This window comes from Stenotrophomonas sp. YJH_SMC_122 (assembly GCF_059369535.1).
In genome coordinates, this window is the sequence record NZ_JCAFST010000019.1 from 1 (window position 1) to 55,632 (window position 55,632).

Genomic DNA, 55,632 nt, shown 5'->3' on the forward strand with positions numbered 1-55,632 from the left:
ATCGTCGAGATCCAGGCTTACACGGCGGCCCACGCCGGCTCTCGACACCTACGCTGCCAGATTCCGATCAGATAAGGCTTGGCAGCCGCATCCATGCGGCTGACACCCCGCACTCCGACACCGCCCCGCCTCTGACAGATTTCCGCGATCGGGTAGATCCCGCCGTGCGTGGATAGATCTCCATCGGAATCGAAAATTTCGATATCGGAACGATTTGAGCCGAGCATGGCTCGGCCCTACAGAAAGCAATGCCCGACAGATCGCGGAAATCTGTCGAAGGCGGGGTGGGTCCGGTGGCGGGAGTGTCCGCGGCATGGATGCCGCGGCCAAGCCCCCAGGGACGGGTTTACGGGGTCTCCCGCAACCGGACCCACCCCGCCTACCCACGGATAGCCAGCTTTTGCCGTTGCTTCGGCTGTTGCTGGTGCTGTTGCTCCAGCTCGTAGCGGGTGCAGGGCGCAGCCCTGCCGAAAATCCCACCCTCAGCCGTCGCCCTGGATGCCGCCGGGTGCCTGTGCCGGATCGCGCCAGCGGCGCACCGTGCGCTGGAAGAACAGGTTGTTCGGCAGCTGCAGCACCGTGCCCTCGTGGCCGTCGCCGGTTTCCTGCAGCGTGGTGTAGATCAGGTTCACGTCGATCACCCGCCCCTTCAGGCCCGGCTTCTCGCCGTTCTCCAGCACTTCGATGTAGTCATGCAGGCGGAACGGGCGAGTGGTGAAGATCAGCAGCGTGCAGAAGATGTTGGAGAGCACGCTCCAGGCCGCGAAGAAGGCCACTGCGCCCACGGCCGCGAAGCCGGTGAACGCGGTCCACAGCACTGAAGGCTTCGCGCCGAGCAGGCTGAGGATATACAGCAGGGCGCTGAAATAGACCACGAAACTGGTGATCCGGCGCGCGCCCATCACCATTTCAGGTGGCAGCGTGTAGTGCTCGGCAAAGCGCCGGATCAGGCGACGGGCGAGTACCCGCAGCAGCCAGGCGACCAGCAGCACCAGCACGACCTGCAGGGCCACGCCCGCGTAGTTCAGCCATGGGTGGCTCCAGGCCGGCAGGTGATCCTTCAGCGACAACATCATGGGGGCGAAAACAGGTGGCGGGAACGGCCTCGATGTTACCCGGCGCGTGCCGGGGTTTCGACCATCGGTGACCACGCCAGGCAGACCAGCTCCTGTCGATGCTGCTGCAGGCAGGCGCGGCCGTTGTCGGGGCACAACCGCAAGGACAGGCCCGATGCCTGCAGCACGACGCAGGCGACGATTACCAGCAGGGCGGCGCAGGATGGGCTGGACATGGCGGAACTCCCTGGAGGTGTTTTCTCGAATGACCTTCCATGGATGCAGCCATCGTCGAAAAGGTTGCATGGCCTTGATCGGCGATCGGCTCTAAACCTTTTTCCGGGTCGCCGCATCCAAGCGATATGCTCGACACCACCATGCCAGCGCCGCCTGCCGCCCACGCCCCTGTCGACGAACCCGCCCTGGTGCGGGCGGCCGCCGCCGGTGACACGGCGGCCTACGAACTGCTGTACCGGCGCCATGCGCCGCGCGTGTTCGCCGTACTGTGGCGCCTGTGCGGGGGCCAGCAGGCGCGTGCCGAGGATGCCCTGCAGGAAGCCTTCCTGCAGGCATGGAAGGCGCTGCCGGGGTTCCGGTTCGAAAGCAGCCTGTCGACCTGGTTGCATCGGTTGGGCGTCAACGCCGCACTGATGGAACTGCGCGGGCGCGCCGCCGGGCAGGACCACGACAGTCTGGAGGAGGTCGACGGCGGCCTGCAGGAGCTGGCGGTGCACGACCGTTGTGCCGGTACCGAGCGCGATCTGGAGCGCGCACTCGCGACGCTGCCTCCGAGGGCGCGTGCGGTACTGGTACTGCACGACATCGAAGGCTGGAAACACCAGGAAATCGCCGAGCAGCTGCAGATGGCCGTCGGCAGTTCAAAGGCACAGCTGCATCGTGCGCGCGGCCTGCTGCGCGCACGGCTGGGAGACATGACATGAGTACACACGAACACGATTCCGACCACGATCTGCTGGCCCGGCTGCGCGCGCTGCCGAACGAGCGCGATGTACCCGCCGATGGCTGGGCACGCCTGTCCGCCCGGTTGCCACCGCGTGGACCGCGGGAAGCGCCCGCGCCAACGGACAACGTGGTGGCGCTGCCAGCGCGTTCGCGTCGGCGCGGGTGGTTGCCGGTGGGTGCGGCGTTGGCGGCCGGCCTGGCGCTGTACGCGGTGGCGCCATGGCGCCACGTGCAGCCGGATGCGCCGGTGCCGTCCACCCTGCAGTTGCAGGCTGCGGCGATGACCGAGCAGTACCGGCAGGCGGTGGCCTCGCTACCCGCAGGCCGGGCACCGGAATGGCAGCCGGCATTGCACGAACTCGATGAAAGCGCGGCACAGATCCAGGCCGCGCTGGCGCAGGATCCACGTGCGCCTCACCTGCTTGGCCAGCTCAAGCGCACCTATGCGCTGCGGCTGGAACTGACCCGGCAGGCGGCCTATGCCGCCGAGTCCGGCCTGACGACCTGAGGAGACCCCCCATGACACGAACCCTGATGACCTGCTGCGCCGCGCTGTTGCTGCTGCCCGCAGTGGCCCTGGCTGACACCCGGATCGACGAACGCCACAACCTGGCCGCCGGCGGCCGCATCGAACTGAGCAACGTGGCCGGCAAGGTGACCGTGCGTGGCTGGGACCGCAACGACGTGCAGCTCACCGGTACGCTCAGTGATGGCCTGCAGCTGCGCCAGGAAAAGAGTGCCAACCGCGTCCGCTGGGAGATCGAGTATCCGCGACGAAGCAACAACGGCGGCGCAACGCTGGTGCTGAACGTGCCGCGCTCGGTGGAACTGCTGCTGAGCACGGTCAGTGCCAGCCAGGACATCAGTGGCATCGACGTGCGCCGCCTGCAGGCCGACACCGTCAGCGGCAGCCTCAGCGCCTCCGGTCGCAGCGGTGACAGCAGGCTCAATACGGTCAGTGGCAGCGTCAGCGCACGCCTGCAGACGCCGAAGCTGGATGTGAACACCGTCAGTGGCCGCATCGAGGCCGGCGGCGGCGTGTCCGGTGATATCGGTGCGCAGACGGTGTCCGGACGGGTCGAGGTCGACGCCGGGCGCGTGCAGCGACTGGCGGTGGAAACCGTATCGGGCAGCATTGACCTGTCGGCGGCCGGGCTGGCCCCGGGTGGCCGTATCAATGTCGAATCGGTGAGTGCGTCGGTCAATCTGCGCCTGCCGCGCGCCGTCTCCGCGCAGCTGTCGGTGAACAGCTTCAGCGGGTCGATCAACAGCGATGCTGGCCAGGTGGAGCGGCCGCGCTACGGCCCCGGCAGCCATCTTGATACGCGGCTGGGCAGCGGCGACGGTGATATCCGCATCCAGTCGCATTCGGGCAGTGTTCGGGTAAGCCTGGATCGCTGAGCGCGATCCGGCAGGCCGCGGCGGCAGCGCCGCCGCGGTCGGTACTGGGTCAGCTGGCCTTCTTCAGCGCCCAGGTGGTGCCGAGGACTTCGATCTTGCCACCGGCCTTGCGGAACGCTGCCAGGTCCGAAGCGATCGAATCGCTGCTGACCACGGTGCTGGCGGCCGCGCCCTTGCGTTCGCTGCGGATGCTGTTGCTGGCCTTCGCGGGGGTCTTTGCCTTGCGGGGCATGGTTGCTCCTGTCAGGTGGAAGGGGAGGAAAGCGCCCAGGCATCGGCCTGGCGCAGGTAGTCCTGCCGCTCACGGCGGCAGTCACTGCCGCCCATCGAGAACTGGCGGCAGATCGCCGGACGCTGCGAATAGATCGTGCAGCGCAGGTGATAGGGATCGATCGCCGCACACCAGCCTTCCTCGTTGCGCGCCATCACGGCACGGCCGTGGGTGTCGCGTGACAGGAACTGGCCGGGCACGTGGTCGCCAGGCTGCAGCAACACGGGCAACCGGCAACAGACCGCGTCACAACGGCGGCAGTCGATGGGTGCAGGTGCTGCGTCAGGTTGTAAGGCCACAGGGGCCTGGCGGGTGCCCAAAGCGGGTCTCGATGGCGGCTCCGGTGGTACGCGGACCATGAACGAGCCAGGAAGGCATGGCCGCTAGGCCCGCAGGGCGGGCCAGGCTGCACCGTGGACACACACCGGCGTGGCCGGTGGAAGGTGCAGCAGGGTTCTAGCCGACCAAGAGTAACTTGGATCGCGTAACGTTTTGTTAATCCTGGCTGGCTGCCGCCAGCGCAAGGCCCTGGACCACGCCCAGCGAGGGCTCGCCGTGGACCATGCGGGCGCCCGGGAAGGCCTCCGCAACGGCCTGGCGCAGATACCCGGCGCGGGACATGCCGCCGGTCAGGAACACCGCGTCCGGGTCGCCGCCGATGTCGCTGCGGACCTGGGCCAGCAGTTCCCGGATCTGCTCCAGATAACCATGGGCGGCGGCGGCCAGGCCGTCGGCGCTGCTGTCGGCATGCAGGTCGCGGGCGATGTAGTCCAGCGTGCTGCGATGTTCGCTGGCGGCGCTGAGGGCGATCTTGGCGCGCTCGACGTCGCGGTACAGGCGGGCGGTGTTGCCGGTGTCCTGCAGGGCCTGCAGGCGCGCGCCCCACGGATTGTCGACATGGTCATACTTGTGCTGGCGGAAGTCGCGCTGGCGGGTCATGTCCTGCACGGTGGCCGCTTCCACGTAGTGGTGGGCGGGCACGCGGGTGATGCCGCGGCCGAACAGCGGCATGTAGCTGGACAGGCTCAGCGCCAGGTCGATGTCGGTACCGCCGCGGGCGATACCCCAGGCGCGGTGGATGCGCGGGGCGTCGTCGCCGCCGACTTCGGCATGGGCGATGTCGGTGGTGCCGCCGCCGATATCGACGATCACCGCCTGGTGCCGTTCGCGGCTTTCCGCGTGATAGTGCATGGCCGCCGCGGCTGGTTCCTCGAGGAAATCGATCTGGTCGAAACCGGCCTGGCTGGCGGCTTCGCGCAGGATGTCCAGCGCCTGGTCATTGCCGGCCGCACCGATCGAGCTGCGGAACTGCACCGGACGCCCGAGCAGGGCCGCTCGCAGCGGCTGGCCGAGCTGGGCGCTGGCGGTCAGGCGGATGTGTTCGAGGATGTGCGCGGCGATGCCGGTGATGGTCTGCTTGGCGCGTGGGTGCAGGTTGTAGCCGAGCATCGATTTCGGGCTCTGCACCAGGTTGCCTTCGTGTTCCTCGAAATAGGCTTCCAGCGCTTCGTCACCGTAGACCGCATTCTGCAGCAGGTCGCTGGCACTGCGTTCCTTGCCGGCACGGGCTTCCATCCATTCCCTGCGCAGCGCGCGCAGGGCTTCGCGGCGCAGCGCCTGCGGCGTGCGTTCCTGGCCGGCGGCGCGGGCCGCACGCGCAGCGCTGTCGATCATCTGCTGCAGCTGGTGCTCCTGGCCGTCATCGAGCTGGAAGTCATCCGGGTCGGGCACCACGCCGGGGAAGTACACGCTGGTGCGGAACTGCTCGGCGTCGCCGAAGCGGATCGGCAGCAGTTTCCCTTCATGCACGATGGCGGCGGCGGAGTTGCTGGTACCGAAGTCGATGCCGAGGCGCATGGGGAGTTCCGGGGGCGATCAGGGGCCGCGCACTCTGCTGCAGTTCGCCGCCGACTGCAAGGTCCCGCGGTTTCCTGTTCCAGGCCGGGTCAAGGAGGTCGCAGCGTACTGCCCGGAAAAGGCCGGGGAGCCGGGCGGTTACAATGGCGGCTGTTGATTCACTTTGAGGTACTTGCTGATGTCTTCTGCCCCCGCCTGCCCGCAGTGCACCCTGGAAAACACCTATGCCGATGGCGCGCTGTGGATCTGCGCCGACTGCGGCTTCGAATGGACCGCCGAGGAAAGTGCCGGTTCGACCCTGGTCGTGCGTGACAGCAACGGCAATACCCTGCAGGCCGGTGACACCGTCACCGTGATCAAGGACCTGAAGGTGAAGGGCTCCTCGATCCCGCTCAAGCAGGGCACCGTGATCCGCAACATCCGCCTGGTCGAGGACGATGCCGAGCACATCGAAGGCAATTCGGACAAGATCAAGGGTCTGGTCCTGAAGACCTGCTTCCTCAAGAAGGCCTGACCGGCCTTCAGCGCCTGGCCTGCTGCCGTGCGCGCCAGCGGGCCAGGCTGTCCAGCTTGGCCTGGTAGCGCGCCTGCTGCGGCGCCCCGCCCAGTTCCTGTGCACGCAGCAGCTCACGATCGGCGCGCCTGAGCTGGCCGGCCAGGAAATAGGCCCGCGCCAGCCCGAAGTGGAACTGGTGCGCGGTGTCGTACAGGCGCACGGCCTGCCGGTAATAGCGGATCGCCTGCTGCAGTTGCCCGGCGCGTTCGGCCTCGGCACCGAGCATGTACTGCGCGAACGGGTCTTCGCGCTGCACCGATTGCAACCGCTGCTCCAGCGCCCGGGCCTGCGCAATCATGCCGAGCTTGCGGTAGAGGGCGCTGGCGTTGGTCAGTGCAGCATCCTGGCGGCCGTCCAGTCGCAACGCCGTTTCCAGTGCCCGTCGCGCGGCGGCGGTGTCGCCCGTGCGGTTTTCCAGCACACCCAGGTTGTTCCAGGTGGCAGCGAAGCTGCCGTCCTGCGCCAGCGCGGTATCGAAGAAGGTACGTGCGCCCGCCAGGTCGCCGCTGGCCATGCGTTCGGCACCGCGATTGTTGTAGAAGTGCGCCAACGCCCGCGCCTGGCTGATCGGCAGCGGCCCGCGGCGGTCGTACAGCACATTGCGATCCAGATCGACGGTGGCGAAGCGGCCGGCGAAGCCGACCCCGGCATTGACGTGGCCTACGCTGTAGACCAGGCCCTGGGCCTGGTCCTGGTACCACGACACCACCTGGCCGACCTCCTGCACGCGCGCCTGGATGCCGGCTTCGCGTGCCAGCGCGACGAACATCAGGGTAAAGGCCAGGCAGTTGGCGCGTCGCTGCTGCCAGATCTCGCTGACGGTGAGGGTCGCGTCGGCGTCGTACTGCAGGTCCATGCCATGGCGGTCGAAGATCATCTCCACCAGCGCCTGCAGGCGCTGCTCGCGCGAATAGCTGCGACGGGTCACCTGGGTGTGCAGCATATCGAGCATGGCCGGTGGAATCGCGAACACCTGCTGCGGCGTCGGAATCGTCGGCGCGGCGGTGCTGGCAGTGAGCGCAGGGGCTTCGTTCGCGTCAGGGTTGAGTGCGATCGCGGAGGGTGCCGCCAATGCGGCCAGCGCGAGCAGAACGGATCGGGCGGCAGGACGGTACATGACGGCTCCCGGCAGCGGCGGGCGCTCCCGCCTGAGGCGAGTGTAGACCTGTGCGCGCACACCTGCAGTGACCGCTGGTCGGTCCGCGCGTTCATCCACAGCCGGTGTGGACCAGCGCTCGACAAAGCTGTGGACAACCGCGTTGGGACCCCGTGCGAAGGGCGTTGTGAGGGTGTGGTGAAAAAATAGCCAGCTTGCCCGCCACCGGCGCAAGCGGGATGATCCGGTCATGGACTTCTCCCCGCTGACGCTCGCTCCGGCGCAGTGGCAGGCGCTGCAGGACAGCTATGCGACGCCACCACGTGCCTACCATCACTTCGGCCACGTGCGTGCGGTGCTGCAGCACTGCCAGGAGGTTGCCGACGGTCCAGGCTGGCAGCAGCCGGCCGAGGTCTACCTGGCCGCGCTCTACCACGATGCGATCTATGTGGCGGGGCGAAAGGACAACGAGGCGCGTTCGGCGCAGCTGGCCCTGCAAGCGATCGCACAGGCGCCGGAACTTGCCACGGTCGACGCGGCCCGGGTCGAGCAGCTGATCCTGCTGACTGCCCGCCATGGCGAGCTCGGCCCGGATGATGTCGATGCCGAGGCCGCGTTGTTCCTGGACTGCGACATGGCGATCCTGGCCGCGCCGGAACCGGTGTTCAGCGCCTATGATCGCGGCGTGGCCGAAGAGTACAAGGGCGTGGTGCCAGGCTTCCTGTATCGCGCCGGCCGCCGCCGTTTCCTGCAGGGCCTGCTGCGTGCACCGCGCATCTTCCTCAGCGCGTTCTTCCACCAGCGTCTCGACGCGGCCGCCCGCGACAACCTGCGCCGGCAGCTGGGCCGCTGAACCAGCCCGGTACACTGGGGCCTGTTTCCACCGATTGCCGCGTCCAACCGTGTCCGTCCCTGATCCCGATCCCCGCCCGTTGCCGCCGGAAGAGCCCGGTCCGAACGAATGCTGCGGCAGCGGTTGCCCGCTGTGTGTGCTGGACCTGTATGCCGACGAGCTGCAGCGCTATCGCAAGGCGTTGGCAGAATGGCTGGCGCGGCACCCGGAGGCGTCCACATGAGGCGCGCGCGCCCAGCGGCACTGCTGGCGCTGGCGGCGCTGCTGCTGTTCTTGGCCACCGCGCTGTGGACCCAGTTCGCACGCACCGATCTGGACTGGGTGCGGGCCACGCTCAGCCTCTACCTGCACGGGCCGTGGGGGCTGGCTTTGCGCGCGGCTTACTGCCTGCTGGCATTGGCGATCGCCCTGCTCGGCATCAGCCTCTACCGGAGCAGCATCGGCCCGCGGCGCAGCGCGGCGGCGCCGCTGCTGTTCACGGCCTCGGCACTGGGCCTGGCCACGGTCGCCATCGGTGACAGCTGGCTGCCGGAAGCGACGCCGCTGCTGGCACCGTTCATCCATGGGCTGGCAGCCAACACCGCGTTCCTGTGCGCCAGCGTCGGCATGCTGCTGCAGGCCTGGTACCTGCGCCGTGAACCGGGCTGGCAGTCCGCCGCGGGCCTGCTCTGGGGCTGGGCCTGGCTGGCGTTCGTACTGTTGTGGCTGCATGTGCTGTGGCGTGGCGGGCCGCCGCGCGGGTTGGGGCAGAAGGTCGTGATCGTGGTGATCGTAGGCTGGCTGCTGTACCTGGCGCTGGCACTGTACCGGCGCAGTCGGCGTACCACGGCCGACTGAATCGCCAACGGCCTGCACCGGTACGTGCCGTGCACGCGGTGGCGGCGTATCGTGTGCGCATTCCATCGGGGATGCGATATGAAGCGTGCAGGGCTGGGCAGGGCAATGGGTGTGGTTCTGGCGCTGGCGGCGCTGCCGGCAATGGCGGCGGCCAACGTGCAGCAGTTCAGCCACGGGCGGTTCGAGCAGATTCCGGTGCACATGCCGGCCGGCACGCCGCAGCGGGTGGTGATCTGGTTCCACGAACCCACCCCGGGTGGTGACACCAGCCGCCTGCCGATCGAAGCCCTGCGTGCCGACGGCGCCATGGTTGCCGCTGTGGACATCGCGCACCTGCGCGGGGTGCTCAAGCGCGAGGGTAATCCGACCTGCTCGTTCGGCTCCGGTGACGTCGAGAACTTCTCGCGCTGGCTGCAGGCGTCCCTGCATCTGCCCGGTTACCACCTGCCGCTGGTCGGCGGTGACGGCGAGGGTGCCGAGATGGCCTATTCGCTCGCGGCGCAGGCCGACACCCAGGTGTTTGCCGGCCTGCTGACCACCGGCTTCTGCCCGGATCACAACCATGAGCGCATGGTCTGCGGCGATGGTGTGAAGCACGACAAACTGCAGCCCGCCGAACTGAATTTCCCGTGGTTGAGTGCTGCTGGCGATCACGGCTGCAAGGTGGGCGAGGCCAGCCGGTTCGTCCAGCAGGTCGCCTTGGCACGCGAATTCAAGCGAACCGCGCGCGGTGATGCCTCACCCGGTCTGGTGGCCGCAGCGCGGTTGATCGGCGCGCAGGCCGGGGTCAGTCTGGCACCGCCGCCGGCCGCGCTGAAGGGCCTGCCGGTGGTGGAAGTACCGGCGACCGGCAGCGGCGATACGCTGGCGGTATTCGTTTCCGGCGATGGTGGCTGGGCCGGCCTGGACAAGGACGTGGCGTCGTCGCTCAACGAGCACGGCGTGGCCGTGGTCGGCATCGACTCGTTGCGCTACTTCTGGAGCGAGCGCACGCCGAAGGGCTTCGCCGCTGACCTGCAGAAGATCATCGACCACTACCGCCAGCAGTGGCACCGCGACAAGGTGATGCTGATCGGCTTCTCGCAGGGCGCCGACGTGCTGCCGGCCACCATCAACCAGCTCGATGCCGATACCCGCGCAGCGCTGGATCGTATTGTGCTGCTGTCGGTAGGCAGGAAGGCCGACTTTGAATTCCACGTCAGCAACTGGCTGGGCGGTGGCGGCGATGGCCTGCCGATCGCACCGGAAGTGGCCAGGCTGCCGGCGGAAAAAACCCTGTGCGTATATGGCGACAAGGATGAGGACGCACTGTGCCCGGACCTGCCGGCCAATGACGGCGTGAAGCGGGTGAAGCTGCCGGGCGACCACCATTTCGGCGGTGACTATGATCGGCTGGCCGAGGTGATCCTCAAGGGCGGGGCGTGAAGCGGAGAGCGTGCGAACCAACGGTTCGCACCCACCAGAACGAGCCGCGGTAACGCCGGGCCACGCCCGTCAGCGTGTTGGCGCTGGCGTGTCGACCGAGGTCGACACCTGCCGGGTGGTGCGGGGCGTCAGTTGCGCCGCGGGTCCAGAGAGATCAGGCGCGTGGCGTCCAGCAGCGCCGCCGGCAGGTGCATGCCGCCGGGCGCGGCGAGATAGCGCGGCCGCCACTGCGGATCGAACTTCGACTTGAAGCGGCGCAGGCCACTGAACCCGTAGAAACGTTCGCCATGCCGCGCCAGCAGGCCGGCCAGCCGGTTCCAGCGGCCAGCCAGACGATGCTGTGCCAGCCCGGAAAGCGGCGCCATGCCCAGCGAGAATCGTGCATAGCCCTGTGCGCGGCCCCACAGGAACAGCTCGATGAAGAGGAAGTCCATCGTGCCCTTCGGTGCTTCGCTGGCGTGGCGCATCAGGTCCACCGACAGCTCGGCGCCGGCCGGTGCCTGCCACAGGTTGGCGAAGGCCACGATCTGGCCTCCGGCCTCGACCAGCGCCACCGGGAAGCGCACCAGGTAATCCGGGTCGTAGCTGCCGAGCGAGAAGCCTTTTTCGTCGCCGGCCTTGTCTTCCAGCCATGCGTTGGAGATCGCGTGCAGGCGCGGCAGCAGGCTGGGAATTTCCTCCACGGGCGCCACGCGGAAGGACAGGCCACCACGCTTGCCCCGGTTCCAGGCCTGGCGCAGGTCGGCGCGCTCGCGCCCTTCCAGGCCGAAATCATGCAGCGGCACCATCGCTTCTTCGCCCAGCTTGACCAGCCCCAGGCCGAGGTCGAGGTAGGTCTGCCAGTAGGACTCGCCGACCTGGTAGAAGACGGGGCGCAGGCCGAGGCGGTCGGCTTCCTCGCGGAAGCGCCAGATCAATGCGCGGGCGACCTCCGGCGGGCCGACCGGGTCGCCCATCGCGATCAGCGACCCCCCATAGCGCTGCATCATCACGAAGCCCAGTTTCGCTTCATCGCGCAGCACTGCCTTGTCAGCGGTCAGCACCAGGCAGGCCTGGGTGTCGGTGGCACCGGCCAGGACTGGCGCCAGCGATTGCAGCGTGGCTTCATCGGCGGCTGGCAGCGGGCTGCGCGTGCTGTGCAGCAGCCGCGCCAGGCCGAACATCACCAGCGCGATGGCCACCACCAGCAACGCACGCAACGCGCGCGGTGCGTTGCCGGAGACCGCGAACTGCCACCACAACTCGTTCTGGTATTCGACATGGCTGTAGGTGAAGAACAGCAGCCAGGTGACTGCGACCAGCACCAGGCCGAGGTTGCGCAGCCACGGCCACGACCAGGCTTCGTCCAGCAGCGCGCCCTGGCGGTAGAACTCGCGACGTGCGGCCCACAGTGCCATCGCCACCAGCAACGCCGAGACGGCGATCAACGGTTGGCCACCGCGCAGCCACAGCGGCAGCGGGGTGACCACGCACACCGCCATCGCCAGCATCCACGCCGCGTGGCTGCGCCGGGCCAGGCCCTGCCCGATCAGCAGCAGCGCGACACCACTGAGGCTGCCGATCAGGTGCGAGGTTTCCAGGATCGGCAGCGAGGCATTCACCAGGTGCCGGCGTGGCGTTGGCAGCGTGCCATCGATGACCAGCGCGGCGCCGATGCTGAACACCGCCAGCGCGATGATCTGCGGCAACCATGGGCGCAGTGCGTTCCAGCCGGCGCGGGTTGCCCCGGCACTGGCCTGCAGCGGCTGGCGCAGCGCGGGCGCAAGGGCGAGCAACGTGGCCAGCACCAGCGGTAGTACGTAGTAGGTGACGCGGTAGATCAGCGCCGCTGCCAGCACCGCCGCCGGTGCCACCTGAGGCAACAGCTTCAACAGGCTCCATTCGAACACGCCCAGGCCGGCCGGCACGGTCGAGACCAGGCCGGCCAGTACCGCGACGAGGTACAGGCCGACGAAGCCGGGCAGGCCGGTGGGCGTCGAGTCCGGCAGCAGCACATAGAACGCGGCGCTGGCCAGTACCAGTTCGATCACGCTGAGCACGGTGACGCCGAGCATGGTGCGGCGGTCGGGTAGCCACAACGCATGGCCGAACACGCTGAACTGCCGTCCATCGCGACCGACCAGCAGCACGGTACCCAGATAGGCGAGCAGGGCGACGATGCCGACGATGCGCACGGCATCGGGGTTCAATGGCAATGCCAACGCCGCTGCCGCCGGTTCCATGCAGAGTGCCACGCTGATCAGCAGCCACGCACCGAATACGAAACCGAGCGTGCTCATCAGCACCACCTGGCCGATCTGCGCCAGGTCCAGGCCGGCGCTGCGGTAGCCACGCAGGCGCACTGCGCCGCCGGTCAACGCCGCAAAGCCCACGGTCTGGCCCAGCGTATGCGCAAGGAAGGCGGTGATGCCGATGCGTGCCGGATGCACGCGGATTCCGCTGCGACGCAGGCCGATGGCATCGAAGCCGATCAGGCAGGCGTAGCTGGCCAGGCCGAGCACCACGGTGAGGGTGATCTGCATGCCGCTGAGCTGGCGGAACGCCTGGCGGATGGCGCGGTAGCCGTGCTCATCGAATTCGCTGGCCAGGCCATGCAGGGCCAGCGAGAGGATCAGCAGGGGAACGACAATGGTGATAACCCGCTTCCATGCCGGGGTGGAGGAAGCGGCGGCGGGGTTGGTGGCTGCGGTCATCGGCGCAAGGGTGCGTCAGGAGGGGCGAGTGCGGTGTCAACGCGGGGCGTGGCGCATCGTGCGCCTGTCGCCGCCATTTGACCAGCGGATGTGTCGGAGTCCGGTAGTGACGTCTCGCGCGGGGGACCCGTGCACCCACCGTTGACCGGATTGGAGGACAATGCGGGCCTGATCACCCGCAGGAGCCACGCCCATGATGGAGCGTTACGACGTCGGACCGCGCATGTCCGAAATGACCGTGTACAACAAGGTCGCCTACCTCTCCGGCCAGATTCCGGAAGACACCAGCCAGGACATCACCGGCCAGACCCGGCAGGTGCTGGCGGAGATCGACAAGCTGCTGGCGCTGGTCGCCAGCGATCGCCAGCACGTGCTGCGTGCGGAAGTGTTCCTGGCCGACATCGCCGACTTCGACGGCATGAACAAGGCGTGGGACGAGTGGGTGGTCGAGGGCGCGACCCCGGCCCGTGCAACCTTCGAAGCCAGGCTCGCCCACGCCGAGTGGAAGGTCGAGATCGTGGTGACGGCAGCGGTGCCGTAACCGGTGTACGGGGTCAGATCCCTTTTCCGTTGGAAAGGAGATCTGGCCCCGGCTGTAGCGGCACCAGCTCGATGCAGTCCACCGGGCACGGCGGGATGCACAGCTCGCAGCCGGTGCACAGGTCGGCAATGACCGTGTGCATGTACTTGGCGCCGCCGACGATGGCGTCCACCGGGCAGGCCTGGATGCACTTGGTGCAGCCGATGCAGTCGGCTTCGACGATCAACGCCACCTGGGCCGCCTTGTGCTCGCCGCGCGAACGATCGAACGGAATCGCCGGTACGCCCAGCACCTGCGCCAGCGCCCGTGCACCGGCATCGCCACCCGGCGGGCAGCGGTCCACACCCGCCTCGCCACGTGCCATTGCCTGCGCGTACGGGCGGCAGCCGTCATAGCCGCATTGCCCGCATTGGGTCTGCGGCAGCAGGCGGTCGAGGCGTTCGGTCAGGGGCGGGATCAGGCTCATGCGTGGCGAAGGCTGCGCGTTGGGTTACTTCAGGGGCTTGCCGCGGAACCAGCGCTCGTGGGCCAGCGCCAGCATCGGCTTGTCTTCGGAACTGTCACCGTAGGCATGGATGCGCACGTAGCGCGACAGATCGAACTGGCGGCGGATGTGCTCGACCTTGCGCGGGCCGCAGTCGCCACCGGCGTAACGGCCGGTCAGGCGGCCGTCCTGGCTTTCCAGCCGGTTGCAGATCAGCTGCAGGCCCAGCTGCTCGCACCACGGCCGCAGGTACAGGTCCAGCGAGCCGGACACGATCACTACGGTGTGCTGCTGTTCCTTGTGCCAGCGGATCTGCTCCAGCATTTCCGGGCGCACCACGTCGGGCAGGAACTCGCGCGAGAAGCCTGCGGCCAGCGTGGCGATGTCATCGCTGTGGCGGTCACTGAAGGTCAGGCGGGTGACGCGGGCGCGGATGCGTTCGGCCGAGATCAGCTTCAGCCTGTACGCGGCCAGCCACGGGCCGACTTTCCACCATGCCTGTGCCAGCTGTTCGGCGGTGGCCACGCGGCGCAGGAAGCGGCCATAGGTATCGCAGGTGGTCACGGTGTGGTCGAAGTCGAACAGCGCCAGTTCCATTGCGTTGCTTCCCATCGCGTTGCCTCCGGTGGCCGGTACTGCCGGCGGGCGCGGCCGAGGCCACGCCCGCTGCAGGCATCAGCGGACCGGCATGCCCGGCTGCGCGCCGCTGTCGGCGTCCAGCAGCGCCAGTGCACCACCGTCGAAACCGGCCGACAGGATCATGCCTTCGCTCAGGCCGAAGCGCATCTTGCGCGGGGCCAGGTTGGCGATGAACACCACGCTGCGGCCGACCAGCTTCTCCGGCTCGCCGTAGCTGCCACGGATACCGGAGAAGATCTGGCGCTTGCCCAGTTCACCTGCATCCAGCTCGAAGCGCAGCAGCTTGTCCGAACCTTCCACGAACTCGCAGACCAGCACCTTGCCGATGCGCAGATCGAGCTTGGCGAAATCGTCGATGCCGATGTAGGCCGGCGCGTCGGCGCTCTTTGCGTCGTCCTTGGCCGGGGCCGGGGCGGCCGGCTTGGCGGCGGGGGCAGTGGCAGCGGCCGGCTGCAGGGTGTCCTTGGAGGCGTCGATCATGGCGTCAATCTTCTTCGGGTCGATACGGGTGAACAACGGGGTGTACTCAGTGATGCGGTGGCCGAGCAGCGGCTGTGCCAGCTCGGTCCAGTCGTTCACCGGCGCGGCCAGGAAGGCCTCGGCCTGCGCGGCGGTGGCCGGCAGCACCGGCTTCAGTGCGGTGACCAGCACGCGGAACAGGTTCAGGCCCTGGCTGCACACGGCCTGCAGCTGCGCGTCGGCGCCCTCCTGCTTGGCGATGACCCACGGCTTGACGTCGTCGATGTAGCGGTTGGCTTCGTCGGCCAGGGTCATGGTCAGGCGGATCGCCGCAGCCGGGTCGTTGCGCTCGTAGGCTTCACGGATCGGCGCCAGCCCATCGACGAAGCGCTGGTACTGCGCCGCGTCGGGCAGCTGCGCGGCCAGCCGGCCGTCGAAGCGCTTGCTGATGAAGCCGGCGCAGCGGCTGGCCAGGTTGACGAACTTGCCGACCAGGTCGGCGTTGACGCGGGCGATGAAGTCACCCAGGTTCAGGTCGAGATCGTCGACGCCACCGCCGGACTTGGCGGCGTAGTAGTAGCGCAGCGCTTCCGGCTCCAGGCCGGCGTCGAGGAAGGTGCCGGCCATCACGAAGGTGCCGCGCGACTTGCTCATCTTGGCGCCGTCCACGGTCAGGTAGCCGTTGACGTGCAGGCGGGTCGGCGCGCGATGGCCGGTCCCGTGCAGCACCGCCGGCCAGAACAGGCCGTGGAAATTGACGATGTCCTTGCCGATGAAGTGGTGCAGCTCGGTGGCGGTGCCGGCGCGCAGGTGCGCGTCGAAGTCCTCGCCGAGCTTGCCGCACAGGGTCTGGAAGCTGGACAGGTAGCCGATCGGCGCATCCAGCCAGACGTAGAAGTACTTGCCCGGCTGGCCGGGAATCTGGAAACCGAAGTACGGTGCATCGCGCGAGATGTCCCACGCGCGCAGGCCGCCTTCGGCATTGAGCCACTCGCCCAGCTTGGCCTTCACGCCCGGCAGCGCGACATCGCCGGCCAGCCATTCGCGCAGGAACGCATCGAAGTGGCCCACCTCGAAGAAGAAGTGCTCCGAATCGCGCATTTCCGGCGTGGCGCCGGAAATGACCGAACGCGGCTCCTTCAGGTCGGTCGGTGCATAGGTCGCGCCGCAGACTTCGCAGTTGTCGCCGTACTGGTCGGGGCTGCCACAGTTCGGGCAGATGCCCTTGACGTAGCGGTCGGGCAGGAACATGCCCTTGGCCGGGTCGTAGAACTGCGCGACCGAACGGCGGCTGATGTGGCCGGCCGCTTCCAGCTTCACGTAGAACTGCTCGGTCAACGCCTTGTTGGCCGGCGAATTGGTCGAGTCGTAGTGGTCGAAGGCCACGCCGAAGGCGGCGAAGTCACGTTCGTGGCTGGCCTGGATGTTGGCGATGAAGGTTTCCGGGGTGACCCCGGCCTTTTCCGCGGCCAGCATGATCGGCGTGCCGTGGGTGTCGTCGGCGCAGACGAACCAGGTCCTGCCGCCGCTCATCCGCCGCGCACGTACCCAGATGTCAGCCTGGATGTAGCCGACCAGGTGGCCCAGGTGCAGCGGGCCGTTGGCGTAGGGCAGGGCGGTGGTGACGAGCGCGGTACGGGTCATGGTCGCGGGTGGATCCGAGGGGAACCGCAGATTATCGCATGCCCGCAACGACGTGACCCGGCCGGGGCCGGGTCACGGGGTTGAAACAGGTGCGGGGGCGCTTATTCGCGCTGCCAGGTCTGCGCGCGGCAGATGAAGGCGATGCAGCCGGACACGTCCAGCCGGGTGCCGCCGGGCTGCAGTTCCATCTTCGACTTGTAGGTCTTGCCGTTGGCCGGGTCGAGGATGGTGCCGCCGGACCACTTGTTGGCGCCGTCGGCCTTCAGGTTCCAGAGGATGGTCATGCCCTTCACCGGCTTGTTCCTGTTGGCGCCTTCACAGCCGTCACAGACCGGGTTCGGGCCCTTGTCCGAGTGCAGGATGTCGACCACCTTGCCGGTCAGCGTGCCGTTGGGGGCCTGGGTGATCTCGACGATCGACTTCACCTTGCCGGTCTTGTCGTCGATGGTCTTCCAGCGGCCGGCGGCGCCGTCGGCGGCCTGCGCCGAGAGTGCGGCCAGGCACAGCGGCAATGCCAGCAGCAGGGTCTTGAAGGTCTTGCGCATGGTCCCCTCCCAGGGTTCATTCCGGCACGATGCCGGCATGGGTCGACTGTATACCCATTCGGCGGAGTATGGGGAAGGGGGGCTTTGCAGGGCTGCGCCCTGCACCCGCAGAGGCAACGGCAACAGCCGAAGCAAGCGCAACAGCGAGCTATCCGTGGGATGGCGGGGCGGTGTGGGTGGGCAGGACACGCCGTAAACCCATCCATGGGGGCTCGATGGCGCCATCCATGGCGCCAACGGTCCTGCCCATCCACACCGCCCCACCTCTGACAGATTCCTGCGATCTGCCGGAATGGAACGACCTGCTCTTGGTGGGTGTCGACCTTGGTCGACACGTAGATCCATGCCATGCATGGATGAATCACGATTGAAAAACGCTCAACCGACTTCGTACAGCTCCAGCGGCAGGCCATCCGGATCGGCGAAGAAGGTGAAGCGGCGGCCGGTGTACTCGTCCACGCGGATCGGTTCGCACACTACGCCGTGCGCTGACAGGCGCTGGATGAACGGCTCCAGCGTGGCCACCCGGAACGCAAGGTGGCGCAGGCCCTGGGCCTCCGGGCGGCTGGGACGGGGCGGTGGCGAGGGGAACGAGAACAGTTCCAGCTGGCTGCCGTCGGGCAGGGCCAGATCCAGCTTCCAGGAGTCTCGCGCGGCGCGGTGGTTCTCGGCCAGTACGCGCAGGCCGAGGATACGGACGTAGAAGTCTTTTGAACGCGCGTAATCGCTGCAGATCAGTGCCGCGTGGTGGATGCCCAGCAGGGCGTCGGAACCCGTGTTCATTGCAGGGTGTCCAGCCAGCGCTCGGCGATCTTCAGTGCCAGCGGATAGGGTTCGGGGGCGTTGCGGTTGGTCAGCACGATCACGGTCAAGTGCTTTTCCGGGTGGCGCACGATCACGTTGCGGAAGCCGATGCTTTCGCCACTGTGCCATTGCACCGGGCCGTTCAGGCGCCAGCCGAAGCCGTAGTGCGGTACATCCGGTTCGGGCGTCGATGTGGCCGGGCTGAACATCGCGCGGCGCGAGGCCTTCGACAGCAGGCGGTCGTCGTACAGCGCCGCATCCCAGCGGGCGAGGTCGTCCAGCGAGGAGTAGATCCCGCCATCGCCGAGCACGGCGCTGGTGGTGCTCTGGTCGGTGCGCTGCCAGCGGCCATCGATCCGGCTGTAACCATAGGCACGTGCGGCGATGACATCGACGCCGTCCTGGTGGGCCACGGTGTGGACCATGCCCAGTGGGCGGAAGATGCGCTGCTGCAGGAAGGCGGCGAAATCCTGGCCGGAGGCGCTGCTGACGATCAGTGCCAGAAGTGCATAGCCGCTGTTGCTGTAGTGGTACTGCGTGCCGGGTGCGAAATTCAGGCGGTCTTCGTGCGACAACAGGGTCAGCACGTCGGCGTCATGCAGCTGCCGAGTGTCAGCCGGATCCATCAGGTCTTCGTAGTCGAGCAGGCCACCGGTGTGCGAGAGCAGCTGGCGGATCGTGATGGCCGCCGCAGCCGGTGGCAGTTCGGGCAGCCACTGCCGGGCAGGTTGATCCAGCCCAAGACGGCCATCTTCCACCAGCAGCAGCACCGCCGCAGCGGTGAACTGCTTGCTGACCGAGGCCAGCCGGAAGTTGCTGGCCGGGGTGACCGCGGTGCCGTCCTCCACCACCGCCAGGCCGTAGCCGCGGCGGAACACCGCTTGCCCGTCGTGCAGCACCAGGACTGCAGCGCCGGGTACCTGGCCGTCGTAGGCCTGCATCAGCCCGTCGATGCCCGCATCCGGTGGCGTCAGCACCGGTGCGGCGATACCCGTTGAAGGCAGCAGGCCCAGCACGATGGCGAACAGGGCGACGGCACGGCGCATGGTGGCTCCGGAAGGATCAGGGTGAAGGCGTGGACGTAGTGCTGGCCGGCTGAACCATCCAGCGTTCCATCTTGCGGTCCAGCACGTCCAGCGGCATCGAGCCGTCCTTCAGCAGTTCGGCGTGGAAGCGGCGCAGGTCAAAGGCGGCGCCCTGGCGTGCCCTGGCCTTGTCGCGCAGGGCAACGATGGTGGTCAGGCCGGCGACGTTGGACAGTGCCTGGCCGGGCTGGGCCATGATCCGCTCCACCTCGGCGTTGGCGTCGTCACTGCTCATGTCCACGGTCTTCTGCAGGTAGCTGACGGCCTGCTGCTTGCTCCAGCCCTGTGCGTGCACGCCGGTATCGACCACCACGCGCGCGGCACGCAGCAGGCGCGAGTACAGGTAGCCGACGCGATCGTAGGGATCGGTGTAGATGCCCAGGTCTTCGCCCAGCGTTTCGGCGTACAGGCCCCAGCCTTCGACAAAGGCGAGATCACCACCGAGGCGGCGGAAGCGCGGCAGCTTGGCCAGCTCCTGCTGCAGGCCCAGCTGCACGTGGTGGCCCGGAATTGCTTCGTGCAGGTACTGCACCGGCACGTTCCAGCGCTTGCGGCTGGGCAGGTCGCGGGTATTGATGTACAGCACGCCCGGTTGCCCGGCCGCCGACGGCTGATAGGCGGCAGCGGCGGCGGTCAGTGCGCGTTCCGGCTCCACCGCACGGACCTCCAGTGGTGCCTTCGGCAAGGTATCCAGCACCTGCGGCAGGCGTACGCTGACCTGCTGCTGCACCTGGCGGTAGCGGTTGATCAGCGCGTTGGCATCGCCGTACTGGAACTGGCGGTCGTTGCGCATGCTGCGCAGCAGCTTGGTGGGAGAACCGCGCAGCTTGGCGTCCTTCATTACCGTGGCGATCTGCGCCTGCAGTTCCTGCACGCGCTGTTCGCCCAGCGCATGCAGTTGTGCGGCGGTCTGGTCGCTGGCGGTGGTCTGCACGATCAGGTTGGCGTACCAGGCCTGGCCATCGGGCAATGCGCCCAGGCCGCTGCTGGCGCGTGTGGCCGGCAGGTATTCGGTGGCGATGAAGCCGCGCAGGGCGCGGTAGGCCGGCATGATGCGCAGCTCGATCATGCGCTTGTATTCGGCGCTGATGCGCGCCTTGTCCTCAGCCGGGATGGTGTTCGGCATGGTGCGGATCGGCGACCAGAAGATGCTTTCCTCGGCGGTCGGCTTGATCACCGCATCCAGCTGCGGCAGCACCTTTTCCATCAGGTCGCGCGGCTGCACCACGCCGGCCTTCATGCCCTGGCGCATGTTGTCGATGGCCTGGTCGAACAGCTCGGGAATGCCCAGCGAACGGCGTGACCAGGTGTCGTAGTCCTGCACGGTGTTGAATGGCTGCGCGCCGGCACCGGAGCCGAGGATCGCCATGATGCTGCCGATGTTGTAGTACTGGCTGATCGGCATCATCCAGCTCGGGTAGCGCTCGGCGGCCAGTGATGCGCGCGCGTCGCGCACGAAGATCTCGTAGCTGAGCAGGTCCTGGCCCTGCAGGCCGTCACTGCCGAGCTTCTCGACCTTGCCCAGCCATTGCGTGGTGAAGTCGTGCGACTGCTGGCGCCAGGCGGCGGACAGGATGTTGGGCAGCTGGTCGTTGTAGCGGGCCTCGCCCTGGAAGGTCGCCTGCAGCGGATTCAATCGCATCGAGGCATCCCAGTACTCGTCGTACAGGCGCTCCAGCTGCACCTGCTTGGGTACGGCCCGGGCCGGTGCGACCGGACGCGGCGCGGCGCGGCGCGCCGAACTGCCACGGGCCGGCGCGGTGGCGCGGGCGGGCCTGGCCTTGGGCTTGGCGGCCTGGCGGGTCTGCGCGGCGGCAGGGCGGCTGGCCTTCTTCTTCGCTGCTTCGGCCGACGGCACGGCACTGAACAGGAACAACGCGGCGATGGCGGCGGCCAGTGCGCGGGTGGGATGCGGCATCAGGAGCTTCCGTGGAACACAGACCGTGGAGCTTGCACGATCCGGCCGCGTACGGCCAGCGTGAAGGCGCAGTCAGCTATTTGCCGCTGGGGCTTCAGTCAGCCGCGGCCGCGGCGCGCAGGGCGGCGGCCCTGTCGGCACCCAGGTAGCGGGTGATCGCACGCCGCATCAGGTACAGCAGTGGAATCAAGGCAATCGCAAAGCCCATCTTGTAGATGTAGTTGACGCTGCTGACGGCCAGGAACAGCGAGGTCGGCCAGTGCTGCGGGCCGAGCACGAAGGCGATCCAGATCACCACGAAGCTGTCCACCACCTGGGAGATCGCGGTGGATCCGGTCGCACGCAGCCACACGTGGCGCTCGCCGGTGGCCTGGCGGATGCGATGGAACACTGCCACGTCGATCAGCTGGCCGAGCAGGAAGGCCACCAGCGAACCGGCGATGGTCCACATGCCCTGGCCGAACACCGCTGCGAATGCCGCCTGGTAGTCCGGCACGCCGTGGCCGTCCATCGAGGTGACCCACCAGCTGGCCGGCGCCAGCGAGATCGCTGCGAAGGCGAACAGGAAGCCATAGGCGATCAACACCACGGCCAACCACGAGATGAAGCGCACGCCGCGCTTGCCGAAAAACTCGTTGATCGTGTCGGTCATGATGAACACCACCGGCCACAGCAGGGTACCGGCGGTGAAGCTGAGCGAGCCGGTCTGGCCAAACAGGTTCCAGTTCAGCGGATCGATGCCGAGGGTGTCTTCCAGCGCGAAGATCTTCACCCCGATCAGTTCGGCCAGCACGGCGTTGCCGCAGAAGAACGCGGCCAGCACGATGAACAGCAGGACCGCGCGGTCCTGCAGCGGGCGCTCGATCGGCGCCACGGTGGTCATTCGCTGCGTTCGCCTGCGCGCGTGAACGGAACGCTGGACGGTGCGACTGCACCGCCGGAAATGATGAAGCTCATGGCCTGGTCGACGGTCCAGTCGGTCGGGGTCAGCAGCTCCACCGGCACGATCTCCAGGTAACCCGAGGTCGGGTTCGGCGTGGTTGGCACGTACACCGCGGCCAGTTCACGGTCGGTGCCGTGTTCCTTGATGACGCGGGTGACCAGGCCGACCGACTTCATGTCGCGGTGCGGAAAGTCGATCAGCACCACGCGCTGGGTGCTGCCCGGTTCGGTCTGCAGCATGTCCAGCAGCTTCTTGGCGCTGTCGTAGATGATGCTGGCCAGCGGAATGCGCTTGATCACCGCGCCGACCCAGCGCAGCAGGCGCTGGCCGAGCACGCGGCGGCTGGCCACGCCCACTGCCAGGATCACCAGCAGGGTGGCGAGCAGGGCGATGGTGTTCTGGATCCACTCGGCACGGACCCAGCCGAGGTAATGCGGGAAGCTTGTCGCGATCTGCTCGGAAAGCGGCACCACCAACGGGCTGGAAATGCCCGAAAGCAGCACGAACACGAACTTGACCACGACCCAGGTCAGCCAGATCGGCAGCAGGGTCAGCAGGCCAGTCAGGAACAGGCGCTGCAGGGAGGGGCGGGGGACCAGGGCGGGGGCTTCGAGCGACATGCGCGCATTGTAGCGGCCACGGCCGGTCGATTACGCTGGCCGATCGACTGCGGCAACGATGCATGGAAGGGAAGCTGTGTTGAAGATTCTGCGCGGACTGGGCTGGGCCCTGGCAGGACTGCTGGTGCTGGCCATCGTGGTGTGGTGTGCCTCGCGCATGTGGCCGGTGCCGGAATCACGGCTGCAGGCCCAGCAGCGGTTGCAGGCCCGCCTGCCCGCTGATGGCCGCAACGGCTTTGCGCTGCTGTGGACACTCGCGTTCGACGATCTCGACCCGGGCCAGCGCGATCAGGCGCTGGCCCGGGATGTACAGCGCTGGGAGGCGGATCCGCGCGGCAAGGGCGCCCGTCCGCAGCTGGCAGAGGACCACGTCGAGCTGCGATCACGGCCTTCGGCCAGCTGCGGACCGACCGCCAGTGACTGCCTCGCCCAGGTGCGCGCGGACCCGCAGCGCTTCGTCGATGCCCACGCTGGCCACCAGCAGCTGCATGCGCGCCTGGACCAGCTGGCCGATGCGGATCACTTCGTGTCGCCGTTCCGGCCAAAAGGGGAAGGCATCCTGGTGCCGATGCCGACCTATGGTTTGGTGATCGACGCCACCAGCGCACGCGCGCTGGCCTATCTGCAGGGTGATATCGACGGTGCGCTGCGTGGCAGTTGCCGCGGGCTGCAGCTGGGCCGTCGGCTGGTGACGGGCGGCAGCTACCTGGTGGAGAGCATCATCGGTGCCAGCCTGGTGCAGGCCAATGCCCAGCTGCTGGCCGACATGCTGGTCGAACTGCCAGCCGACCAGCCGCTGCCAGCGGAATGCGAGCAGGCGATGAAGCCGATGCGGGCCGCCGAACAGAGCCTGTGCCGTGCGATGCAGGGCGAGTATGCGATGAGCAGGGCTGCGATCGAAACCTCGGCGCAGGAGTTCGGTGGTGTGCTGGTACTCGATCGCCGCAGCACCCTGGCGCGCGTGGCGGGCAACCTGGGCTGGGCCTGTGGTGCGGCGGCGATGACCGCGCTGGAGGCGGATCGCCCGCTGCCGGTGCCGGCACCGCCGCAGCATGACTTCGGCTGCCTGTCGAACATCATGGGGTGCGTGCTGGCCGATATCGCGGGTCCGGCCTATCCCGCCTATTCGTCAAGGCCCCAGGATGCCGCCGCGATGGTGCGGCTGATCGGTGCGCAACGCTGGCTGCGACAGCAGGCCGAGGACCCTGTGGATGCGCTGAAGCGCTTGCCTGCCCAGTTCCGCTCGCAGGTGCGGGCACCGCAGTTGTCGGCCGATGGCCGCCGCCTGCAGGTACCGCGGCGCTCAGCGCCGCGCAGCACCGGCGAGAGCCCATGGTTGTCGGTACCGTTGGTGGCGGGGGACGCCCCGCCCGCCGCCGCGCGCGACTGAGCAGCGGTGGCCAGTGCGCGCTGTCCTCGTCATCCTCGCGGCTGCCTTCGCTCCGCGTCGCACCGCAGGTGCACACGCGCATACGCGCGCATCGGAGCCTCCCTGGCAGGGCAGCAAAGGACAGCGCCCGCGCCGGATCAGCGCGCGTGTGGCTTCAACCGCAGATAGACCTGCTTGCGCACCTGGGCGACCACCTCGCCGCTTTCGTCGACGACGTCGTTGCTGAACCAGCGCAGCACCTTCCCGCCGCCCGCTGCTTCGGCACGCAGTTCGGCCAGCAGCGCATCGTCGATGCGGAACGAGGTGCGCACCGTGCCCCGGCCAGGCTTGAGGAAATCGATCGCACCGGCGCGGTCCCACACGTAGTAGTCACGGCCGAGGATGTGCAGCAGGCCCAGCATCCAGAACGGATCGGTCATCGCAAACAGGCTGCCGCCGAAATGCGTCCCCACGTAATTGCGGTTCCACGGCCGCAGCCGGAGTTCCACATCGATCTGCCGGTAGTCGGGCGTGATCCGGGTGACGTGGATGCCGGTGAACAGGAACGGTGGCCAGAGGTTGATGCCGACGCGGAACAGGCGGGCGTTCATGCAGATCCGGGAGCGCAGGGCGGGGCGTCCAGTCTAACCATTCGCATGCGTATGTTGCACCCGGGGCAGGGATGTCATGCCCCGCCGTCGATCGTGTACCCGTCGCGGCCGTTCGCCTTCGCCTGATAAAGGGCGGTGTCGGCGCCTTCCACGAAATGGTGGGGCTGCAGTTCGCCGTCGGGCACGCGGGTGAATACGCCGATGGTGAGCGTGACGGTATCGTCGCTGCCTTCGCCCGGCGCCGGCAATGCGCGCACGCAGGCAATCAGGTCCTCGATCACCTGGCGTGCGCCCTCGGCCGGTGTATCCGGCAGCACCAGCGCGAATTCGTCGCCACCGTAGCGTGCCGCCATGTCGCGCGGGCGGCGCGCATGGGCGCCGATCAGGCGGGCGACATCACGCAGCACGCGGTCGCCGACCTGGTGCCCGTGGCGATCGTTATGGCGCTTGAAGTGGTCGACGTCGATCAGCGCCAGGCTCAATGGCTTGCCGCTGCGCCGCGCCGCATCGCATTCCTGCTGCAGCGACTGCTCGAAGCGGAGGCGGTTGCCCAGGCCGGTAAGGGCGTCGCGGTTGGCCTGGCGGTGCCAGGCCGAGATCCGCCACACCGCCCAGACCAGCAGTGCCAGCGTCACGCCCAGCATCGCGCTGGCCGGCGCCCACCACAGGTCACCCGTGCGCAGCAGCAGCCAGCTCAGCAGGGCCGGCATCGGCAACGAACACAACGCGACCAGCCAGGGCAGGCGCAGGCCGAGCAGGATCACGCACAGCGCCACCAGCACACCGCTGATGGCGTGCTGCCAGGCATGCGGTAGAACATCGATCTGCTTGTGCTGCAGCAGCATCGAGGCGATGTTGGCCTGGTACTCGCTGCCGCTCATCCAGAACTCGCGGGTGGTCGGGGTCAGCAGGCGGGGCGCGATGCCGCTGGCCGTCATGCCAACGACGATGCGGCGGCCATGCAGCATCGCCATGTCCACGTGGCCATCGAGAACGTCCGCATAGGACACCTGCGGCAGCCGCTCGGGGGGGCCGGCGTAGCGCACGCGAACGTAATCGTCGCGACGCCATTGATAGGGCGAGCCCAGTTCCGGGTCGGGATCGGGCAGGCCGCGTACGGCACCGGCAGGCAGGTCGGCCAGTGCCAGGCCCAGTGCCGGCCAGTGCGGCTGGCCGATACCTGCGTGCAGATAGACGCCACGGGCGACGCCGTCGCCATCCACCTCGACATCGGTGTGGCCGATGGCGGCAGCACTGGCAGCGATCTGTGGGATCGGCAGCATTTCCTCGGCCATGCGGTCGCCGGCCGCCGGTGCGGCCAGCACCGGCAGCACCACCCGGCCATTGCGTCGGATGGCGGCGGCCAGTTGATCATCCTGTCGGCTGTCACGGCGATCCGGTTCGGACAGCATCAGGTCCAGCGCGACGCGTTCGGCGCCGGCATCGGTCAGGCGGTCAAGCAGGCGTGCATGCACCGAGCGTGGCCAGGGCCACTGGCCGATACGCTGCAGGCTGCCTTCGTCGATGGCGACGATCAGCACGCTGGGATCGGGGCGGTAATCCCAGTTGCCGACCAGCGCGTCATAGGCCGCCTCGTCCTGCCGCCACAGCCATTGTCCCTGGCTGGCCACGATGGTCAGCACGCCGGCCAGCAGGGCCAGCAGGATCCGCTTCGACCATGGCAGCGGCGAGCGCCTCACAACAACAACCAGAGCAGCAGGGCACCGCCACCCGCGCCGTAGCACAGGCGGCACGGCAGCGGGACCTGCTGGGCAGGCGAGAACGCGCTGGCGTGGCCGTCATCGTCGATGTACTGCACGCGTACGTGCAGGGTGCCGCTCCACGGGCGCTTGAAGCTCACCTGCGGCTGGTCCACGGTTTCGTCGACCAGCGGTGCCTTGAAGTCACCGCGGCGATCCACCTGCACCCGGTAGCGCTGGCCGCTGCCGGCCTGCCAGCGCAGCGTCAGCTCGCCGTGTGCGGCCTCGGGCGGTTGCAGTGCCGGGTCCACTGGTTCATTGCTCAGCTGCAGCGGCAACGCCTGGCCATAGCGGCCCTGTCGGCCTTCGCCATCGCGCGAGGCCACGCGCCAGTAGTACTGGCCGGGCGGCAGCGGTTGCGCCAGGCGCAGGTCGGTCGCATGGGTGGCCTGCTCCTGCAGGGGCTGCAGGAAGCTGGGTTCGGTGGCGATCTGCAGGACGCTGCTGCGCGCACCGGGGGCCTGGCTCCAGCGGAAACGCGGTCGGTCGCTGTTGATCGTCTGCCCATGCAGCGGCGATACGGTCAGTGGCGGTGGTGGCTGGTCACCGAGCTCGAAATCGGCGCTGGCATCCAGGCCTTCGACCCCCTGGGCGTCGACCGCGCGCAACAGGATGCGCAGCTGGCCAGGCGGCAGGTCGCCGATCGCCAGCCGGGTGTCGGCGGTGGTGGCGGCGAACAGCAGGATCTCCGGCGTTGCCGCCTGCACTACTTCCACCCGGTAATGATCGGCGCCATTGACCGGTTCCCAGGCAAGCAGGGTCGGCAGCGGCGCCAGGCGCAGCGCGTCATTGCGCAACGCCGGCGCCGGCAGCAGTGCGGAGACCGCAGCGGGCGCCGCATCGGCACTGCTGCTGCGGGTGGCCTGGCCCGGCCGGACCAGGCGCTGGCCATGGGGGTTGCCGACCTGCACCTTGCCCTGCAGGACCTCGGTGGCACCGACGTGCCCGTTATCCCCGGCGCTGACCCGGAACACCGTGCCGCGCACGCTGCTGGTGGCGGTGGGCGCATCGATGATGTAACGCGAGGCGGGACCGCGCGCCGGCGTCACCCGGTTGCTGGCTCGCCCCTGCTGCAGGCGCAGTCGGGTGTCGACCATGCCGGTGTGGCCGTAACGGCTCAGCTGGTCCAGGCGCAGGCGCGAGTACTCGCGCAGCTGCAGGCGCGAGGCATCGGCGAATTCCAGGGTGATGCTGGAATCGCCTTCGGTCTCCACGGTGTCACCGATATGCAGCTGTTCGCCGGCCTGGAGCGCGCGGGTCGCCGTGCCATCGGCGCCCGACAGCGCGACCTTGCCGCGCACGGACAGCACCCGGGCCGGCGCCGGTTCGGTGCGCAGCCAGCTGATCGGGAAGCGCAGCAGCTGGCCCGGCGGCAACTGGTAGGGGTTGTCGATGCGGTTGTGCTGCTGCAGCTGCTGCCAGCGTACCGAGGGCTTCAGGTAGAGCCCGCCCAGGTCCCACAGGGTATCGCCGGGCCGGACGCGATAGTTCCAGTCCTGGGCGCCGGCAAGGGCGGGCATCAGGAAGAGGGCGCAGAGCAGAGCGCCCGTTAAATGCATGGCGAACGACAGAGAGCGGACGACGGTCACAGTTTGCAATCCCGGCAATGCGGGGGTGCAGCTGCAAGACCCCATGGCCCCGACCTCATCCCCCCGAACGGATCGTGGCGACCGCATGGCCACCAGCGCGCGCATTATTGCCCGCGTTCAGTGCAGGGATTCTGAACGGGGCGGGCTCCCGTTCAGAACAGCAGCGACGCCATCCTGCGGCGGTACTGGCCGACCAGGTCCTCGTCGGAGATCACATTGAAGGCGTCGATCAGCGCCTTGCGCGGCAGGCCTTCCTCGAATCCGCGGTCGATCCGCAGCATTTCGAGGAACTGGGCCAGCGCGGCCTCGTCATGACCGCCGAGCAGCAGTTGCACGCCGCGCAGGTGGCGGGCCTTGAGGTCCTTGCCGTCAGCGGCGATGCGTGCCTCCAGCACCTCGGCGGCCGGGGCATCTTTCAGCGCGGCGGCGAAGGCCAGGCGGGCGCGGGCACGCACGGCGCGGTCGTCGGTGGCCAGATTGGCAGGCAGGCCGTCGATCAGGGTGCCTGCCTCGTCCACGCCACCGATCTGCAGCAGGGCCAGGGCCAGGTCGAGCTTCAGTTCATCCTTGTCCGGCTCGGCGGCGATCTGCGCACGCAGCACATCGACCTGCGCCTGCGGATCCAGCGGGGTGTCATCTTCGGGGACAGCATCGCCCACATCGGCCGGTACGATGCCGTGCTGGGCCAGGAACTCACGCAGCTGGCCTTCCGGAATGGCGCCCGGGAAACCGTCCACCAGCTGGCCGCCCTTGACCAGGAACACGGTCGGCACCGAGCGGATCTGGAAGGCCGCAGCGATCTGCTGTTCCTTGTCGACATCGACCTTGGCCAGCTCGAACGCACCGTTGTACTCGGCAGCCAGCTTTTCCAGCATCGGGCCGAGGGTCTTGCACGGCCCGCACCAGGTGGCCCAGAAGTCTACCAGCACCGGCGTCTGCAGCGACTTCTGCAGGACTTCGGCCTCGAAGGTCGCAGTGGTGGCGTCGAATACGTAGGTCGTCTCGGTCATGGGGGAGGCATCGCTTGGCATCTGGAGACCGATTCTATGGTGACGATCGATGTCCGTCTCAACCCTGCCATCACATCGCGCGCGACGCCCTCGGGGGCGCGGCACGCAGTACAGCTCGTGGATCACCCGCATTCCGGAGCTGACCGGCGTGGTGGCCGGGGTGCGCCGGAAGCACCCGGCCTGGCTCGCGCGCTTGGCGCACCGCGTCGCTGCCGCGACAATGCGCTGATCCATTCTTTTCCGGGTGACTGCGCGCAATGTCCATGGTCCGGCTTGATCGTTGGTTGGGACTGCTTGCTGCAGCCGTGTTCGTCCTGGCTGTGTCTGGCTTCGGTGCCGGCCTGGAGGGCTATGCACAGGCCCGCCACCCGGTGGCGCTGCTGGGTGCGCGGGGCGTACCGCATGCGCTGGCCTTCAATCTGCTTGGCTTCGTGCTGCCCGGCGTGCTCGCCGCGGTGGTGGCTGAGCGCCTGCGCCGCAGCCTGCCCGCCACTGCCGGCTGGGCACCGAGGGTCGGCAGCCAGATGCTGCTGCTGGCTGGCCTGGGCTTTGCCGCGATGGGCTTGCTGCCGCTGGATGTGGACGATCTGCATGGGCCGGCCAGCCAGCTGCATGCCAGTGCCTGGATGATCTGGGTGCTGGGCTTCGTCGCCGGGACCCTGTTGCTGGGCACGACGCAGCTGCGCCAGGCGCATGGCCGCGCCCTGGGCGCCCTGGCCCTGGGCTGCGGCGTGCTGGCTGCGGTGGCCGCGTTTGCCGTGCAGGGCGTCCTGCCGGCGCCGCTGGCACAACGGCTGGCGTTCGCCTGCTGGGTGGCCTGGCTGGCCGCCGCACTGCCGCTGTCGCGCCAACGCTGAGACGGCTCCCGGGGCATCGCGGCGCCCACCCCCAGCAGGCAGGATTGGAGACGTTTGCCGCACTGCGGTACGCTGTACCGCTTTGCCGCCGCATCCGCGTGTTCCATGACCAGCGCTGAAACCAACGCCTACGACCCGCAGCAGGTTGAATCCGCCGCCCAGCAGTACTGGGACGCCACCCGTGCCTTCGAGGTCGACGAGACTTCGGACAAGCCGAAGTACTACTGCCTGTCGATGCTTCCGTACCCGTCCGGTGCGCTGCACATGGGCCACGTGCGCAATTACACGATTGGCGACGTGATCAGCCGCTACAAGCGCATGACCGGCCACAACGTGCTGCAGCCGATGGGCTGGGACGCGTTCGGCCTGCCGGCGGAAAACGCCGCGATCAAGAACAAGACCGCGCCGGCGGCGTGGACCTACAAGAACATTGACCACATGCGCAGCCAGCTGAAATCGCTGGGCTATGCCATCGACTGGTCGCGCGAGTTCGCCACCTGCCGTCCGGACTATTACGTCCACGAGCAGCGCATGTTCACCCGCCTGATGCGCAAGGGCCTGGCCTATCGCCGCAACGCGGTGGTGAACTGGGACCCGGTCGACCAGACCGTGCTGGCCAACGAGCAGGTCATCGACGGCCGCGGCTGGCGCTCGGGGGCCCTGGTCGAGAAGCGCGAGATCCCGCAGTGGTTCCTGCGCATCACCGATTATGCCCAGGAGCTGCTGGATGGCCTGGACGAGCTGGACGGCTGGCCGGAATCGGTCAAGACCATGCAGCGTAACTGGATCGGCCGTTCCGAAGGCCTGGAAATCCAGTTCGACGTGCGCGACGTCGATGGTGGCGTGCTGGATCCGCTGCGCGTGTTCACCACCCGCCCGGACACGGTGATGGGCGTGACCTTCGTGTCGATCGCCGCCGAACACCCGCTGGCGCTGCACGCGGCGAAGAACAATCCGGAACTGGCCGCGCTGCTGGCCGACCTGAAGCAGGGCGGTGTGTCCGAGGCTGAACTGGAAACCCAGGAAAAGCGCGGCATGGATACCGGCCTGCGCGCGCTGCACCCGGTCACCGGCGAGCCGGTGCCGGTGTGGGTCGCCAACTTCGTGCTGATGGGCTACGGCACCGGCGCGGTGATGGCCGTTCCGGGCCATGACCAGCGCGACAACGAAGTGGCCAACAAGTACGGCCTGCCGATCAAGCAGGTCATCGCGCTGAAGGACCCGCGCACTGAAGAAGAGCGCAACTGGGACGGCAGCCGCTGGCAGGACTGGTACAGCGACAAGAGCCGTGCCTTCGAACTGGTCAACTCGGCCGAATTCGATGGCCTGGACTTCCAGGGCGCCTTCGAAGCGCTGGCCGAACGTTTCGAGCGCAAGGCCCAGGGCCAGCGCCGCGTCAACTACCGCCTGCGCGACTGGGGCGTGAGCCGCCAGCGCTACTGGGGCTGCCCGATTCCGGTGATCTACTGCGACAAGTGCGGTGCGGTGCCGGTGCCGGAGGAGCAGCTGCCGGTGGTACTGCCGGAGGACGTGGCGTTCTCCGGGACCGGTTCGCCGATCAAGACCGACCCGGAATGGCGCAAGACCACCTGCCCGGAATGCGGCGGCGCCGCCGAGCGCGAGACCGACACCTTCGACACCTTCATGGAGTCGAGCTGGTACTACGCCCGCTACACCTCGCCGGGTGCCCGTGACGCCGTCGACAAGCGCGGCAACTACTGGCTGCCGGTCGATCAGTACATCGGTGGCATCGAGCACGCGATCCTGCACCTGATGTATTTCCGCTTCTACCACAAGCTGCTGCGCGACGCGCGGATGGTGGACAGCAACGAACCGGCGCGCAACCTGCTGTGCCAGGGCATGGTGATCGCCGAGACCTACTACCGCCCGAATCCGGACGGTTCGAAGGACTGGATCAACCCGGCCGATGTGGAGGTGCAGCGTGACGAGCGCGGCCGCATCACCGGCGCCACCCTGATTGCCGACGGCCAGCCGGTGGTGGTCGGTGGCACCGAGAAGATGTCCAAGTCGAAGAACAACGGCGTGGACCCGCAGGCGATGGTCGGCAAGTACGGCGCCGACACCGTGCGCCTGTTCTCGATGTTCGCCGCGCCGCCGGAGCAGTCGCTGGAATGGAACGAGGCCGGCGTGGACGGCATGGCGCGTTTCCTGCGCCGCCTGTGGGCCCAGGTGCAGAAGCATGCTGCCGACGGTGCCGCCCCGGCGCTGGACGTTGCAGCACTGGATGCCAACCAGAAGGCGTTGCGCCGCAAGACCCATGAAACCATCGGCAAGGTCGGTGACGACTACGGTCGCCGCCACAGCTTCAATACCGCGATCGCAGCGGTAATGGAGCTGATGAACGCGCTGGCCAGGTTCGAGGACGACAGCGAGCAGGGCCGCGCGGTGCGCCAGGAAGCGCTGCAGGCCGTCGTGCTGCTGCTGAACCCGATCACGCCGCATGCCAGCCACGCCCTCTGGCAGGTGCTGGGCCATGGCGAGACGCTGCTGGAAGACCAGCCGTTCCCGCAGGCCGACAGCAGTGCGCTGGTACGCGATGCGCTGACCCTGGCGGTGCAGGTCAACGGCAAGCTGCGCGGCACCATCGAGGTGGCGGCCGACGCCGCGCGCGAGCAGGTCGAGGCGCTGGCGCTGGCCGAGCCCAACGCGGCCAGGTTCATGGAAGGCCTGACGGTGCGCAAGATCATCATCGTCCCGGGCAAGATCGTGAACATCGTCGCCGCCTGATGTACCTCGCACCGGCCACCCGCGCGGTGGCCGGTGCCTTTCCAGAAGCAGGGCCGGGTGCTTGATGGCCCTGCATTCACGCGGCTTCGGGCACGCTGTGTGTTGCCGTGATCGCCCGGCTCCGCCAGACTGTCTCCATGACCCGAATCCTGCTTGCCCTCGTTCTTGTCCTCGGCCTCGCCGGCTGCGGCTTCCATCTGCGCAACAAGCTGATGCTGCCGACCGACACCGCCCCGGTGAAGGTGGTATCCACCGCCCCGTACAGTGAACTGGTCAAGCTGCTCAATCGCAGCCTGCTGGCCTCCGGTGCCAGGCTGGCCGATGAGGACAGCAAGGAACCGAGTACCCAGCTGCAGGTGTTGTCCGAGCGCTGGGGTGACCTCCCGATCGCCATCGACTCGCAGGGTCGTGCGCAGGAGTACAGCCTACGCTATGCGGTGATCTTCATCTTCCGCCGCGAGGATGGCAGCGAACTGGTGCCGCAGCAGGTGATCGAACTGTCGCGCGACTACGTGTCGCCGCCGACCGACGCCACCGGTACCACCACCGAACGCGAAATCCTGGCCACGGAGCTGCGCCGGGAAATGTCCGCCTCGATCATCCGCCGTATCGACAGCGTGGTCCGCGCCGAGATCGAGAAGGGGGGCAGCCTGTCCGCGCCGAAGGCCAAGCCGATCGAGGGCGCGGTGCCGGCAGAGCCTGCCGCCGCCGTCAAGCACTGAGCGGCAGCGACGATGGAACTGCGTCCGGAGCAGCTGGCCAGCCAGGGCGCTGACACCGCATTGGCGCCGGTGTACCTGATCGCAGGCCCGGAAACACTGCGCGTGCTGGAGGCCGCAGATGCCATCCGCGCGCGTGCGCGCGCCTCGGGCATCGGCGAACGCGAAGTGTTCGACGCCGACGGGCGTGATTTCGACTGGAACCAGCTTGACGCCAGCTTCAATGCGCCCAGCCTGTTCAGCGCCCGCCGCCTGGTCGAGGTGCGCCTGCCCAGCGGCAAGCCGGGCAAGGAGGGCGCCGAGGTGATCAGCCAGTTCTGCGCCAACCCGGCGCCGGACGTGGTGTTGATGATCACCGCCAATGAATGGAGCAAGGCCCACCAGGGCAAGTGGGCCGAGGCGGTCAGCCGCATCGGGGTGCTGTCGGTGGCATGGGCGATCAAGCCGCACGAACTGCCGGACTGGATCGAGCGCCGCCTGCGCGGCAAGGGCCTGCGTGCCGACCCGGCTGCCGTGCAGCGCCTGGCCGAGCGGGTGGAGGGCAACCTGCTGGCCGCCGCCCAGGAAATCGACAAGCTGGCGCTTCTGGCCGACGGCCAGCCGTTGGATGTGGAACGGATGGAGTCGCTGGTGGCTGACGCTGCCCGCTACGACGTGTTCCGGTTGGTGGAGGCGACCTTCTCCGGCCAGCCGCCGGCGGTGCTGCGCATGCTGGCCGGCCTGCGCGGTGAAGGGGAGGCGGTGGCCGCATTGATGCCGATCGTGATCCGCGAACTGCTGGCGGGTGCAGGCCTGGCCCGCGTGCAGGCGCGTGGTGGCAACCTGGCCGCCGAAATGAAATCGCGCGGCATCTGGGAATCGCGGCAGGCGCCTTACAAGCGCGCGCTGCAGCGGCACCCGGAAGGCAAGCGCTGGGAGCGTTTCGTGGCTGAGGCGGGGCTGGTCGACCGCATCGCCAAGGGGCGCGCTGACGGCGACGCCTGGCTGGCGCTGGAACGCCTGCTGGTGGCCGTGGCCGAACCGCGTGCCGTGCGCCTGCTGGCGCGGGCCTGAGTGATGAGCCTGCGGATCTACTACGGGGGCACCTTCGATCCGGTGCACCTCGGGCACCTGGCGATCGCGCGCGCGGCCCGCGATGAGCTGCAGGTCGCCGTGCGCATGCTGCCGGCCGCCGATCCGCCGCACCGCGCGGTGCCCGGTGCCACCGCTGAGCAGCGCTGCACGATGTTGTCGCTGGCCATCGGCGACGAGCCGGGGCTGCTGCTGGACCGTCGCGAACTGGATCGTGCCAGCCGCTGCCCCGGTCGTCCGTCGTACACCGTCGACACCCTGCGCGAGCTGCGTGGCGAGCTGGGCCCGAGCCGGCCGCTGGCCTGGCTGGTGGGCGCCGACAGCCTGCTGGGGCTGTCCGGCTGGCACGAATGGGAGGCCCTGTTCGATCTGGCCCACTTCGTGGTGGCCGAACGGCCGGGCAGTCCGTTGCAGGCGTCGATCGATGGCGAGCTGGGGCGTGCTCTGCAAGGGCGCTGGGCCGACAATGAGCAGGCCCTGTTCGCCAGCCCGGCCGGTCGCATCCTGCGCCTTCACCACCCGCTACGCGGGGAATCGGCCAGCGCAGTGCGCTCGCAGATTGCCGCTGGCGGTCCCTGGCGCGCACTGCTGCCACCGGCCGTGGCCGACTATGTCGCTGCACACGGGCTGTACCGCCCGGCCACGGCGTGAATGGCGCGGCCGCGCCATCCCCGTATAATCGCCCCCACGTTTATCGAGTCGATCCACTTTGAGCAACCAGACCCAGCCCCAGACCATCAAGGTCGATCTGCCCAGCCCGCCGCCGTCCGTGCCGGAACTGCTGGCCAGCGTCCGCCAAGCCACCGAAGACCTGAAGGCCAAGGACCTGGTCGAGATCGACGTGCGCGGCCGGTCCAGCGTTGCCGACTACATGATCGTCGTTTCGGGCACTTCGACCCGCCACGTCAAGTCGATTGCCGATGAAGTCGTGCGCTTCGCCAAGAACATCGACGTGATGCCGCTGGGTGTTGAAGGCGAGCGCGAAGCGGAGTGGGTGCTGGTCGATCTGGGCGACGTGATCGTCCACGTGATGCTGCCGCGCGTGCGTGAGTTCTACGCGCTCGAGCGCCTGTGGACCGTCGGCGACCAGCCGCCGTCCAGCGACGACGAAGTGGCCTGAGCCGCGCGTTGACGCATCCCTTCGACGGCGCCGATGGCGCCGTCGACGTTTTGGAGGACCGTTGATGAAAGCCCGCCTGATCGCCACCGGTGAACGCGCGCCCAGCTGGGTCGCGCAGGGGTTCGCCGAATACCAGAAGCGGCTGTCGCATTGGCTGCCGTTCGAGCTGGTGGAAATCGAACCCGGCCTGCGCGGCAAGGGGCGCGATCCGCGCCGTGCCACCGAGGATGAAGGCAAGCGGGTCATCGCCGCGCTGCCGAAGAACGCTTACGTGGTGGCACTGGACGTGCCGGGGCGGCAGTTGAGTTCCGAGCAGCTGGCGCAGCGCCTGGAGCATTGGCGCGGGCAGGGCCGGGACCTGGCGTTCCTGATCGGTGGCCCGGAAGGGCATTCGCCAGAGGTCTCCGCGCTGGCCGACGAAAAGTGGTCGATCGGACCGCTGACGCTGCCGCACATGCTGGTGCGTCTGGTGGTGGCCGAGCAGCTGTATCGGGCTGCCGCAATGATTGCCAATCACCCCTACCATCGCGCGTGAAGAGTGGTTATACTAGTCGTCTGCCCGAATAGCTCAGCCGGTTAGAGCACTTGACTGTTAATCAGGGGGTCGTTGGTTCGAGTCCAACTTCGGGCGCCACCTTGAGAAACCTGCATCGCGAGATGCAGGTTTTTTTTTGCCGTGTTGTGGCGGCGGGCCCATGCTCGGCTGCATCCTCCAAGCCAGGTACGCGTTCGGCGCTACAGCGTGAACCGGCCCTTCCAGAGCGCTACCAGCGTGGCGATCGCTACTGCCAGGATCGCGCCGAACAGCGCCCACTCCCAGCGCGTGAAAACCGGCTCGCCGCGCTGGCGCCGGGCCTGCGCAAACAGAACAACGCCGGGCACGTACAGCAGCACCGACAGCAGCAGGTTGTTCAGGCCGCCGGCATACACCAGCCACAGCGCGTAGGCGCTGGCCAGCAGCGCGACCACGAAATCGCGCCAGCGCACGCGCGGCTCACCAGCGTAGGACTGCCCGCGCCAGGCCAGTTGCACGCCGAACGCGGTGGACAGGAAGTAGGGCACCAGGCTCATCGATGCGGCCAGCAGCACCAGGCCGGTGTAGCTGCCCGCATTGAACAGCACCAGCAGCAGGAACAGCTGGATCAGCCCGTTGCTCAACCACAACGCGTTGGCCGGCACGCCACGCGCATTCTCGCGTCCCAGGAAGGCGGGCATTGTGCCGTCGCCAGCGGCGGCATACAGCACTTCGGCACACAGCAGCACCCAGGCCAGCAGCGCGCCCAGCACCGAAATGATCGAACCGGCGATGATCACCGTCGCGCCCCATTCGCCGACGATGGCGCGCAGCACATAGGCCATCGACGGGTTGGGCAGCCCGGCCAGTTCGGCCTGCGACAGCACGCCCATCGACAGCAGGCTGACCAGGACCAGCAGCAGCCAGACCCCCAGGAAACCGATCACCGTGGCACGGCCGACGTCGGCACGGCGCGCGGCACGCCGCGAATAGATGCTGGCGCCTTCGATGCCGATGAACACCCACACGGTGACCAGCATCATGCCGCGCAGCTGCTGGCCGAGGTCGCCGAGCGCAGGCGTGCCGAAGAAGTCGGCGCGGAACACCTCCATGCGGAACGCGCCGGCGGCCAGTACCAGGAACAGTGCGATGGGCAGCAGCTTGGCCACCGTCACCAGGCCGTTGACGATGGCTGCCGTGCGCAGGCCGCGCAGCACCAGCAGGTGGACGGTCCACAACAGTACGGACGAAGCGGCCACGGCGGCTGGCGTGTTGCCTTCGCCGAAGACCGGCATGAAATGGCCCAGGCCGCTGAAGATCAGCACGAAGAAGCTGGCATTGCCCAGTACCGAAGCGACCCAGTAGCCCCACGCCGCGGAGAAGCCGATGTAGTTACCGAAGCCTTCGCGCGCATATGCGTAGATGCCGGTGTCCAGGTCCGGACGGCGGTTGGCCAGGGCCTGGAACACGAAGGCCAGCATCAGCATGCCGGCACCGCTCAGCGCCCAGCCGATCAGCGCGGCGGCCGGACCGGCACTGCGCGCGACGTTCTGCGGCAATGAGAAGATGCCGGCGCCGACCATCGAGCCGACTACCAGTGCAGTCAACGCCGGCAGGCCGAGGCGTTGCGATGTCGTGGCCATTGAGATCCCCAGCGGCCCGGATGCCGCGAGCACACCCTAGCCATGTGCTCGTGAACATGGCTGCAAGGCCGGGCGTGCGGGAACCGACATGGACAACGATCAGCCAGGAAACGACGAAGGCCCGGGCAACAGCCCGGGCCTTCGAAGCGAACAAAGCAGCAGGATTATTTGAACGTGTACTTGGCGCCGACAGTGAAGTACCGGCCAATCGCACCACTGAAGTGCAGCGGGTTGTAATTGACTGCACCGTAAGTGCTCGGGTCGAGCGGCGCGATGCGGTCGAACACGTTCTGCACCGAAGCGTTCAGCTCGAAGGCTTCGGTGATGTTCCAGCGGCCGGACAGATCGAAGGTGGTGAACGAGGAGATCTTCTCTACCGGCTCGCCGTCTTCATAGAAGGCCAGGTAGTCACCGCCACGGCGGTCCTTGTTCTCCAGCTTGCTGATGTAGTTGGCCACGCCGCTGATGCTCCACGGGCCCTGCTTCCAGGTGGTGCCGAAGTTGATGCGGTCCTTCGGCGTGCCGATGCAGTTGGTCACGTCGCAGTTGCCGTGGGTGCCCACATAGTCGACGGTGGTATCACCCTCGGTGCGCTCGAACTTGAGCACATGGCTCCACTGCAGGTCCATTTCCAGCTGGCCCGGGCCGATGTCGAAGGTCTGGCGGATGTCGGTGTCGATGCCGCGGACGCGCGAGGAGTTGGCATTCACGTAGGCGGTATTGACGGCCAGGATGGTGCCGCTGTTGGCGACTCCGCCAATGTTGTTGGCATCGCGGAGAACGTTGCCCGCGGCGATGGCGTCGGCCGTGCTGCCCTGTGCGATTTCGTTGGTGCGCTTGATTTCCCACGCATCCACAGTCAGCGAGGTGGTCGAGGTTGGCTGCAGCACGATGCCCACCGAATAGCTCTTGGACTCTTCCGGCTTCAGGTCCTTGTTCGGCCGCGTGATGATCGCCACCGAGCGCGCGGTGCATTCGTTGGCCGGATCGATGGCGCAACGCACCGGATCGCGGGCGTTGGAGAAAGCGGCCAGGCCACCGTCACCGTTCTCGGCCGGGTTCGGCGCGCGGAAGCCTTCAGCGTAGCTGGCGCGCAGTGCGATCCAGTCGGCCGGGGTCCACTTCACGCCCAGCTTCGGCGTGGCCTTGCCTTCGCCGCTTTCGTACTTGTCGTAGCGGACCGCAGCGCTCAGCTCCAACTGCTCCAGCACCGGTGCGGACAGTTCGGCGTAGCCGGCATACACATTCTGCGTGCCGTCATAGGCCGAGTAGCCCAGGCCGATGATCTGGCCGATATCGGTGAAGGTCTGCGGCGTCAGGCTGTTGCTCGTCTTGCGCCACTCCGTACCGAAGGCCAGGCCCAGCGGCCCCCCCTTGAGATCCATCAGGCTGCGCGAGATGGTGAAGTCGAACATGTCCAGGCTCGACTTGGCACGCGCGCTGATGGTCGGGCTGATGGCATCGTAGACCGACTGCGGCGTCTGCGAGGCATTGTCGCCAATGCGCCAGGTGCCATAGGGGCAGGCCGGATTGCCCAGCACGCAGCGTACTGCGTCATAGCGCAGGAAACCCGTGCGCTTGTTGACCAGGTCGGTGCCGGAATGCAGGTAGGCGGTGTCGTAGCTCCAGTCGCCCCAGTTGCCCTTGACACCCACCAGGAAGCGGTTGAACTCATTGGTATTGTCGGTCACGCGCGGGCCCACGTCCCACGCGCTGTAACGCAGGCGGGCCGCGGTGGGCAGCGGGTTGTCCGGATGCCCTGCATACAGCTGGGTCGCACCGGCACCGCTGTTGGCGTTGACCGGGCCGCCAGGGTAGCCCCAGCCGCCGGATACGCCGGATGGCGTATTGCTGAAGACCGTTTCCTTCTTCGAGTAACCGATCTCGGTATAGACCTCGCCGCCTTCACCAAACGCGAAGCTGGCGCGGCCGAACACGTTCACGTACTTCTCTTCCGGGCTCAGATCGCGGTACTGCTGCGCCGGATCCCACAGGCAACCCTGGGCCTGTGCGGTCGCGTCACTCTGCCCGGGAATCGAGGTCAGCCCGGCGCAGCCCGGCAGGGCAACCAGATGGCCGGTGGCATCGAACACCGAACCATTGGGACCCACGCCGCCGGCGGTACCGCCCGACAGGTAGGCGCCGCCCAGGAACTGCGCGTCTGCAGCGTCGTAACCCCAGCGCCGGATATCGCCGGTGCCGATCCACTTGCGGTTCTTGCGGTCGCTGATCTTGATCGCGTCGGTCTTGCCGACGTCCAGGCTGAAGAACGCATTCCAGCCATCGCTGGACAGGTCGCCGGTGCCGGCAGTGAGGGTCGCCTTCTTCGCATCGCCATCGCCGTCACCGGAAATGCCGTAGGAACCGCGCAGGATGGCGCCTTGGAAGTCGCTGCGCAGGATGATGTTGACCACGCCGGCGATGGCGTCGGAGCCATAGATCGCCGAGGCGCCGTCCTTGAGCACTTCCACGCGCTCGACGGCATCGAGCGGGATGGTGCTGAGGTCGGTGAAGACCTTCTGGCCGTCATCGGCCAGGCCGTAGGTGGCCATGCGGCGGCCGTTCAACAGCACCAGCGTCGAGCCGGCGCCCAGGCCACGCAGCGAGATGCCGGCGCCGCCACCGGCGAAGCCGTTGCCGAAGGTCTTGGGAATGGAGCCTGCGCCGTCGGCGGTCAGGGTCTGCAGGTACTCGGCGACCGTGGTCTTGCCGGTGCGGTCGATTTCCTGGCGGGTCACCACCTGCACCGGCGACGGTGTCTCGGTGTTGGTGCGCGGAATGTTCGAGCCGGTGACCGTGATGCGGTCGAGGTTGGTGGCCTGCTCCTGTGCAAAGGCTGAGGAAGAAGCCACGGCGCCGACCAGCAGCAGGGTGCTGCCAGCAAGGATATGGGTGATGGACGATGCCAGGGTGGTGCGGCGGCGGCTGGCGGGCCGTTGGATCGGGTGTTTCACAGCTTCTCTCCTAACTGGAAAACCGTAGCGTTGAGGGCTGTCGCCGGATCGATACCGGGACGCGCCAATCTAGGTTTCCAGCAGGTGACGACGTCGTGAATTTTTGCTTAATCAGTAACGCTTGGCCCTGGCATGTCCGCATTTGCCGGGCAGTGGCAGGGGCCGGCCCGGCGCGAGGCCGGGCCGGTGGGACGCTCAGTCCGGCAGCGAGAACTGCACCGGCACCATGCCGATGGCCGGAACCGCCACGCCGTCACGCTGGGCGGGCTCGAAGCGCCAATGCTTGAGGACCTGCTGGCGGGCGGCCTGGTCCAGGTTGCGCGAGCCGCTGCTGCGCTCGACGCTGACCGCGACCGGCTGGCCACGGGTGTCCACTTCCACCCGCAACAGCACCGTGCCCTGTTCGTGGTTGCGCAGGGACTGGATCGGATAGGTCGGTGGCGGGGCGCTGCGGTACTGCAGCTGGGCGCCGGCCAGCGGGGTGGAGGTGTCGATGCTGGGCGCCAGCTGCGGCGGAGCCGGTTCGGCGGCCGGCAATGCGATGCCCTGGGTCTCTTCCACGGTCGCGGTGGGTGCGGGCAGTGGCGGTACCACCGGCTGCGTCCGCGGCTTCGGCACCACCTGGACGATCTCTTTGGGCGGGACCGGAGCCGGCGGCGTCGGCGGTGGCGGGATCTTCTCGATCAGCCTCACCGGAGTCTTTTCACGCGGGGCCTGCACGGCCTGGTAGGTCGCAGGGATGAGCAGCAACAGGAAGGCCAGCAGGTGCAGGGCGATCGCTGCACTCCAGGCGGCTACGCGGGCGGGGTCGAAGTGCGGGGATGCAACGGGATAGGTACGAACCATGATCCACCTCCATGCCAGTGACGAAGTCCTCAACGCACCAGGGTCCGTGGCGGGGTTGCCGCACGCGGCTGGCAGTTCATCAGTAGCGCGGCATGGCGGCCACTGCCTAGAGGCAGGGGCATGCGCGTTGGGCTGGCCTTCAGCCAACGCCGCCGGAATACACGAAAAAGGCGGGCCCCCTGCGGGACCCGCCTGTGTCGGCCGTGCCGTACGCGATCAGCGGCCCAGTTCGAACACCACGTCCAGGTTGACCGAGACGGTCGATTCACCCGGTGCGACCGGGGTGGCCTTGTCCATCGCCGCGCCGGCGGCCATGGTGCGCATCATCGGCATCGGGCGGAAACCGCCGTTGCTGTTCTCGGAGATGCTGACGATGCGGCGCACCTGCAGGCCCAGCGACCTGGCGTAGGTCTGGGCGCGCGCCTGGGCTTTCTTCAGGGCGGCCAGGCGGGCTTCGTCATAGACCGGCTCGGGCTGGTCGATCTCGAAGCTGGGCCCGTTGATCTGGTTGGCGCCCTGCGCGGCCAGCGCGTCCAGCACCTTGCCGAGCTTGGCGATGTCGCGGACCTTCAGGCTGACCGTGTTGCTGGCCTGGTAGCCGGTGATCTTCGGTGCCTCATTGTCGGCATAGCGGTACTGCGGATTGAGGCTGACGCCGCTGGTCTGCACGTCGCGCTCGGCAATGCCGGCGGCCTTGATCGCGGCCAGCACCTTGTCCATCTGCTGGGCGTTCTGGCGCATGGCGCTGTTGCCGTCGGCGGCCTGGGTGACCACGCCGGCGGACAGGGTGGCGACGTCCGGTACACGGGTGGCCTCGGCGTTGGCCGAGATGTTCAGCAGGGTGCCTTCGGCCGGGGCGGCGATCGGCGGCGACGGCGGAGCGGCATGGGCGGTCATCGAGGTTCCAAGGGCGAGGGACAGGGCGAGCAGCAGCGGGGTGGCGGTCAGGCGCATGGGATCTCCTTGTTGTGGCGGTGAGGGTGGTGTCGTAGCGATGAACGCGCTGTGAGCCTGATCGGGGTTGCAGCGGTTCCGTAACGGGTTGCCGACGATTCAGGCGGTGGCCTCAGGTTATGCTGTGCCGATGCTCTATCTTGCTTCCCGCTCCCCCCGACGCAACCAGCTGCTGGCCCGACTCGGACGCCCCTTCCAGGCCCTTGACCTGGAGGTCGTCGAGCAGCGCGCGGCCACTGAAAGCGCCGAACAGTATGTGTGCCGGGTCGCTGCCGACAAGGCGCGCGCCGGGCTGGCCCAGGTGCTGGCCGATGACCCGCAGGCGCGGGTGCTCGGTTCGGATACCGAGGTCGTGCTGGACGGCGAGGTCTTCGGCAAGCCGGTCGATGCCGCCGACGCGCGGGCGATGCTGGCGCGACTGGCCGGGCGCACCCACCAGGTGATGACCGCGGTGGTGGTGGTCGGCGCCGGCGGCCTGGACAGTGAGCTGGTCATTTCCGAGGTGACCTTCGCCCCGATCGATGCCGCCGACATCGCCGCCTATGTCGCCACCGGCGAGCCGCTGGACAAGGCCGGCGCCTACGCCATCCAGGGTGGGGCCGAACGCTGGATCGAACACCTTTCCGGCAGCTACTCCGGCGTGATGGGGCTGCCGCTGCTGCATACCGATCGTCTGCTGGCCCGCTGTGGCGTGCCGGTCCCCACTGCCGATGCCGCCAGGGAGGCTGCCGATGTCTGAGGAAATCCTGGTCAATGTGACCCCGCGCGAGACCCGGGTCGCGGTGATCGAAAACGGCATGCTGCAGGAACTGCACATCGAGCGCGGTTGGCGCCGTGGCGTGGTCGGCAACATCTACAAGGGCAAGGTGCAGCGGGTCATGCCCGGCATGCAGGCCGCCTTCGTCGAAGTCGGCCTGGAGCGCGCGGCGTTCCTGCACGCCAACGACGTGGTGCGGCCGGCGCCGGTGGCCAGCGCCGACACCGAGAACACCACCCTGCCGCCGCCGGCCAGCGTGCCGATCGTCGAGCTGCTGCGCGACGGCCAGGACATCGTGGTGCAGGTGGTGAAGGACCCGATCGGCACCAAGGGCGCCCGCCTGACCACGCAGATCAGCATTCCCTCGCGCTACATGGTGCTGCTGCCGCAGTCCAAGGTGGTGGGCGTGTCGGCGCGCATCGAAGACGAAACCGAGCGCGCCCGCCTGAAGGCGCTGGTGACCGAACTGTCGGCGCAGCACGGTGGCTACGGCTACATCGTGCGCACCAACGCCGAAGGGCAGCCGGCCGAGGCCATCGCCGAGGACATCGCCTACCTGTCGCGCGTGTGGAACGTGGTCGAGCGCCGCGGCCGCGAGGCGCCGTCGTGCAGCATCATCTATGAAGACCTGAGCCTGCCGCTGCGTTCGGTGCGCGACCTGATCCGCAAGGACGTGGACAAGGTGAAGGTCGACTCGAAGGAGACCTTCGGCCAGCTGCAGGCCTTCGTCGCCAAGTACATGCCGGTACTGGCCGAGAAGCTGGAGCTGTACTCCGGCGATCGCCCGATCTTCGACATGTTCGGCGTGGAAGACGAGATCGGCCGCGCGCTGGACAAGCAGGTGCCGCTCAAGTCCGGTGGCTACCTGGTGATCGACCAGACCGAGGCGATGACCACCATCGACGTCAATACCGGTTCGTTCCTCGGCCAGCGCAACCTGGAAGAGACGGTGTTCCGCACCAACCTGGAAGCGGCGCAGGCAGTGGCGCGTCAGCTGCGGCTGCGCAACCTGGGCGGGATCATCATCATCGACTTCATCGATATGGATGATGCCGAGCATCGCCGCCAGGTGCTGCGCACGCTGGAGAAGGCGCTGGCGCGCGACCACGCCAAGACCACGGTCTATGATTTCTCGCCGCTGGGCCTGGTGGAGATGACCCGCAAGCGCACGGTGGAAAGCCTGGAGCGCCAGCTGTCGGAAACCTGCCCGCAGTGCAGTGGCCGCGGCAGCATCAAGACCACCGAGACGGTGACCTACGAGATCTTCCGCGAGATCACCCGCGCGGTGCGACAGTTCGATGCCGCGCGCCTGCTGGTGATCGCGTCGACCAAGGTGGTCGCGCGCATTACCGACGAGGAGTCCGCGGCGGTGGCCGAACTGGAGGAATTCCTCGGCAAGAGCATCCGCTTCCAGGCGGACGAGCAGTACCTGCAGGAGCAATTCGATGTCGTTCTGCTCTGATCGTCGCCGGCCGCAGGCCGGCGGTGGCCGATGAGCGCGCCGCCGCGCCTGCGACTGCGAAGGATCCGCCGTCATTTCATTGCCGCCTGTGCGGTGGGCCTGGTCGGGCTTGCACTGCTGGTGGGCACGCTCAGCCAGCTGCTGCCGCTGGCCGAGCGCCATCCGGAAAAGATTGCCGCCTGGCTGAGCGAGCGGGCCGGCCAGCCGGTGCGTTTCGACCAGCTGCAGACCGCCTGGACCCGGCGTGGCCCGCTGCTGCAGCTGAAGGGCCTGCGCATCGGCGCCGGGCAGGGCCTGCCGATCGGCGAGGCCGAAGTCCTGGTGTCGATGTACAGCGGGCTGCTGCCCGGGCGCTCGCTGACCGAACTGCGCCTGCGTGGCCTGGCCCTGGACCTGCAGCAGGATGAACACGGACGCTGGTCGGTGCGGGGGTTGCCGCAATCCGACAACGGGGGGGATCCGCTGGATGCGTTGCGCCGGCTCGGCGAGCTGCAGGTGATCGGCGGCCGCCTGGGCGTGCACGCGCCGGCGCTGGGCATCGACAGCACGCTGCCGCGCATCGACCTGCGCATGCGGGTCAATGGTGATCGCCTGCGCGTGGGGGTACGCGCCTGGGCGCAGCCCGAAGCGCTGCCGCTGACCGCGGTACTGGACGTGGACCGTGCGCGCGGCAACGGCCAGGCCTGGCTCGGCGCCGACCCGGTCGATTTCCACGCCTGGGCGCCCTTGCTGGCGGCCGGCGGCGTGCGCCTGCGCGAGGGCAAGGGCGAGCTGAACCTGTGGCTGACCCTGCGTGATTTCGCGCCGGTCGCGCTGACCACCGATTCGGACCTGCGGGACGTGCGCGTCGACGGTGCACCGATGCCCGGCGTGGCAGCGCCGCAGCTGCAGCTGCGGCGGCTGCAGGCCCGCCTGCGCTGGCAGCGTCAGGCCGATGGCTGGGCGTTGCAGGTGCCGCGCCTGCGCCTGAAGACCGAAGATGGCGAACAGCAGCTCGATGGCCTGCAGCTGCAGATCGGCAAGCAGCTGCGGGTGAACGCCGGTGCGGTGCAGGCTGGTACCGCGCTGCGCGGGCTGGCCCTGAGCAATCTCCTTGAACCGGGTCTGCGGCGCTGGCTGTTCCTGTCCAGGCCGCAGCTGGAGGTGCGCCGATTGCAGTTGGCCGGCGAACGTGATGGCCCGTTGCGGGCACAGGGCGAACTGCAGTCGCTGGGCTTTGCCAGCGTCGGCAATTCTCCGGGCCTGCGCGGCCTCGGGGGGCGTTTCGAAGGCGATGCCGATGGCTTCAGCCTGCAGCTGCAGCCGCAACGGCAGCTGCAGTTCGATTGGCCGACCGGCTTTGGCGTGCGGCATGACCTGCATCTGGCCGGACAGATCGTGGGGTGGCGCGACGAGGGCGGCGGTTGGCGGATCGGAACGCCGGCGATGCGCGTGGAAGGCACCGACTACGCGGCCGACGTGCGCGGCGGCGTCTGGTTCCAGGGCGACGGTACGCGGCCGTGGCTGCAGCTGGCCGCCAAGCTGGACGACGTGCCGATGACGGCGGCCAAGCGCTTCTGGATCCACTCCAAGATGAGCAAGGGCGCCACCGACTGGCTGGACATGGCACTGGCCGGCGGCCAGGTGCGTGGCGGTGTCGGCCTGGTCACCGGTGACCTGGACGACTGGCCGTTCGACAACAACGATGGCCGCTTCGAGGCCACCGGCCACATCAGCAATGGCGACATCCGCTTCCAGCACGATTGGCCGCTGATGCGCCAGGTTGATGCCGATATCGCCTTCATCGGCCCCGGCTTCGAGATGCGTGGACGTGGCGATCTGGCGGGCGTGGCAGTGCAGAAGTTCGAAGCCGGCATTCCGGACTTCGGCCATCAGCCGCTGTACGTGCGCGCCGACGCGCCGAGCGAAGCCGGCAAGCTGCTGGCGATGCTGCGCCAGAGCCCGTTGCACAAGGACTATGGCGATACCCTGGACAACCTGGTCGCCAGTGGTCCGGCACATGTGACGTTCGATCTGCTGCAGCCGCTGCACCACGATGAAGGTGGTGGTCATCTGCAGGGGACGGTCGACCTGACCGGCGTGAAGCTGGTCGACAAGCGCTTCCAGCTGGCCTTCGACAACATGCGAGGGCAGGCGCGCTACAGCAATGGCGGCTTCGGCGCCGAGGAACTGGCGGTGCGCCACCTCGGCCAGGATGGCCGCCTGAGCCTGCGCGCTGGTGGCTACGTGCACGACAGCACGCGGGCCTTCGAATCGCAGCTGACGGCGCATCTTGATGCAGGCGTACTGATCGACCGCGCACCGGAAATGGCCTGGCTCAAGCCCTACATCACCGGCACTTCAGCGTGGACCATCGCGGTCAACCTGCCCAAGGTGGCCCCGGGGGCGCCCGCGCCGCCGAGTGAACTGCGGTTGAGTTCGGAACTGGTCGGCACGCGGCTGGACCTGCCGGCACCGCTGGACAAACCGGCCGCCGAACCGCTGGCGACTACGGTGGCCGCGCAGTTGCCGATGGGCGCCGGCCGCATCGATGTGGCCTTTGGCCAGCGCCTGGCGCTGGCCGCACGCAGCCACAACAACCAGACCGGCGTGCAGGTCACGCTGGGCAGTGATCATGTTGATCGTGAGCCGCCGCCGAGCGGGCTGACGGTCAATGGCCGCAGCGCGACGCTGGATGCGCTGGAGTGGATCGGCCTGGCGCGGGGCGGCGGTGACGACGATGCGATGCCGCTGCGAGCGGTGGACGTCCAGGTCGGCCAGTTGAAGCTGATCGGCGGCGTGTTCGAGCAGACCCGGCTGCAGCTGCACCCGGGTCCACAGGCACTGGATGTGCGGTTGGACGGCCCCTCGCTGGCCGGGCGCCTGACCGTCCCCAATGCGGACGGTGGCACGATCAGTGGCCAGCTTGACCGCGTGCACTGGCAGTCACTGCCGGCGGTACCGGGTGCGCCGGCTGCACCGGCGCGGGTACAGGCCGGTGCCAACGACATGGACCCGGCCAAGCTGCCGCCGTTCGCGCTGGACATTGCCGACCTGAAGTTCGGCAAGGTGGTGCTGGGCCAGGCGGTGCTGCGCACGCGGCCGCTGGCCAACGGCCTGAACGTGGATGAGCTGCGTTTCCGCGCGCCGGACCAGGAGATCGACATCAGCGGTCGCTGGCTGGGCCGGACCGGTGGTGCCCGTACCGAGTTGACCGCACAGGTGCGCAGCGAGGATCTGGGTGGGTTGATGCAGAACCTTGATTACGGCGGCCAGTTGCGCGGCGGTTCCGGCCAGGCGCAGTTGCAGGCCTCGTGGAGCGGAGGCCCGTCGGATTTCCAGCTGGGCAACCTGCAGGGCAGCCTCGACCTGCATGCGCGCAATGGCCAGCTGCTGGAGCTGGAGCCTGGCGCCGGCCGCGTGCTGGGCCTGCTCAGCGTCGCGCAACTGCCGCGGCGCCTGATGTTCGACTTCCGCGACTTCTTCTCCAAGGGCTTCGCGTTCAACCAGATCGACGGCAGCATGCAGTTCGGCCAGGGCATGGCGCGCACCGACAAGGTGCTGATCGAAGGCCCGGCGGCCAACATCACCATCCGTGGCCAGGCCGACCTGCGCAACCAGCGGTTCGACCAGACCATCGACGTCAACCCGCGCGCGGGCAACCTGCTGACCGTGGTCGGCGCGGTGGCCGGCGGCCCGGTGGGGGCCGCGCTGGGCGCGGCCACCAATGCGGTATTGTCCAAGCCGCTGGGCGAGATTGGCGCCCGAACCTACAAGGTGACCGGTCCATGGAAGGAACCGAAGGTGGAAGTGATCGAGCGCAGCCGCGACAAGACCCCATCACCGCCCGTGCCGGCGTCTGCACCGGCCATTCCGCCGACCGTCACCGACCTGCCGCGCTCGCGCTGAGCGCGGTTCCCTGTTCACGGGGCTTGCCTGAGCGCCCCCGCACCCCCAGATCGAGACCATGACTGATATCGCCCTGACGCTTGCCCAAGACCGCCTGCTGCGCCCCGGCGGCCTGGATACCGCTGGCCTGGAGCGCACCTTCGGCCAGTTGCTCGGCCCCGGTGTCGACTTCGGCGACCTTTATTTCCAGCACGCCCGCCGCGAGAGCTGGAGCGTGGAAGACGGCATCGTCAAGGACGGTGCCCATTCCATCGAGCAGGGCGTGGGTGTACGTGCGATTTCCGGCGAGAAGACCGGTTTCGCGTACTCCGATGACATCCATGCCGACGCGCTGCTGGCGGCGGCGCAGTCGGCGCGCGCGATCTCGCGTGAGGGCGGTGCGCAGTCCGGGCGATCGCTGCTTCGCGGCAATGCGCGCGCACTGTACCCGGCGCTGGACCCGATCGATGGTATCGGCAACGAAGCCAAGGTCGAGGTGCTCAAGCGCCTGGATGGTTACCTGCGTGCCGCCGACCCGCGCGTGAAGCAGGTGATGGTGAGCCTGTCCGGCGGCGTCGATACGGTGCTGATCGCCCGCAGCGACGGTGTGCTGGCGGCCGATGTGCGTCCGCTGGTGCGCCTGAATGTGCAGGTGATCGTCGAGCACAACGGCCGTCGCGAGTCCGGCTATGCCGGTGGCGGTGGCCGTTATGGCTACGAAGACCTGTTTGCCAGCGGCCGCCCCGAAGCCCTCGCCCAGGAAGCGCTGCGCCAGGCGCTGGTGAACCTGGAAGCGGTGCCGGCGCCGGCCGGCATGATGCCGGTGGTGCTCGGCCCGGGTTGGCCGGGCGTGCTGCTGCACGAAGCGGTCGGCCACGGTCTGGAAGGCGACTTCAATCGCAAGGGCACCAGCGTCTACGCCGGCCGCATCGGTGAGCGCGTCGCCGCGCCCGGGGTGACCATCGTCGACGACGGCACCCTCGACGGTCGCCGCGGTTCGTTGAACATCGACGACGAAGGCCACCCGAGCCAGTGCACCCCGCTGATCGAGGACGGCATCCTGGTCGGCTACATGCAGGACAGCCTCAATGCGCGGCTGATGGGCATGGCCCCGACCGGCAACGGGCGCCGTGAATCGTTCGCGCACCTGACCATGCCGCGCATGACCAACACCTACATGCGCGCCGGCGAGCACGACCCGCAGGAGATGATCCGTTCGGTGAAGAAGGGCCTGTACGCGGTCAACTTCGGCGGTGGCCAGGTCGACATCACCAGCGGCAAGTACGTGTTCTCGGCCACCGAGGCCTACCTGATCGAGGATGGCCGCATCACCACGCCGGTGAAGGGCGCGACCCTGATCGGCAACGGCCCGGAAACCATGCAGAAGGTGCGCATGGTCGGCAACGACCTGGCCCTGGACGAGGGCGTGGGCATCTGCGGCAAGGACGGGCAGAGCGTGCCCGTGGGTGTCGGCCAGCCCTCGCTGTTGATCGAGGGCATCACCGTCGGCGGTACCCAGGCCTGAGCGTGGCGAGGGCCACAGCAACCGCCCGGGCCGGCGCGGACTCAGTCCTCGTCGGCTTCGCCGGTCCCGATGTGGTCGGCGTCTTCGGCGCCGGCCTTCAGGCCCAGCGCCGCCGGCAGCATCAGCGCGCGCAGCACCTGGAAGATCTCGCGGTAGGCGCGCGGCGGCTTGTTCTTCGCCTTTTCGGCCTGCGCGTTGCGTACCAGGGTGCGCAGCTGCTGGCGGTCGGCCTGCGGGTAGTCGTCGAGCAGGGCGGCCAGCGCCTTGTCACCGTCGGCCAGCAGGCGGTCGCGCCAGTCTTCCACGCGGTGCATCATCGCCACTTCGCGGCGGCCGGTTTCGCTGTTGGCGTCCAGCGCATCGCGGATCGCGTCCAGCGTTGCCTCGTCCTCGCGGCGCATGTGCTTGGCCAGGAACGCCAGCTGGCGCTTGTGGGCGATGTGGGCGGTGATGCGCTTGCACTCGGCGATATGCGGCAGCAGGTCTTCCGGGATCGGCAGGCGCGCCAGCTGGGCCGGAGTCAACGACACCAGCTTCTCGCCCAGGGCCAGGACGTCGAGCGCGTCGCGCCGGTTCTGGCTGCGGCTCTTGTCGTGGAATTCACCGGTTTCTTCGTCGCGTCCGCGCATCGTCCCTACCTGATCTCAAAAAAAGTCGCCCGGCGTGATGCCGGGCCCAACCCGTACAGGATAAAGCATTGAACGTGATCGCCCCTGAAGTGGCCGTCGGCGACGACAGCCCGGCCCGGCTGGAACGGCTGGCCGACCTTTCCCAGCAACTGCTCGACCGTGCCCGCGCGCTGGGCGCCAGCCAGGCCGAGGTCAGCTGCAGCGAGGATCGTGGCCTGGAGGTCAATGTCCGCCTTGGCGAAGTGGAGACCGTGCAGTCCACCCGCGACCGCGGCATCGCCGTGACCGTCTATTTCGGGCAGCGCAAGGGCAGTGCCAGCACTGGCGACCTGAACGAGGCCAGCCTGGCCGCTACGGTCGAGCAGGCCTGCGCGATTGCCCGGCATACCGAGGATGACCCGGCCGCCGGCCTGGCCGAGGCCGCACTGATGGCCACCGACTTCCCGGAGCTGGACGGTTGGCATCCGTGGGCGCTGCAGGCCGATGAGGCGGTGGACCTGGCCCTGGCCTGCGAGGCGGCCGGCCGCGAGGCCGATGCGCAGATCCGCAATTCCGACGGCGCTTCCGTGTCGAGCATGCAGAGCCTGTCGGTGTACGCCAATTCGCATGGTTTTTTCGGCCGAGAGCGCGGCACCCACCATTCGATCGGTTGCGCGCTGATCGCCGGGCAGGGCGACGGCATGCAACGCGATGGCTGGTATACCAGCGCGCTGGCGCAGGGGGACCTGGAAGACGTGGGCCTGGTCGGCCGTCGCGCCGCCGAGCGCACCGTAGCCCGCCTGCAGCCGCGTTCGTTGGCCACTGGCAGCATGCCGGTGCTGTTCGCCCCGGAAGTGGCGCGCAGCCTGGTCGGCCACCTGCTGTCGGCGGTGTCCGGCGGCGCGTTGTACCGCCAGGCCAGTTTCCTGCTGGACAGCGTCGGCCAGCGCCTGTTCCCGGAGTGGATGCAGATTGACGAACTGCCGCACCTGCGCCGCGGCCTGCGCTCGGCCGCCTTCGACGGCGACGGCGTGGCCACCCGTGCCTCGGCGCTGGTCCGTGACGGCGTGCTGCAGCGTTACGTGCTGGGCAGCTATTCGGCGCGCAAGCTGGGCCTGCAGACCACCGCCAATGCCGGCGGCGTGCACAACCTGCAGCTGGCGGCCAATGCCGGTTCGCTCGAAGAGATCGCCCGGCAGATGGGTGACGGCCTGCTGGTGACCGAGCTGATGGGGCAGGGTGTGAACGGGGTGACCGGCGACTACTCGCGGGGCGCGGGCGGCTTCCGTGTCGAGAATGGCGAGATCCAGTACCCGGTGGACGGCGTCACCATCGCCGGCAACCTGCGCGAGATGTTCAGCAGCATCGAGGCGGTCGGCAGCGACGTCGACCCGCGCTCGCACATCCGGACCGGCTCGATCCTGCTGGGGCGGATGACCATTGCCGGTAATGATTGATGGCGTCGATGGCGTAAGCTATGCCCGCCTGACGCAACCAGCTTGGTGCTGGTGGGTCAAGACCACCCAATGAAAAGGAGTTTTGTCGTGAGTGAATTCGATAACGTCCCGCCGCCGCCGGCAACCACCAATGCCCCGGCCGACCAGCGCACCATGGCGCTGGCCGCGCACCTGCTGGGCATCTTCACCTGGTTCATCGGCCCGCTGATCATCTGGCTGATCAACAAGGATGACGCCAGCAAGTCCTTCGTGACAGACCAGGCCAAGGAGGCGCTGAACTTCCAGATCACCATCACCATCGCGATGCTGATCTGCATCGTGCTGACCATCGTGATCATCGGCGGCATCCTGGCGCCGATCGTCGGCATCCTGAACCTGGTGTTCTGCATCATCGCCGCTGTGAAGGCCAACAACGGCGAAGCCTACCGCTACCCGTTCGCGCTGCGCCTGGTCAAGTAATACCGGCTGCACGCGCAAACAGGAACGCCCGGCATTGCCGGGCGTTCCTGTTTGGCGGCAGCGTCACCGCCAGCGATCAGTGATCGCGTTCCACCGCCAGCGTTGCCAGCGCGCGCAGCGCATCGGCTTCTTCGCCATGGCCGGCCAGCGTGGCCTGCATGCGTGCGGCCAGTTCGCGCAGCTGCGCCTTCGCACCGTCCATGCCGAGCAGCGCGGGGAAGGTGCTCTTGTCCTGCGCCTGGTCCTTGCCGGCGGTCTTGCCCAGCTGTTCGGAACTGGCTTCGACATCGAGGATGTCATCGCGGACCTGGAAGGCCAGGCCGAGCGCGTCGGCGAAGCTGTCCAGCTGGGCCAGCTGTGGTTCGTGGGCCTGGCCGCACAGCGCCCCCATGCGCACCGCTGCGCGGATCAGCGCGCCGGTTTTCAGCGCGTGCATGCGGGTCAGTGCCGCGAGCGTCTGTTGCTGGCCGGTGGCATCGATGTCCAGCGCCTGGCCACCACACATGCCGGAGGCGCCGGACGCGTGGGCCAGCGTCTGCAGGCAGGCCACGCGCAGCGTGGCCGGCAGCGGCGCATCGGCCAGCAGGCCGAAGGCGCGGGTCTGCAGGGCGTCACCGGCCAGGATCGCGGTGGCTTCGTCGAAGGCGATGTGGGTGGTCGGCTTGCCGCGTCGCAGCGCGTCATCGTCCATGGCCGGCAGGTCGTCATGCACCAGCGAATAGGCGTGGATGAGCTCGACAGACATCGCCGCTGCGTCCAGGTGTTCCGGCTGCGCGCCGAACAGGTGGCCACTGGCGTACACCAGCAGCGGTCGCATGCGTTTGCCACCGCCCAGCACCGAATAGCGCATGGCCTGGTGCAGGCGCTGCGGTGCTTCGGCGGGCGAGGGCAGGGCGGCGTCGAGCTGGCTTTCGATACGGTCGCGCCAGCGCGCGAACAGAACCTCAGCCGTCATGGCTGGGCGGATCGAAAGGCTCGGATGCTTCCGGCTGCGCCGGATCGCTGAGCAGGCGCACGCGCAGTTCGGCCTGTTCCAGCGCCTGCTGGCACTGGCGGTACAGACCGACGCCGCGTTCATAAGCACTGAGCGAGGCTTCCAGGCTCAGCTCGCCGGTTTCCATCTGCTCCACCAGCTGTTCCAGCGATTCGAGCGACTGCTCGAACTGGGCGACCGGGGAGGCGTTTTCGGGGGACTTCTTGGCCATGCAGCAAGTGTGGACGGGCTGCGCGCGGGGGTCAATTCACCAGCCGCCGGGACGCCACTGCAGTTGTGCATCCTGGGCCTGCAACCAGCCTTGCAGAGGGGCCGCGATGACCACGTCGGCGGCGGCAAGCAGCTGGGGCCCATCGAAGATCAGCGGCAGCTGGGCCCGCCGCCAGGGGGCCAGGTGCTCGCGTTGCAGGCAGTCCTTCAGCGCATGCGAATGGGGGCGACCGGGCAGCACGATGCGCTCGCCGCCCACGCGTGCACGGACCTGAAGCGGGCGTTCGAAGGCCACGGCGCCCTGCAGGCGCAATTGGCCACCATCGGGCAGCGGCAGGGGGGCACGCCCATCCCATTCGGCCTGCCATCCGCAGGGCAGCGATGGCAGCTGCGCGGGCAGCAGATAGGCGTGATCGCGCCATTGCTGGATGGCATGCTCGTGCCAGCGCACCCGCGCCTGGCGATCGTTGCCGGCCGGCAGCAGTTCGTGCAGGCCCTGCTGCAGTACCGTGGCCGGCAGTGGGGCGGCACCGTGGCCGATCACCCAGGCGCGCAGCACGCGCGCGGCACGCCCCGGTGACACCTGGCGCAGCAGCTGCAGCGAAAGCACGCGTGGCGCCACTTCCAGGTGGGCGATCAGCTCGGCGTCTTCCTCGTCCAGCAGAGCACGGGTCTGCCCGCAGTGCATTGCGCTGCCCGCCAATGCCGCAGCCGCATGCGGCCAGCGCTGGCGCAGCAACGGCAGCACCTGCAGGCGCAGGAAGTTGCGATCGGCGTGGTCGTGGCCATTGCTGGGGTCTTCGATCCAGCGCAGCGCGTGCTGGCGCGCGTAGTCGAGCAGCGCGTTGCGCGTTGCCGGCAGCAGGGGGCGCCACAACGGATGCCCGCCAATGCGGCTGTGTGCGGACATCGCCGCCAGGCCGTCAATACCGGAACCGCGCAGGGCACGCAGCAGGAAGGTCTCGGCCTGATCGTCCTGGTGCTGCGCCAGTGCCAGCGTTTCGCCGTCGCGCAGTTCGGCCGCGAAGGCGGCGCGTCGCGCCTGCCGCGCCGCGCCTTCAAGGCCGAGGCCCGCGCGGTTGTCGATCTGCACGTGATGCACGGCCAGTGCAATGCCCAGTGCCGCGCATTGCTGCTGGCAATGCAGCACCCAGCCGTCCGCATCGGCCTGCAGGCCATGGTGTACGTGCACCGCACGCAGCGCCGTGCCGGAGGCCTGTGCGCAGCGCCACAGCCAGTGCAGCAGCACGGTCGAGTCGACACCACCGCTGTAGCCCACCAGCAGCGGCGCATCCAGCGGAACGAGGGCAGGGAAGGCAGTCACGGCGGCAAGTATAGGGTTGCTCGGCAGGGCTGCGCCCTGCACCCGCTACGATCCAGAGCAACAGCAACAGCAGAAGCTGGTTTGCTGAGGGTAGGCGGGGTGGGTCCGGTTGCGGGAGACGCCGTAAACCCATCCATGGGGGCTTGGCCGCGGCATCCATGCCGCGGACACTCCCGCAACCGGACCCGCCCCGCCTTCGACAGTTTCCTGCGAACTGTCGGAACTGCTCTTGGGGTCAGATCCGTTTTCCTGCGGAAAACGGATCTGACCCCGATCTATTTCGATATCTGACAGATGTGTCGACCAAGGTCGACACCTACCAACAGCCGCCGGCAAACTGTCGAAGGCGGGGCACTGTGGGTTTGCGGGGTGTGTGATCTGGCCCCCTGAAAACGGACGCCATGAAGCCGTTTCAGGCGGCAGCCCGGAGCTGCCGGGCATAGTTGTTAGGCGAGTGGTAGCCCAGCGCCGAGTGTAGCCGGGCTGGATTGTAGAAGCCGTGGATGTAAGCAGCG

At 68.1% G+C, this 55,632-nt stretch carries 52 protein-coding genes and 1 tRNA gene; 25 read left to right on the top strand and 28 right to left on the bottom strand.

From position 1 onward, the window contains the following. Positions 1-482: 482 nt before the first annotated feature. Positions 483-1,076 (bottom strand): mechanosensitive ion channel domain-containing protein, encoded by a 594-nt coding sequence (locus AC5P66_RS18785; protein WP_495216547.1) that lies wholly within the window; start codon positions 1,074-1,076, stop codon positions 483-485. Between the two features lie 35 nt (positions 1,077-1,111). Beyond that, positions 1,112-1,291 carry a hypothetical protein gene (locus AC5P66_RS18790; RefSeq protein ID WP_049415771.1) on the bottom strand — a complete coding sequence of 60 codons (180 nt, stop codon included), beginning with the start codon at positions 1,289-1,291 and terminating at the stop codon, positions 1,112-1,114. Between the two features lie 126 nt (positions 1,292-1,417). On the opposite strand from AC5P66_RS18790, the gene AC5P66_RS18795 reads away from it, so the two are divergent. The 3 genes from AC5P66_RS18795 to AC5P66_RS18805 are packed head-to-tail and all read left to right on the top strand — an operon-like array spanning position 1,418 to position 3,419. Beyond that, entirely contained in the window at positions 1,418-1,996 is a 579-nt protein-coding gene (locus AC5P66_RS18795; protein WP_005418173.1) for an RNA polymerase sigma factor, read from the top strand. Beyond that, positions 1,993-2,526, top strand: coding sequence for a hypothetical protein (locus AC5P66_RS18800; RefSeq protein WP_049415770.1), 534 nt, complete (start codon positions 1,993-1,995; stop codon positions 2,524-2,526). The genes AC5P66_RS18795 and AC5P66_RS18800 overlap by 4 nt, the downstream gene beginning before the upstream one ends. Before the next feature lie 11 nt (positions 2,527-2,537). Then, a complete protein-coding gene (locus tag AC5P66_RS18805) occupies positions 2,538-3,419 on the top strand; it encodes a DUF4097 family beta strand repeat-containing protein (RefSeq protein WP_099496191.1) in 882 nt (293 codons plus the stop codon). A 49-nt stretch (positions 3,420-3,468) separates the two neighbouring features. Here AC5P66_RS18805 and AC5P66_RS18810 read toward each other — a convergent pair whose 3' ends face one another. The 3 genes from AC5P66_RS18810 to AC5P66_RS18820 form a co-directional block, all read right to left on the bottom strand. Then, on the bottom strand, positions 3,469-3,651 hold the full coding sequence (locus AC5P66_RS18810) for a hypothetical protein (protein ID WP_005410566.1): 183 nt from the start codon (positions 3,649-3,651) through the stop codon (positions 3,469-3,471). A gap of 11 nt (positions 3,652-3,662) precedes the next feature. Next, positions 3,663-3,956, bottom strand: a complete 294-nt coding sequence (locus tag AC5P66_RS18815) for a YkgJ family cysteine cluster protein (RefSeq protein WP_080104338.1) — start codon at positions 3,954-3,956, stop codon at positions 3,663-3,665. A 229-nt stretch (positions 3,957-4,185) separates the two neighbouring features. After that, on the bottom strand, positions 4,186-5,547 hold the full coding sequence (locus AC5P66_RS18820) for an Hsp70 family protein (protein WP_099496192.1): 1,362 nt from the start codon (positions 5,545-5,547) through the stop codon (positions 4,186-4,188). Positions 5,548-5,725: 178 nt separating this feature from the next. Between AC5P66_RS18820 and AC5P66_RS18825 the strand changes: the two genes are divergently transcribed. After that, entirely contained in the window at positions 5,726-6,061 is a 336-nt protein-coding gene (locus AC5P66_RS18825) for a zinc ribbon domain-containing protein YjdM (RefSeq protein WP_010482882.1), read from the top strand. Positions 6,062-6,068: 7 nt separating this feature from the next. Here AC5P66_RS18825 and AC5P66_RS18830 read toward each other — a convergent pair whose 3' ends face one another. Continuing rightward, positions 6,069-7,220, bottom strand: coding sequence for a transglutaminase domain-containing protein (locus AC5P66_RS18830; RefSeq protein ID WP_049438245.1), 1,152 nt, complete (start codon positions 7,218-7,220; stop codon positions 6,069-6,071). 229 nt (positions 7,221-7,449) lie between these two features. On the opposite strand from AC5P66_RS18830, the gene AC5P66_RS18835 reads away from it, so the two are divergent. From AC5P66_RS18835 to AC5P66_RS18850, 4 genes are all read left to right on the top strand, one after another. Further along, positions 7,450-8,052 carry an HD domain-containing protein gene (locus tag AC5P66_RS18835; RefSeq protein WP_049415755.1) on the top strand — a complete coding sequence of 201 codons (603 nt, stop codon included), beginning with the start codon at positions 7,450-7,452 and terminating at the stop codon, positions 8,050-8,052. A gap of 49 nt (positions 8,053-8,101) precedes the next feature. After that, positions 8,102-8,275, top strand: coding sequence for an oxidoreductase-like domain-containing protein (locus AC5P66_RS18840; RefSeq protein WP_049415754.1), 174 nt, complete (start codon positions 8,102-8,104; stop codon positions 8,273-8,275). After that, positions 8,272-8,889 carry a DUF998 domain-containing protein gene (locus AC5P66_RS18845; protein ID WP_049415752.1) on the top strand — a complete coding sequence of 206 codons (618 nt, stop codon included), beginning with the start codon at positions 8,272-8,274 and terminating at the stop codon, positions 8,887-8,889. Before AC5P66_RS18840 ends, AC5P66_RS18845 begins: the two co-directional genes overlap by 4 nt. Positions 8,890-8,967: 78 nt before the next feature. Beyond that, on the top strand, positions 8,968-10,314 hold the full coding sequence (locus AC5P66_RS18850; RefSeq protein WP_164283139.1) for a virulence factor family protein: 1,347 nt from the start codon (positions 8,968-8,970) through the stop codon (positions 10,312-10,314). Positions 10,315-10,442: 128 nt separating this feature from the next. Here the strand turns inward: AC5P66_RS18850 and mprF are convergent, their stop codons facing one another. Next, the gene (gene mprF / locus AC5P66_RS18855; protein ID WP_049415746.1) at positions 10,443-13,007 is read right to left on the bottom strand and encodes a bifunctional lysylphosphatidylglycerol flippase/synthetase MprF; all 2,565 of its coding nucleotides are present in this window, start codon (positions 13,005-13,007) and stop codon (positions 10,443-10,445) included. Between the two features lie 193 nt (positions 13,008-13,200). Between mprF and AC5P66_RS18860 the strand changes: the two genes are divergently transcribed. After that, complete coding sequence (locus AC5P66_RS18860; protein ID WP_008264965.1) at positions 13,201-13,548, top strand: RidA family protein; 348 nt, start codon at positions 13,201-13,203, stop codon at positions 13,546-13,548. Between the two features lie 13 nt (positions 13,549-13,561). Here AC5P66_RS18860 and rnfB read toward each other — a convergent pair whose 3' ends face one another. The 9 genes from rnfB to AC5P66_RS18905 all read right to left on the bottom strand — a co-directional run bounded on the left by rnfB (position 13,562) and on the right by AC5P66_RS18905 (position 22,689). Beyond that, on the bottom strand, positions 13,562-14,014 hold the full coding sequence (gene rnfB, locus AC5P66_RS18865; protein ID WP_049415744.1) for an Rnf electron transport complex subunit RnfB: 453 nt from the start codon (positions 14,012-14,014) through the stop codon (positions 13,562-13,564). Positions 14,015-14,038: 24 nt separating this feature from the next. After that, complete coding sequence (locus AC5P66_RS18870) at positions 14,039-14,629, bottom strand: HAD family hydrolase (RefSeq protein ID WP_005418147.1); 591 nt, start codon at positions 14,627-14,629, stop codon at positions 14,039-14,041. 78 nt (positions 14,630-14,707) lie between these two features. Beyond that, positions 14,708-16,774, bottom strand: coding sequence for a methionine--tRNA ligase (gene metG, locus AC5P66_RS18875; protein ID WP_099496194.1), 2,067 nt, complete (start codon positions 16,772-16,774; stop codon positions 14,708-14,710). Positions 16,775-16,875: 101 nt separating this feature from the next. Further along, positions 16,876-17,319, bottom strand: a complete 444-nt coding sequence (locus AC5P66_RS18880; protein ID WP_049415741.1) for a DUF2147 domain-containing protein — start codon at positions 17,317-17,319, stop codon at positions 16,876-16,878. 378 nt (positions 17,320-17,697) lie between these two features. Continuing rightward, the gene (gloA2, locus tag AC5P66_RS18885; RefSeq protein ID WP_049414434.1) at positions 17,698-18,102 is read right to left on the bottom strand and encodes an SMU1112c/YaeR family gloxylase I-like metalloprotein; all 405 of its coding nucleotides are present in this window, start codon (positions 18,100-18,102) and stop codon (positions 17,698-17,700) included. Continuing rightward, the gene (locus tag AC5P66_RS18890; RefSeq protein WP_099496195.1) at positions 18,099-19,169 is read right to left on the bottom strand and encodes a serine hydrolase domain-containing protein; all 1,071 of its coding nucleotides are present in this window, start codon (positions 19,167-19,169) and stop codon (positions 18,099-18,101) included. The genes gloA2 and AC5P66_RS18890 overlap by 4 nt, the downstream gene beginning before the upstream one ends. 16 nt (positions 19,170-19,185) lie before the next feature. Further along, positions 19,186-21,126, bottom strand: a complete 1,941-nt coding sequence (locus AC5P66_RS18895; protein ID WP_049438611.1) for a DUF885 domain-containing protein — start codon at positions 21,124-21,126, stop codon at positions 19,186-19,188. A gap of 94 nt (positions 21,127-21,220) precedes the next feature. Then, positions 21,221-22,009, bottom strand: a complete 789-nt coding sequence (locus AC5P66_RS18900) for a queuosine precursor transporter (protein ID WP_049414431.1) — start codon at positions 22,007-22,009, stop codon at positions 21,221-21,223. Further along, positions 22,006-22,689, bottom strand: a complete 684-nt coding sequence (locus AC5P66_RS18905) for a DUF502 domain-containing protein (protein WP_005418129.1) — start codon at positions 22,687-22,689, stop codon at positions 22,006-22,008. Before AC5P66_RS18905 ends, AC5P66_RS18900 begins: the two co-directional genes overlap by 4 nt. 76 nt (positions 22,690-22,765) lie before the next feature. On the opposite strand from AC5P66_RS18905, the gene AC5P66_RS18910 reads away from it, so the two are divergent. Beyond that, positions 22,766-24,079 carry a hypothetical protein gene (locus AC5P66_RS18910; RefSeq protein WP_099496198.1) on the top strand — a complete coding sequence of 438 codons (1,314 nt, stop codon included), beginning with the start codon at positions 22,766-22,768 and terminating at the stop codon, positions 24,077-24,079. 137 nt (positions 24,080-24,216) lie between these two features. Here the strand turns inward: AC5P66_RS18910 and AC5P66_RS18915 are convergent, their stop codons facing one another. The 4 genes from AC5P66_RS18915 to trxA all read right to left on the bottom strand — a co-directional run bounded on the left by AC5P66_RS18915 (position 24,217) and on the right by trxA (position 29,028). Beyond that, on the bottom strand, positions 24,217-24,669 hold the full coding sequence (locus AC5P66_RS18915; RefSeq protein WP_099496199.1) for a DUF4442 domain-containing protein: 453 nt from the start codon (positions 24,667-24,669) through the stop codon (positions 24,217-24,219). Positions 24,670-24,743: 74 nt separating this feature from the next. After that, positions 24,744-26,369: a CHASE2 domain-containing protein gene (locus AC5P66_RS18920; protein ID WP_049414428.1), complete on the bottom strand. Its 1,626-nt coding sequence runs from the start codon at positions 26,367-26,369 to the stop codon at positions 24,744-24,746. After that, a complete protein-coding gene (locus AC5P66_RS18925; RefSeq protein ID WP_495216549.1) occupies positions 26,366-28,063 on the bottom strand; it encodes a FecR family protein in 1,698 nt (565 codons plus the stop codon). Before AC5P66_RS18925 ends, AC5P66_RS18920 begins: the two co-directional genes overlap by 4 nt. A gap of 107 nt (positions 28,064-28,170) precedes the next feature. Further along, positions 28,171-29,028: a thioredoxin gene (gene trxA / locus AC5P66_RS18930; protein ID WP_005418123.1), complete on the bottom strand. Its 858-nt coding sequence runs from the start codon at positions 29,026-29,028 to the stop codon at positions 28,171-28,173. Positions 29,029-29,077: 49 nt separating this feature from the next. Here trxA and AC5P66_RS18935 point away from each other — a divergent pair, with 49 nt between their 5' ends. From AC5P66_RS18935 to AC5P66_RS18975, 9 genes are all read left to right on the top strand, one after another. After that, a complete protein-coding gene (locus AC5P66_RS18935) occupies positions 29,078-29,257 on the top strand; it encodes a hypothetical protein (RefSeq protein WP_143566354.1) in 180 nt (59 codons plus the stop codon). A 28-nt stretch (positions 29,258-29,285) separates the two neighbouring features. After that, on the top strand, positions 29,286-29,885 hold the full coding sequence (locus AC5P66_RS18940) for a DUF998 domain-containing protein (RefSeq protein ID WP_049414425.1): 600 nt from the start codon (positions 29,286-29,288) through the stop codon (positions 29,883-29,885). A gap of 105 nt (positions 29,886-29,990) precedes the next feature. After that, positions 29,991-32,633, top strand: coding sequence for a leucine--tRNA ligase (gene leuS / locus AC5P66_RS18945; protein ID WP_049414435.1), 2,643 nt, complete (start codon positions 29,991-29,993; stop codon positions 32,631-32,633). A 137-nt stretch (positions 32,634-32,770) separates the two neighbouring features. After that, entirely contained in the window at positions 32,771-33,355 is a 585-nt protein-coding gene (locus AC5P66_RS18950; RefSeq protein WP_005418114.1) for an LPS-assembly lipoprotein LptE, read from the top strand. Positions 33,356-33,367: 12 nt separating this feature from the next. Then, entirely contained in the window at positions 33,368-34,405 is a 1,038-nt protein-coding gene (holA, locus tag AC5P66_RS18955) for a DNA polymerase III subunit delta (RefSeq protein ID WP_049414424.1), read from the top strand. 3 nt (positions 34,406-34,408) lie between these two features. Beyond that, on the top strand, positions 34,409-35,074 hold the full coding sequence (gene nadD / locus AC5P66_RS18960; RefSeq protein ID WP_049414423.1) for a nicotinate-nucleotide adenylyltransferase: 666 nt from the start codon (positions 34,409-34,411) through the stop codon (positions 35,072-35,074). 58 nt (positions 35,075-35,132) lie between these two features. Further along, entirely contained in the window at positions 35,133-35,543 is a 411-nt protein-coding gene (gene rsfS, locus AC5P66_RS18965; RefSeq protein ID WP_005418109.1) for a ribosome silencing factor, read from the top strand. 64 nt (positions 35,544-35,607) lie between these two features. Beyond that, positions 35,608-36,078 carry a 23S rRNA (pseudouridine(1915)-N(3))-methyltransferase RlmH gene (gene rlmH / locus AC5P66_RS18970; protein ID WP_005418108.1) on the top strand — a complete coding sequence of 157 codons (471 nt, stop codon included), beginning with the start codon at positions 35,608-35,610 and terminating at the stop codon, positions 36,076-36,078. A 22-nt stretch (positions 36,079-36,100) separates the two neighbouring features. After that, a tRNA-Asn gene (locus tag AC5P66_RS18975) sits at positions 36,101-36,177 on the top strand. A 101-nt stretch (positions 36,178-36,278) separates the two neighbouring features. On the opposite strand, the gene arcD is transcribed toward AC5P66_RS18975, so the two are convergent. From arcD to AC5P66_RS18995, 4 genes are all read right to left on the bottom strand, one after another. Next, positions 36,279-37,700, bottom strand: a complete 1,422-nt coding sequence (gene arcD / locus AC5P66_RS18980) for an arginine-ornithine antiporter (protein ID WP_049412447.1) — start codon at positions 37,698-37,700, stop codon at positions 36,279-36,281. A 164-nt stretch (positions 37,701-37,864) separates the two neighbouring features. Beyond that, positions 37,865-40,654 carry a TonB-dependent receptor gene (locus tag AC5P66_RS18985; RefSeq protein WP_049412449.1) on the bottom strand — a complete coding sequence of 930 codons (2,790 nt, stop codon included), beginning with the start codon at positions 40,652-40,654 and terminating at the stop codon, positions 37,865-37,867. Between the two features lie 195 nt (positions 40,655-40,849). Beyond that, positions 40,850-41,500, bottom strand: coding sequence for an energy transducer TonB (locus AC5P66_RS18990; protein ID WP_005418094.1), 651 nt, complete (start codon positions 41,498-41,500; stop codon positions 40,850-40,852). A gap of 216 nt (positions 41,501-41,716) precedes the next feature. Then, entirely contained in the window at positions 41,717-42,454 is a 738-nt protein-coding gene (locus tag AC5P66_RS18995) for an SIMPL domain-containing protein (RefSeq protein ID WP_049412455.1), read from the bottom strand. A 130-nt stretch (positions 42,455-42,584) separates the two neighbouring features. On the opposite strand from AC5P66_RS18995, the gene AC5P66_RS19000 reads away from it, so the two are divergent. From AC5P66_RS19000 to tldD, 4 genes are read left to right on the top strand one after another with little or no spacing between them, the layout of a single operon-like run. Then, a complete protein-coding gene (locus AC5P66_RS19000) occupies positions 42,585-43,193 on the top strand; it encodes a Maf family nucleotide pyrophosphatase (protein WP_049438094.1) in 609 nt (202 codons plus the stop codon). Further along, positions 43,186-44,673, top strand: a complete 1,488-nt coding sequence (gene rng, locus AC5P66_RS19005; protein ID WP_049412462.1) for a ribonuclease G — start codon at positions 43,186-43,188, stop codon at positions 44,671-44,673. Before AC5P66_RS19000 ends, rng begins: the two co-directional genes overlap by 8 nt. A 30-nt stretch (positions 44,674-44,703) precedes the next feature. Further along, complete coding sequence (locus AC5P66_RS19010) at positions 44,704-48,561, top strand: YhdP family protein (protein WP_099496202.1); 3,858 nt, start codon at positions 44,704-44,706, stop codon at positions 48,559-48,561. A 58-nt stretch (positions 48,562-48,619) separates the two neighbouring features. After that, positions 48,620-50,065 (top strand): metalloprotease TldD, encoded by a 1,446-nt coding sequence (tldD, locus tag AC5P66_RS19015; RefSeq protein ID WP_099485977.1) that lies wholly within the window; start codon positions 48,620-48,622, stop codon positions 50,063-50,065. A 41-nt stretch (positions 50,066-50,106) separates the two neighbouring features. Here the strand turns inward: tldD and yjgA are convergent, their stop codons facing one another. Beyond that, on the bottom strand, positions 50,107-50,694 hold the full coding sequence (gene yjgA / locus AC5P66_RS19020) for a ribosome biogenesis factor YjgA (protein ID WP_049412470.1): 588 nt from the start codon (positions 50,692-50,694) through the stop codon (positions 50,107-50,109). A 68-nt stretch (positions 50,695-50,762) separates the two neighbouring features. On the opposite strand from yjgA, the gene pmbA reads away from it, so the two are divergent. Together pmbA and AC5P66_RS19030 are read left to right on the top strand one after the other, a co-directional pair. Continuing rightward, positions 50,763-52,130 (top strand): metalloprotease PmbA, encoded by a 1,368-nt coding sequence (pmbA, locus tag AC5P66_RS19025; protein WP_049412473.1) that lies wholly within the window; start codon positions 50,763-50,765, stop codon positions 52,128-52,130. 87 nt (positions 52,131-52,217) lie between these two features. Further along, on the top strand, positions 52,218-52,589 hold the full coding sequence (locus tag AC5P66_RS19030; protein WP_005418071.1) for a DUF4870 domain-containing protein: 372 nt from the start codon (positions 52,218-52,220) through the stop codon (positions 52,587-52,589). Between the two features lie 76 nt (positions 52,590-52,665). On the opposite strand, the gene AC5P66_RS19035 is transcribed toward AC5P66_RS19030, so the two are convergent. From AC5P66_RS19035 to tilS, 3 genes are read right to left on the bottom strand one after another with little or no spacing between them, the layout of a single operon-like run. After that, positions 52,666-53,544 carry a polyprenyl synthetase family protein gene (locus AC5P66_RS19035; RefSeq protein ID WP_049412476.1) on the bottom strand — a complete coding sequence of 293 codons (879 nt, stop codon included), beginning with the start codon at positions 53,542-53,544 and terminating at the stop codon, positions 52,666-52,668. Beyond that, on the bottom strand, positions 53,534-53,794 hold the full coding sequence (locus tag AC5P66_RS19040; RefSeq protein ID WP_005410522.1) for an exodeoxyribonuclease VII small subunit: 261 nt from the start codon (positions 53,792-53,794) through the stop codon (positions 53,534-53,536). The genes AC5P66_RS19035 and AC5P66_RS19040 overlap by 11 nt, the downstream gene beginning before the upstream one ends. A gap of 36 nt (positions 53,795-53,830) precedes the next feature. Further along, complete coding sequence (gene tilS, locus AC5P66_RS19045; protein WP_181452456.1) at positions 53,831-55,117, bottom strand: tRNA lysidine(34) synthetase TilS; 1,287 nt, start codon at positions 55,115-55,117, stop codon at positions 53,831-53,833. Positions 55,118-55,632 lie beyond the last annotated feature (515 nt).

Coding starts and splice junctions, on each gene's coding strand:
- AC5P66_RS18785 (WP_495216547.1), bottom strand. CDS start 1,076: ATGATGTTGTCGCTGAAGGATCACCTGCCGGCCTGGAGCCACCCATGG.
- AC5P66_RS18790 (WP_049415771.1), bottom strand. CDS start 1,291: ATGTCCAGCCCATCCTGCGCCGCCCTGCTGGTAATCGTCGCCTGCGTC.
- AC5P66_RS18795 (WP_005418173.1), top strand. CDS start 1,418: ATGCTCGACACCACCATGCCAGCGCCGCCTGCCGCCCACGCCCCTGTC.
- AC5P66_RS18800 (WP_049415770.1), top strand. CDS start 1,993: ATGAGTACACACGAACACGATTCCGACCACGATCTGCTGGCCCGGCTG.
- AC5P66_RS18805 (WP_099496191.1), top strand. CDS start 2,538: ATGACACGAACCCTGATGACCTGCTGCGCCGCGCTGTTGCTGCTGCCC.
- AC5P66_RS18810 (WP_005410566.1), bottom strand. CDS start 3,651: ATGCCCCGCAAGGCAAAGACCCCCGCGAAGGCCAGCAACAGCATCCGC.
- AC5P66_RS18820 (WP_099496192.1), bottom strand. CDS start 5,547: ATGCGCCTCGGCATCGACTTCGGTACCAGCAACTCCGCCGCCGCCATC.
- AC5P66_RS18825 (WP_010482882.1), top strand. CDS start 5,726: ATGTCTTCTGCCCCCGCCTGCCCGCAGTGCACCCTGGAAAACACCTAT.
- AC5P66_RS18830 (WP_049438245.1), bottom strand. CDS start 7,220: ATGTACCGTCCTGCCGCCCGATCCGTTCTGCTCGCGCTGGCCGCATTG.
- AC5P66_RS18835 (WP_049415755.1), top strand. CDS start 7,450: ATGGACTTCTCCCCGCTGACGCTCGCTCCGGCGCAGTGGCAGGCGCTG.
- AC5P66_RS18845 (WP_049415752.1), top strand. CDS start 8,272: ATGAGGCGCGCGCGCCCAGCGGCACTGCTGGCGCTGGCGGCGCTGCTG.
- AC5P66_RS18850 (WP_164283139.1), top strand. CDS start 8,968: ATGAAGCGTGCAGGGCTGGGCAGGGCAATGGGTGTGGTTCTGGCGCTG.
- mprF (WP_049415746.1), bottom strand. CDS start 13,007: ATGACCGCAGCCACCAACCCCGCCGCCGCTTCCTCCACCCCGGCATGG.
- AC5P66_RS18860 (WP_008264965.1), top strand. CDS start 13,201: ATGATGGAGCGTTACGACGTCGGACCGCGCATGTCCGAAATGACCGTG.
- rnfB (WP_049415744.1), bottom strand. CDS start 14,014: ATGAGCCTGATCCCGCCCCTGACCGAACGCCTCGACCGCCTGCTGCCG.
- AC5P66_RS18870 (WP_005418147.1), bottom strand. CDS start 14,629: ATGGAACTGGCGCTGTTCGACTTCGACCACACCGTGACCACCTGCGAT.
- metG (WP_099496194.1), bottom strand. CDS start 16,774: ATGACCCGTACCGCGCTCGTCACCACCGCCCTGCCCTACGCCAACGGC.
- AC5P66_RS18880 (WP_049415741.1), bottom strand. CDS start 17,319: ATGCGCAAGACCTTCAAGACCCTGCTGCTGGCATTGCCGCTGTGCCTG.
- gloA2 (WP_049414434.1), bottom strand. CDS start 18,102: ATGAACACGGGTTCCGACGCCCTGCTGGGCATCCACCACGCGGCACTG.
- AC5P66_RS18890 (WP_099496195.1), bottom strand. CDS start 19,169: ATGCGCCGTGCCGTCGCCCTGTTCGCCATCGTGCTGGGCCTGCTGCCT.
- AC5P66_RS18895 (WP_049438611.1), bottom strand. CDS start 21,126: ATGCCGCATCCCACCCGCGCACTGGCCGCCGCCATCGCCGCGTTGTTC.
- AC5P66_RS18900 (WP_049414431.1), bottom strand. CDS start 22,009: ATGACCACCGTGGCGCCGATCGAGCGCCCGCTGCAGGACCGCGCGGTC.
- AC5P66_RS18905 (WP_005418129.1), bottom strand. CDS start 22,689: ATGTCGCTCGAAGCCCCCGCCCTGGTCCCCCGCCCCTCCCTGCAGCGC.
- AC5P66_RS18915 (WP_099496199.1), bottom strand. CDS start 24,669: ATGAACGCCCGCCTGTTCCGCGTCGGCATCAACCTCTGGCCACCGTTC.
- AC5P66_RS18925 (WP_495216549.1), bottom strand. CDS start 28,063: ATGGGGTCTTGCAGCTGCACCCCCGCATTGCCGGGATTGCAAACTGTG.
- trxA (WP_005418123.1), bottom strand. CDS start 29,028: ATGACCGAGACGACCTACGTATTCGACGCCACCACTGCGACCTTCGAG.
- AC5P66_RS18935 (WP_143566354.1), top strand. CDS start 29,078: ATGTCCGTCTCAACCCTGCCATCACATCGCGCGCGACGCCCTCGGGGG.
- AC5P66_RS18940 (WP_049414425.1), top strand. CDS start 29,286: ATGTCCATGGTCCGGCTTGATCGTTGGTTGGGACTGCTTGCTGCAGCC.
- leuS (WP_049414435.1), top strand. CDS start 29,991: ATGACCAGCGCTGAAACCAACGCCTACGACCCGCAGCAGGTTGAATCC.
- AC5P66_RS18950 (WP_005418114.1), top strand. CDS start 32,771: ATGACCCGAATCCTGCTTGCCCTCGTTCTTGTCCTCGGCCTCGCCGGC.
- holA (WP_049414424.1), top strand. CDS start 33,368: ATGGAACTGCGTCCGGAGCAGCTGGCCAGCCAGGGCGCTGACACCGCA.
- nadD (WP_049414423.1), top strand. CDS start 34,409: ATGAGCCTGCGGATCTACTACGGGGGCACCTTCGATCCGGTGCACCTC.
- rlmH (WP_005418108.1), top strand. CDS start 35,608: ATGAAAGCCCGCCTGATCGCCACCGGTGAACGCGCGCCCAGCTGGGTC.
- arcD (WP_049412447.1), bottom strand. CDS start 37,700: ATGGCCACGACATCGCAACGCCTCGGCCTGCCGGCGTTGACTGCACTG.
- AC5P66_RS18990 (WP_005418094.1), bottom strand. CDS start 41,500: ATGGTTCGTACCTATCCCGTTGCATCCCCGCACTTCGACCCCGCCCGC.
- AC5P66_RS18995 (WP_049412455.1), bottom strand. CDS start 42,454: ATGCGCCTGACCGCCACCCCGCTGCTGCTCGCCCTGTCCCTCGCCCTT.
- AC5P66_RS19000 (WP_049438094.1), top strand. CDS start 42,585: ATGCTCTATCTTGCTTCCCGCTCCCCCCGACGCAACCAGCTGCTGGCC.
- rng (WP_049412462.1), top strand. CDS start 43,186: ATGTCTGAGGAAATCCTGGTCAATGTGACCCCGCGCGAGACCCGGGTC.
- AC5P66_RS19010 (WP_099496202.1), top strand. CDS start 44,704: ATGAGCGCGCCGCCGCGCCTGCGACTGCGAAGGATCCGCCGTCATTTC.
- tldD (WP_099485977.1), top strand. CDS start 48,620: ATGACTGATATCGCCCTGACGCTTGCCCAAGACCGCCTGCTGCGCCCC.
- yjgA (WP_049412470.1), bottom strand. CDS start 50,694: ATGCGCGGACGCGACGAAGAAACCGGTGAATTCCACGACAAGAGCCGC.
- AC5P66_RS19035 (WP_049412476.1), bottom strand. CDS start 53,544: ATGACGGCTGAGGTTCTGTTCGCGCGCTGGCGCGACCGTATCGAAAGC.
- AC5P66_RS19040 (WP_005410522.1), bottom strand. CDS start 53,794: ATGGCCAAGAAGTCCCCCGAAAACGCCTCCCCGGTCGCCCAGTTCGAG.